This window comes from Sphingomonas sp. CCH21-G11, assembly GCF_001555965.1.
Taxonomy (GTDB): domain Bacteria; phylum Pseudomonadota; class Alphaproteobacteria; order Sphingomonadales; family Sphingomonadaceae; genus Sphingomonas.
Genome location: NZ_LSHX01000010.1, coordinates 1 through 57671, shown reverse-complemented (window position 1 = coordinate 57671; position 57671 = coordinate 1). Strand labels below are relative to the sequence as shown.

At 67.4% G+C, this 57671-nt stretch carries 50 protein-coding genes and 1 tRNA gene (1 of these 51 running past the window's edge); 36 read left to right on the top strand and 15 right to left on the bottom strand.

The window, feature by feature from the left end:
• Positions 1-819 carry the 3' portion of a GspE/PulE family protein gene (locus AX676_RS01780; protein ID WP_066482445.1) on the top strand. 708 nt of this gene lie to the left of the window's left edge, so only the last 819 of its 1527 coding nucleotides appear in the window; its start codon lies beyond the left edge, outside the window; its stop codon occupies positions 817-819.
• Positions 820-1224: 405 nt separating this feature from the next.
• On the opposite strand, the gene AX676_RS01775 is transcribed toward AX676_RS01780, so the two are convergent.
• Complete coding sequence (locus tag AX676_RS01775) at positions 1225-2163, bottom strand: eCIS core domain-containing protein (protein ID WP_066482442.1); 939 nt, start codon at positions 2161-2163, stop codon at positions 1225-1227.
• 5 nt (positions 2164-2168) lie between these two features.
• Between AX676_RS01775 and AX676_RS17610 the strand changes: the two genes are divergently transcribed.
• Entirely contained in the window at positions 2169-2324 is a 156-nt protein-coding gene (locus AX676_RS17610) for a hypothetical protein (protein WP_156437829.1), read from the top strand.
• Positions 2321-3547 (top strand): type II secretion system F family protein, encoded by a 1227-nt coding sequence (locus AX676_RS01770; RefSeq protein ID WP_066482440.1) that lies wholly within the window; start codon positions 2321-2323, stop codon positions 3545-3547. Before AX676_RS17610 ends, AX676_RS01770 begins: the two co-directional genes overlap by 4 nt.
• A gap of 47 nt (positions 3548-3594) precedes the next feature.
• On the opposite strand, the gene gspN is transcribed toward AX676_RS01770, so the two are convergent.
• A complete protein-coding gene (gene gspN / locus AX676_RS01765; protein WP_231726050.1) occupies positions 3595-4215 on the bottom strand; it encodes a type II secretion system protein N in 621 nt (206 codons plus the stop codon).
• A gap of 98 nt (positions 4216-4313) precedes the next feature.
• Here gspN and AX676_RS01760 point away from each other — a divergent pair, with 98 nt between their 5' ends.
• The 15 genes from AX676_RS01760 (at position 4314) to AX676_RS01690 (ending at position 16679) form a co-directional block, all read left to right on the top strand.
• Positions 4314-5378, top strand: coding sequence for an ABC transporter substrate-binding protein (locus AX676_RS01760; RefSeq protein ID WP_066482434.1), 1065 nt, complete (start codon positions 4314-4316; stop codon positions 5376-5378).
• Positions 5375-5944, top strand: coding sequence for a type II secretion system protein GspJ (locus AX676_RS01755; protein ID WP_066482431.1), 570 nt, complete (start codon positions 5375-5377; stop codon positions 5942-5944). The genes AX676_RS01760 and AX676_RS01755 overlap by 4 nt, the downstream gene beginning before the upstream one ends.
• The gene (locus tag AX676_RS01750; RefSeq protein ID WP_066482429.1) at positions 5941-6825 is read left to right on the top strand and encodes a general secretion pathway protein GspK; all 885 of its coding nucleotides are present in this window, start codon (positions 5941-5943) and stop codon (positions 6823-6825) included. The genes AX676_RS01755 and AX676_RS01750 overlap by 4 nt, the downstream gene beginning before the upstream one ends.
• Positions 6822-7589, top strand: coding sequence for a tryptophan 2,3-dioxygenase (locus AX676_RS01745; protein WP_066482427.1), 768 nt, complete (start codon positions 6822-6824; stop codon positions 7587-7589). The genes AX676_RS01750 and AX676_RS01745 overlap by 4 nt, the downstream gene beginning before the upstream one ends.
• A complete protein-coding gene (locus AX676_RS01740) occupies positions 7586-8728 on the top strand; it encodes a kynureninase/PvdN C-terminal domain-containing protein (protein ID WP_066482425.1) in 1143 nt (380 codons plus the stop codon). The genes AX676_RS01745 and AX676_RS01740 overlap by 4 nt, the downstream gene beginning before the upstream one ends.
• Positions 8729-8818: 90 nt before the next feature.
• Positions 8819-10315 (top strand): CoA-acylating methylmalonate-semialdehyde dehydrogenase, encoded by a 1497-nt coding sequence (locus tag AX676_RS01735; protein ID WP_066482420.1) that lies wholly within the window; start codon positions 8819-8821, stop codon positions 10313-10315.
• Between the two features lie 2 nt (positions 10316-10317).
• A complete protein-coding gene (locus tag AX676_RS01730) occupies positions 10318-11253 on the top strand; it encodes a polysaccharide deacetylase family protein (protein WP_231726484.1) in 936 nt (311 codons plus the stop codon).
• Positions 11250-11636 carry a hypothetical protein gene (locus AX676_RS01725; RefSeq protein WP_066482419.1) on the top strand — a complete coding sequence of 129 codons (387 nt, stop codon included), beginning with the start codon at positions 11250-11252 and terminating at the stop codon, positions 11634-11636. The genes AX676_RS01730 and AX676_RS01725 overlap by 4 nt, the downstream gene beginning before the upstream one ends.
• An 8-nt stretch (positions 11637-11644) precedes the next feature.
• A complete protein-coding gene (locus AX676_RS01720) occupies positions 11645-12787 on the top strand; it encodes an acyl-CoA dehydrogenase family protein (RefSeq protein WP_066482782.1) in 1143 nt (380 codons plus the stop codon).
• A gap of 17 nt (positions 12788-12804) precedes the next feature.
• Positions 12805-13185: a VOC family protein gene (locus AX676_RS01715; RefSeq protein ID WP_156437828.1), complete on the top strand. Its 381-nt coding sequence runs from the start codon at positions 12805-12807 to the stop codon at positions 13183-13185.
• The gene (locus tag AX676_RS01710) at positions 13182-14225 is read left to right on the top strand and encodes an enoyl-CoA hydratase/isomerase family protein (RefSeq protein ID WP_066482408.1); all 1044 of its coding nucleotides are present in this window, start codon (positions 13182-13184) and stop codon (positions 14223-14225) included. Before AX676_RS01715 ends, AX676_RS01710 begins: the two co-directional genes overlap by 4 nt.
• Positions 14226-14358: 133 nt before the next feature.
• The gene (locus AX676_RS01705) at positions 14359-15135 is read left to right on the top strand and encodes an enoyl-CoA hydratase (RefSeq protein ID WP_066482407.1); all 777 of its coding nucleotides are present in this window, start codon (positions 14359-14361) and stop codon (positions 15133-15135) included.
• Between the two features lie 4 nt (positions 15136-15139).
• The gene (locus AX676_RS01700; protein WP_066482401.1) at positions 15140-15400 is read left to right on the top strand and encodes a hypothetical protein; all 261 of its coding nucleotides are present in this window, start codon (positions 15140-15142) and stop codon (positions 15398-15400) included.
• A complete protein-coding gene (mmsB, locus tag AX676_RS01695) occupies positions 15400-16290 on the top strand; it encodes a 3-hydroxyisobutyrate dehydrogenase (RefSeq protein ID WP_066482399.1) in 891 nt (296 codons plus the stop codon). The genes AX676_RS01700 and mmsB overlap by 1 nt, the downstream gene beginning before the upstream one ends.
• The gene (locus AX676_RS01690) at positions 16287-16679 is read left to right on the top strand and encodes a hypothetical protein (protein WP_066482396.1); all 393 of its coding nucleotides are present in this window, start codon (positions 16287-16289) and stop codon (positions 16677-16679) included. Before mmsB ends, AX676_RS01690 begins: the two co-directional genes overlap by 4 nt.
• Before the next feature lie 108 nt (positions 16680-16787).
• On the opposite strand, the gene lepA is transcribed toward AX676_RS01690, so the two are convergent.
• Positions 16788-18584: a translation elongation factor 4 gene (lepA, locus tag AX676_RS01685; RefSeq protein WP_066482394.1), complete on the bottom strand. Its 1797-nt coding sequence runs from the start codon at positions 18582-18584 to the stop codon at positions 16788-16790.
• A gap of 218 nt (positions 18585-18802) precedes the next feature.
• Here lepA and AX676_RS01680 point away from each other — a divergent pair, with 218 nt between their 5' ends.
• Positions 18803-19621 (top strand): CsgG/HfaB family protein, encoded by an 819-nt coding sequence (locus AX676_RS01680; RefSeq protein ID WP_066482781.1) that lies wholly within the window; start codon positions 18803-18805, stop codon positions 19619-19621.
• Positions 19622-19714: 93 nt separating this feature from the next.
• Positions 19715-19791, top strand: a tRNA-Pro gene (locus tag AX676_RS01675).
• Between the two features lie 111 nt (positions 19792-19902).
• On the opposite strand, the gene AX676_RS01670 is transcribed toward AX676_RS01675, so the two are convergent.
• Positions 19903-20625, bottom strand: coding sequence for a hypothetical protein (locus tag AX676_RS01670; RefSeq protein WP_066482392.1), 723 nt, complete (start codon positions 20623-20625; stop codon positions 19903-19905).
• A gap of 62 nt (positions 20626-20687) precedes the next feature.
• On the bottom strand, positions 20688-22829 hold the full coding sequence (locus AX676_RS01665) for a carbohydrate-binding protein (protein WP_082730999.1): 2142 nt from the start codon (positions 22827-22829) through the stop codon (positions 20688-20690).
• Between the two features lie 343 nt (positions 22830-23172).
• Here AX676_RS01665 and AX676_RS01660 point away from each other — a divergent pair, with 343 nt between their 5' ends.
• Entirely contained in the window at positions 23173-24255 is a 1083-nt protein-coding gene (locus tag AX676_RS01660) for an FAD-dependent oxidoreductase (RefSeq protein WP_066482388.1), read from the top strand.
• Here the strand turns inward: AX676_RS01660 and AX676_RS01655 are convergent.
• A complete protein-coding gene (locus tag AX676_RS01655; protein WP_066482385.1) occupies positions 24244-25056 on the bottom strand; it encodes a DUF1499 domain-containing protein in 813 nt (270 codons plus the stop codon). The genes AX676_RS01660 and AX676_RS01655 overlap by 12 nt on opposite strands.
• A gap of 292 nt (positions 25057-25348) precedes the next feature.
• On the opposite strand from AX676_RS01655, the gene AX676_RS01650 reads away from it, so the two are divergent.
• The gene (locus AX676_RS01650; protein ID WP_066482778.1) at positions 25349-26950 is read left to right on the top strand and encodes an alkaline phosphatase D family protein; all 1602 of its coding nucleotides are present in this window, start codon (positions 25349-25351) and stop codon (positions 26948-26950) included.
• A gap of 97 nt (positions 26951-27047) precedes the next feature.
• Here AX676_RS01650 and AX676_RS01645 read toward each other — a convergent pair whose 3' ends face one another.
• Together AX676_RS01645 and AX676_RS01640 are read right to left on the bottom strand one after the other, a co-directional pair.
• Complete coding sequence (locus tag AX676_RS01645; RefSeq protein WP_197417187.1) at positions 27048-27533, bottom strand: DUF6702 family protein; 486 nt, start codon at positions 27531-27533, stop codon at positions 27048-27050.
• Positions 27530-29911, bottom strand: coding sequence for a M1 family metallopeptidase (locus tag AX676_RS01640; RefSeq protein ID WP_066482377.1), 2382 nt, complete (start codon positions 29909-29911; stop codon positions 27530-27532). The genes AX676_RS01645 and AX676_RS01640 overlap by 4 nt, the downstream gene beginning before the upstream one ends.
• Before the next feature lie 130 nt (positions 29912-30041).
• On the opposite strand from AX676_RS01640, the gene AX676_RS17605 reads away from it, so the two are divergent.
• The 8 genes from AX676_RS17605 to AX676_RS01605 all read left to right on the top strand — a co-directional run bounded on the left by AX676_RS17605 (position 30042) and on the right by AX676_RS01605 (position 38189).
• Positions 30042-30233, top strand: a complete 192-nt coding sequence (locus tag AX676_RS17605) for a hypothetical protein (RefSeq protein WP_156437827.1) — start codon at positions 30042-30044, stop codon at positions 30231-30233.
• 118 nt (positions 30234-30351) lie between these two features.
• Positions 30352-31065: a response regulator gene (locus AX676_RS01635; protein ID WP_156437826.1), complete on the top strand. Its 714-nt coding sequence runs from the start codon at positions 30352-30354 to the stop codon at positions 31063-31065.
• Positions 31062-32387 carry a sensor histidine kinase gene (locus AX676_RS01630; protein ID WP_066544062.1) on the top strand — a complete coding sequence of 442 codons (1326 nt, stop codon included), beginning with the start codon at positions 31062-31064 and terminating at the stop codon, positions 32385-32387. Before AX676_RS01635 ends, AX676_RS01630 begins: the two co-directional genes overlap by 4 nt.
• Before the next feature lie 166 nt (positions 32388-32553).
• On the top strand, positions 32554-34077 hold the full coding sequence (locus AX676_RS01625; RefSeq protein ID WP_082731004.1) for a SulP family inorganic anion transporter: 1524 nt from the start codon (positions 32554-32556) through the stop codon (positions 34075-34077).
• A 122-nt stretch (positions 34078-34199) separates the two neighbouring features.
• Entirely contained in the window at positions 34200-36131 is a 1932-nt protein-coding gene (locus AX676_RS01620) for a S9 family peptidase (RefSeq protein ID WP_197417186.1), read from the top strand.
• A gap of 102 nt (positions 36132-36233) precedes the next feature.
• Complete coding sequence (locus AX676_RS01615; RefSeq protein WP_066482367.1) at positions 36234-36800, top strand: sigma-70 family RNA polymerase sigma factor; 567 nt, start codon at positions 36234-36236, stop codon at positions 36798-36800.
• A complete protein-coding gene (locus tag AX676_RS01610; RefSeq protein WP_066482366.1) occupies positions 36793-37545 on the top strand; it encodes an anti-sigma factor in 753 nt (250 codons plus the stop codon). The genes AX676_RS01615 and AX676_RS01610 overlap by 8 nt, the downstream gene beginning before the upstream one ends.
• 80 nt (positions 37546-37625) lie before the next feature.
• Positions 37626-38189 (top strand): fasciclin domain-containing protein, encoded by a 564-nt coding sequence (locus AX676_RS01605; protein ID WP_066482364.1) that lies wholly within the window; start codon positions 37626-37628, stop codon positions 38187-38189.
• Between the two features lie 182 nt (positions 38190-38371).
• Here the strand turns inward: AX676_RS01605 and AX676_RS01600 are convergent, their stop codons facing one another.
• Positions 38372-39112 carry a sulfite exporter TauE/SafE family protein gene (locus tag AX676_RS01600; protein ID WP_066482361.1) on the bottom strand — a complete coding sequence of 247 codons (741 nt, stop codon included), beginning with the start codon at positions 39110-39112 and terminating at the stop codon, positions 38372-38374.
• Positions 39113-39216: 104 nt separating this feature from the next.
• On the opposite strand from AX676_RS01600, the gene AX676_RS01595 reads away from it, so the two are divergent.
• Both AX676_RS01595 and AX676_RS01590 read left to right on the top strand, forming a co-directional pair.
• Positions 39217-40470 (top strand): MgtC/SapB family protein, encoded by a 1254-nt coding sequence (locus AX676_RS01595; RefSeq protein WP_066482358.1) that lies wholly within the window; start codon positions 39217-39219, stop codon positions 40468-40470.
• 75 nt (positions 40471-40545) lie between these two features.
• Positions 40546-41085: a hypothetical protein gene (locus AX676_RS01590; protein ID WP_066482356.1), complete on the top strand. Its 540-nt coding sequence runs from the start codon at positions 40546-40548 to the stop codon at positions 41083-41085.
• 265 nt (positions 41086-41350) lie between these two features.
• Here the strand turns inward: AX676_RS01590 and rpoC are convergent, their stop codons facing one another.
• On the bottom strand, positions 41351-45628 hold the full coding sequence (gene rpoC / locus AX676_RS01585; protein ID WP_066482353.1) for a DNA-directed RNA polymerase subunit beta': 4278 nt from the start codon (positions 45626-45628) through the stop codon (positions 41351-41353).
• A gap of 147 nt (positions 45629-45775) precedes the next feature.
• Complete coding sequence (gene rpoB, locus AX676_RS01580) at positions 45776-49945, bottom strand: DNA-directed RNA polymerase subunit beta (RefSeq protein WP_066482351.1); 4170 nt, start codon at positions 49943-49945, stop codon at positions 45776-45778.
• Between the two features lie 365 nt (positions 49946-50310).
• On the opposite strand from rpoB, the gene AX676_RS01575 reads away from it, so the two are divergent.
• From AX676_RS01575 to AX676_RS01565, 3 genes are all read left to right on the top strand, one after another.
• Positions 50311-51729 (top strand): M16 family metallopeptidase, encoded by a 1419-nt coding sequence (locus AX676_RS01575; protein ID WP_066482350.1) that lies wholly within the window; start codon positions 50311-50313, stop codon positions 51727-51729.
• Complete coding sequence (locus tag AX676_RS01570) at positions 51729-53141, top strand: M16 family metallopeptidase (RefSeq protein WP_066482347.1); 1413 nt, start codon at positions 51729-51731, stop codon at positions 53139-53141. The genes AX676_RS01575 and AX676_RS01570 overlap by 1 nt, the downstream gene beginning before the upstream one ends.
• Positions 53142-53377: 236 nt before the next feature.
• Positions 53378-54622, top strand: coding sequence for a threonine synthase (locus tag AX676_RS01565; RefSeq protein WP_066482343.1), 1245 nt, complete (start codon positions 53378-53380; stop codon positions 54620-54622).
• 122 nt (positions 54623-54744) lie between these two features.
• On the opposite strand, the gene AX676_RS01560 is transcribed toward AX676_RS01565, so the two are convergent.
• Genes AX676_RS01560 through AX676_RS01550 form a run of 3 tightly spaced genes read right to left on the bottom strand, consistent with a single transcriptional unit; the run spans position 54745 to position 56788 of the window.
• Positions 54745-55950, bottom strand: a complete 1206-nt coding sequence (locus tag AX676_RS01560; protein WP_197417185.1) for an RNA polymerase sigma factor — start codon at positions 55948-55950, stop codon at positions 54745-54747.
• Between the two features lie 5 nt (positions 55951-55955).
• Positions 55956-56321 carry a YciI family protein gene (locus AX676_RS01555; protein ID WP_066482340.1) on the bottom strand — a complete coding sequence of 122 codons (366 nt, stop codon included), beginning with the start codon at positions 56319-56321 and terminating at the stop codon, positions 55956-55958.
• A gap of 59 nt (positions 56322-56380) precedes the next feature.
• The gene (locus tag AX676_RS01550; protein ID WP_066482336.1) at positions 56381-56788 is read right to left on the bottom strand and encodes a YciI family protein; all 408 of its coding nucleotides are present in this window, start codon (positions 56786-56788) and stop codon (positions 56381-56383) included.
• A 166-nt stretch (positions 56789-56954) separates the two neighbouring features.
• Between AX676_RS01550 and AX676_RS01545 the strand changes: the two genes are divergently transcribed.
• Positions 56955-57392, top strand: coding sequence for a hypothetical protein (locus AX676_RS01545; RefSeq protein ID WP_066482335.1), 438 nt, complete (start codon positions 56955-56957; stop codon positions 57390-57392).
• Between the two features lie 15 nt (positions 57393-57407).
• Here AX676_RS01545 and AX676_RS17995 read toward each other — a convergent pair.
• Positions 57408-57671 (bottom strand): hypothetical protein (locus tag AX676_RS17995; RefSeq protein ID WP_197417790.1); only part of this gene is annotated, 264 nt, incomplete at its 5' end.

Below are 57671 nucleotides of genomic sequence, written 5' to 3'. Positions count from 1 at the left end.
CTCGACCTCGCCAACCTGGGGATGAGCGAGCGCGACCGCGCGGTGTTCACCCGGCTGCTCGAGCGGCCCAACGGCATGTTGCTGGTCACCGGCCCGACCGGATCGGGCAAGACGACGACGCTCTATACGGCGCTCACCCGGCTCAACGACCGCAAGCGCAACGTGATGACGGTCGAGGACCCGATCGAATACGAGCTGCCCGGCATCGCGCAGACCCAGGTCAATCCGCGCACCGACATGACCTTCGCCCGCGGCCTGCGCGCGATCCTGCGCCAGGATCCGGACGTCATCATGGTCGGCGAAATCCGCGACCAGGAAACCGCGCAGGTCGCGGTGCGGTCGGCGATGACCGGGCACTTCGTGCTGTCGACGCTGCACACCAATTCGGCGGTCGGATCGGTCACGCGGCTGATCGACATGGGGGTCGAACGATATCTGCTCGCGCCGATGGTGGTCGGGCTGGTCGCCCAGCGGCTCGTGCGCAAGCTGTGCACGGATTGCCGGCGGCAGGATGCGGCGGGCGAGGGCGATGTCGCGCTGCTCGGCGGGGGTTTGCGCGTCGGCGAGCCGGTGTGGCGCGCGGTGGGATGCGATGCATGCCATGGCGACGGCTATCGCGGTCGCGCCGGTGTCTATGAGGTTGTCGCAGTAGAGGACGCATTCCAGGCGATGATCCATGACGGTGCAAGCGAGGCGGAGCTGGAGCGCGCGGCGCGCGCCGGCGGCAATCCCGGCCTGATCGACGATGGCGTCGCCAAGGTGCGCGCCGGGCTGACCACGGTCGAGGAAGTTGCCCGCGTCGTGCGCGAGGACGCCTGACGCCCCTGTCCGCCGGATCGCCGAGGATCAGCGCGGGTCGGGCGATAGTCGAACTCGACCGCGCCGGACAGGCCCGTCCCGGCGACCCTCACCCGATATCGCGCGCCCGGGCGCAGCGGAGCTGCCCCGTCGCTGCCGAAGTCGGCGGGGGGGATGCCATAGACAAAGACGTTCACGCAGGCGGTGCTGCGCGAATCCTGGCTGATGTCCCACACCGGCAATGCGTCGGCGGGGGCGGCGGGATAGACGCTGACGCTGTCGATGCAGGGCGGGTCGTCGCCGGATGCCCGCCGGATGTTGAGCCGAACCTCGCCGCCGCGCTGATCGACGTCGATCTCCACGCCCTGCTGGCAGCCCGCAAGCGCGATCAGCGCGGCCGCGGCGAGGACGGCGCCTCGCCGACGCTCAAAGGCCATAGATGCCCGTGCCCTCCAGACGCCGCTCAAGATCGCGGATTTTCGCCTGATCCTCCGGCCGGGTGGATTCGCGCACGCGGGCATAATCGCCGACCATCTCGGCCTGACCCTCGATCGTCTCCTGCGCAAAAGTCGTCTGGCGCTCGTCATACCGGTAGACGGCGTTGCGGTCGCCCCCGTGCGCGGCGAGGTCGCTGGCATATTTCGCCCCGAACGAACCATAGCCCATCTCTTCATACTGTACGACATGGGCGAATTCGTGAAGCAGCAGTTCACGCTCCGCGCCGGGCTGACCAAGGTCGGACGAATAGGACCTCGGTGCCAGGTAAATCGTGTCGCCGATCGTGATCGCCGGATTGCCGCCGATTCGGAACGCCGCATGCGCGGCCGGGGAGTAGCCCGCACCATTGACGATGCGCACATTATCGAGGTCGACCCGGTTGCCATAGGCGGTGCGAACGGCGCTACGCTCGTCCGACGTGAGCGGGCGGGCCCGGTCGCCCCGCATCGAATCGGCAAGCGCGTCGGCGGCACCGTGCGGAAGTGCGGCGAGTCGTTCGCTGACCGCATCCGCCAATCGCTCCAGCTGGTCGGTTCCCATGCGCGCGAGCTCCGCGGCGCTGGGCAGGCGCGGCAGGCCGGGCAGTCTCGGCAGCGTCGGGATGCTGGGGATTTCGGGAACCGACGGCAGGGGGATGTCGGCGATCATCGTTTCGCGCATCAGCTCCCCGGTTTGCACCGGGGTGAGGGCAGGTGCCGCCTGATTGAAGCGGGCGAGCGCGGCGGCCGGGTCCTGCGCTGCCAGCGCCGTGATCTCGCGACCGATTGCATCGGTATCGACGCGGCCCAGTCGATCGAGCGGCAGCGGATCCGCCGGCAGCGAAGGGCGGTCGGCAATCGCGGGGGAAACGCTGTTGATCGCGGTCATCGTCAATGTCCTCCGTCGACACGGTCAAGGTCGCCGCGACACTGGTCCGCCGCCGCGCGATCGCAAATAGTCGCTTCGACTATCCGTCGGCGGGGCTGTCGCCCGTCATGCGGCTGTGCTTAAAGCGCGCGTCGACATCGGGTGAGGATTGCGGCCCATGACTGCCTATGCCTGGCGTGCCGCCGACCGGAGCGGTGCGGAAAAAAAGGGCATCATCGAAGCTTCGTCGCCCGCCGCGGCGCGCGCGCTGCTGCGTGAACAGGCGCTGCTGCCGCTGCGGGTCGAACCCGCCAATGATCGCGGGCCTGCAGCCGGCGCGATCCGGCTGCCGGGCCTGGGACGGCGCGGGCCGAACGCGCGCCAGCTGGCGACGATCACGCGCCAGATCGCGACATTGGTCGGTTCCGACATCCCGATCGAGGAATCGCTCCGGCTGGTCGCCACCCAGTCCGAAGTGCCGGCGATCAATTCACTGCTGCTCAATGTGCGCGGCGCGATCCTCGACGGCCGAAGCTTCGCTGCCGCGCTCGGCCAGTATCCGCGCGCTTTTCCCGATTTCTACCGCGCCTCAGTCGCGGCGGGCGAGCAGTCGGGCAAGCTCACCCACGTCCTCAACCACCTGGCCGAGTTCGTGGAAACCCGCCACGCCAATGGCCAGAAGCTGCAGCTCGCCTTGCTTTACCCCGCGCTGCTCGCGGCGGTCAGCTTCGGCATGATGGTGCTGCTGATGGTCTATGTCGTGCCCGACATCGTCCGCGTCTTTGTCTCGCGCGGGGCCGACCTGCCCTTCCTCACCCGCGCACTGATCGCGATGAGCGCCTTCATCCAGAATTACGGACTGATCGTCGTGATCGCGGCGCTGGCTGGTTTCGTGCTGTTCGGGCGCTGGAACCGGCGGCCGGAGAACCGGCTGCGCGTCCATCGCTGGTTCAACGCGCATCGGCCGTTCGCGCGCTTCAGTCGCCAGTTCAACGCTGCGCGTTTCGCGGGCTCGCTCGCCACGCTGGTGGAAAGCGCGGTGCCGCTGGTGGAGGCGCTGCAGGCGGCTGCTGCCGTCACGCCCAATTTGTGGGTGCGCGAGAAGGCGCTGGGTGTCGCCGCGCGCGTGCGCGAGGGGGTCAGCCTGCGCGGGGCGATGACCGAGGCGGGCGTGTTCCCGACGATGCTGGTGGCGATCGTCGCCTCGGGCGAATCGAGCGGCCGTCTCGCCCCGGCGCTCGGCCGTGCGTCGAACGAACTGCAGCGCGAGCTGGACGCGCTGGTCTCGACCCTCGTCGCGCTGGTCGAGCCGCTGGTGCTGCTGGTGATGGGCGGGCTGGTGCTGCTGATGGTCCTCGCCATCCTGCTGCCGATCATCAACCTCAACAATCTGGTGCAGATTTAGGGGCGGGCACACCTGCCCGAACCAGTGACCCTGTCGGGCCGATCGGCCTACAGCGATCCCCGGATGCTTGCGCCCGCCGGAATGCCCGTAAAGGGCAGCGCGGCGGCACCGTCGGGCGTCATCCTGACCGACAGCGTGCCGTCCTCGCCCAACGACGCGTCGACGAGCGTCTTCAGACGCTGCGTCTGTGGGGTCAGGCGGATACGGCTTTCGTTGCCGATCGGCTCGGCGGTCAGGCGCAGCGCCTCGACCGGGCTCGTCGTGCCCCCGCGCGCGGGGGTGCAGGCGCCGGGATCGGTAACGATCGTCCCTTCCGCGCGTTGACCGCCGCCGCTGCCGAGCACCAGTTTCTTCATCTCGACCTGCATGGTCAGGTCGCAGGTGAAGCCCAGGTCGGGCCACGCGGCCTCGATCAGCCGGGCGTCCGCCGAGCCGCTGACCGCATCGAGCACCCAACGGCCGGGCCGGACGAGGATGCGCCCGCCGAGATCGGTGTTCACGCCCGTCGCGCGCCAGTCCGCGGCGAGCCCGAGACTGGTCAGCGAACGCAGTGGTGCGAAGTCCCAGCGCAGCGTGCTTCCGCCCGCGACGCCCACCTCCCCGTGCCATACCGTGCCCGACACGCCCGTGCGCCAGGGTTTGTTGCGGATGATGATGCTGGCGGGCATGGTCACGACCATCGCGAGCAGATACGAGGCTATGCCGATCCCGGCGAACAGGATAAGACGCCGGCGACCCTCGAAATTTGCCGACTCCGGAGCCGGTGATGAACCGTCGTGAAACGCTGAAGCTGCTGCAAACCGGCCTGGTGCTGTCGTCGGCTGCACTGTCGTCCACTCCCTTGCTCGCGCACGCCGCGACTGCACCCGCCGCCAAGCCGAAGCCCGACAAGCGGCCGGTCGCGCTGCTGCTGCCGCTCACCGGTCCGCGCGCGGCGCTGGGCCTTAGCATGGCGCAGGCGGCCTCGCTCGTCGAAAATGCGCCCGGCGCGCTTGTCCAGTTCGACACCGGCGGCACCGCGGCCGGCTCGGCGCAGGCGGCACAGGCGGCGCTGCGCCGCAAATGCGCGATGATCCTGGGTCCGCTGCTGTCGGAGGAGGCGGGCGCGGTCGCCACGGCGGCGGGCGGGCGCGTGCCCGTGCTCGCCTTTACCAACGATCGGGCGGTGCAGGCGCCGGGCGCGCATGTGTTCGGGATCACTGCCAGCCAGGCAACGACCGCGATGCTGCGTTACGCGCGCTCGCGCGGCGTGCGCGACGTGCTGCTTCTGGGCGATGGCGGGGCGTGGTCTGCGGCATCAGCGGCCGCCGCCATCTCGGTGCAGGCCGAACTCGGCATGACGGTCCGAGCGGCCGATGTGATTGCCGGCCAGCCCGCGCCTAACCTCGGCGACGCGCCCGATGCGGTCCTGGTGCCCGGCGGCGGCGAAGCCGCGCTGGCGGCGGCGCGCAACCTGCGCAGCACCGGCGTCCAGTTACTGGTGACCGTGCAGGCGCTGGATTATCAGCCGGCGGCGATCGCTGCGCTCGAAGGGGCGTGGATGGCCAGCCCCGATCCCGATCGTTTCGACAGCTTCGCCAGCCGGTTCGAGGCGCGTCACGGCGGCAACCCGGGCGCGATCGCGGCGCTCGCCTATGACGCGGCGACGATCGTCAGCGGGTTGCGCGCCCAGGACCTGCTCAGCCGGGACGGGCTGCTCAATCCGCGCGGCTTCGAATGCGTGACGGGGCCGGTCCGCTTTCGCACCGATGGCAGCTGCGCGCGCCAGTTCGCGATCCTGGCCGCCACCAACGGCGTGTATGAAAAGGTCGCTGTCGCGCAGGGCACATGAGCGAGCGTCCGACCACGCATGAGCTTCCCGAACATGCCAGCGCCGGCTTTACGCTGATCGAGCTGGTCATCTCGCTCGGCCTGTTCGCGCTGATCGCGGTGGCGGGCATCGCCATGGTCGACGGCATCCTGGGCGTCCAGCGCCGCACCGAAGCGCGGCTCGATCGCATGGCGCAGGTCAATCGCGCGATGTTCGCCGTGGCGAGCGACCTGGATCAGGTGACCAACGGCCCGATTGCCGGCGATGCCGCGGCGGTTTCGTTCATGCGCGTCGCACCCGGTCAGGGTGGGCCGCCATTGCCTATTCGCTATCAAAGCGCGGCCGGCGGGCTGTTCCGCGTGGTCGCCGGCCGGCCGCAATTGGTGCTTCCCGGGATCGCCGCGGCGCGGTGGCGTTATCTCGATCAGGATTGGCGCACCGCATGGCCACCCGATCCCGACAGTGCCGAACGCTGGCCGCGCGCGATCGAGATGGAGGTGACGCTTGCCCCGGGCAGCGGGCCACAGGGCCTGCTGCGCCGGATCGTCGCGCTGCCGGCGCGACCACGCGTCGGGGGCGAACAATGACGCATGGGAGCCGCCCGCCCGGCGAGCAGGGCATGATCCTGATCAACGTCCTGCTGTTCGTCGCCATCGCGGCGGGGCTGGTGCTGTTGATGATCAACCGCGAGGAGCTTGCACTGGATCAGGGGCTGCGCGGGCGCGAAGCGGCGCGCGCGGCGGCGATCGCGCGCGGCGGCGAATTGTCGGCGCTCGCCGCGCTGCGCCGTGACGTGGCGGACGCCGCCGACGTCGATTATCGCGGCGAACCCTGGGGTGCCGTCGCGCAGCAGCGCGTCGAGATCGACGGCGGCAGTTTCGAGCTTGCGATCGCCGACGCGCAGGACCGGTTCAACATCAACAATGTGCTGAGCGGCGATGCGGGTGCGGTGACGATGTTCGAGAATATCGGCACCTATGCTGGCCTGTCGCGCGACGAGATCATCCAGGCGATCGGGTTCGTTCGCCAATATGGCCCGGTCAGCGATCTGCGCCCGCTGCGGCTGGCGGGGGTGGCCCCGGATGTCGCGGCACGGCTGGAGCGGCTGGTGACCGCCCTGCCGGGCGACACGGCGATCAACCTGAATGCCGCCACGCCGGAGATGCTGCGCTATCTGTTTCCCGACAATGCGGCGGCCGAACGGCTGCTGGCGATCCGTGCACGCAACGGCCAGCTGGTGCTGAGCGATTTCGCCGATGCCCAGCTCTCGCCGCCCGCCGGCACGCGCTTTTCCTCCGACACATTCTGGGTATGGACGCGGGCGACGATCGGCGACACCCGCCAGCAGCTGGCGACGCTGATTCAGCGACGGCGGGGTGCCGATGGCGATGAGGTCGTTCCCGTCGCGCGCTGGCGCAACGCGGCGGTTCCTGCCGCTGCGCCGCGATCGGAGCGCGACGCCGGATGACCGAACCCCCGATGACCTATGATCGCTATCTTGCGCTCGACCAGATCCTGACCGCGCAGCATGCGATTTCCGATCGTCATGACGAGCTGCTGTTCATCATCATCCATCAGACCAAGGAACTGTGGCTGAAGCAGGCGATCGCGGAGCTGACCCTGACGCTCGACCTGATCGGCGGGGATCGGCTGGTCGAAGCCTATAAAAGCCTGGCGCGGGTCTCGCGCATCCAGTCGGTGATGACGCTGTCCTGGGATGTGCTGGCGACCATGACCCCGTCCGACTACACGCGCTTTCGCCATGTGCTGGGCACCAGCTCGGGCTTCCAATCCGACCAGTTCCGCGCCGTCGAAGTGATGCTGGGGATCCGCGAGGGCGCGCGCCACGGGCCGCTGACCGCCGCCGCCGCTGCCCGGCCGAGCGTGTGGGACGAGGCGAACGCCGCGCTCGCCCGCGCCGGGTTTGCGCTTCCCGACACCGCGCTGGCGCGCGACTGGACGCAGCCCTATGTCCCCGATCCCCAGGTCGAGGCGGCGTGGGCGCAGGTGTATCGCGAGACCGAACGCTGGTGGGGGCTTTATCAGCTCGCGGAAAAGCTGGTCGACCTGGATGATGCGCTGGCGGCGTGGCGGCACAAGCATGTCCTGACGGTCAGCCGCATCATCGGTGGCAAGCGCGGCACCGGCGGGACCGCCGGCGTCCCCTATCTCGAATCGACGCTGCGCAAGCGTGCCTTTCCCGAACTCTGGTCGCTGCGGACACTGTTGTGACCGCCAGTTACAAGCATCTGTTCCAGCGCGCGATCGCCGCCGATCCCGAACGGCTGCACTTCGCCGCGCACAGCCACCATCTGTGGCCCGACGCGAGCTATGTCGGCCAGCTCGCCGCCTGGACCGATGCTGCGCGGCTCGCCGATCGCAAATGGGACCGCGTGCTGGACGAACTGTGGCCGGCGGCACAGGCGCACGTCGCGGCCGAGCTCAACCTGCCCGACCCCGCGACCGTCGTGTTCGCGGGCAACACGCACGATTTCCTCGTCCGCCTGATCCTGAGCGTGCCGCACCGTCCGGTGCGCATCCTGACCAGCGATGGCGAGTTCCACAGCTTTCGCCGCCAGGCATTGCGCTGGGAGGAATCGGGGGAGGCGATCGTGGCGCGCGTGCCCGCGGGCGAAGGGACGGACGGGATCGTCGCGCGTACCGGCGCTTTCGCGCCTGACATCATTCTGGTCAGCCAGGTGATGTTCGGCACTGGCCGGCTGGCCGGCGATCTTGCGCCGGTGGCGGCGCTGGCGCGGCCCGAAGGGCCATGGGTGGTCGTCGACGGCTATCACGGCTTCATGGCGGTCGAAACCGACCTCGCCCCCCTTGCCGACAGGGTCTTTTACCTCGCCGGTGGCTATAAATACGCGATGGCAGGGGAGGGTGTGGCGATCATGCACGCGCCGCCGGGCCATGTGCCGCGCCCGGGGATCACCGGCTGGTATGCCGAGTTCGAGGATCTGGCCGCACCGCCGGGCCGGATCGGCTTTGCCCCCGACGCGCGGCGGTTCATGGGGGCGACCTTCGATCCGTCGGGTCTATACCGCTTCGTCGCGGTGCGCGACATGCTGGCGGATGAGGGGCTGGATACGCGCGCGATCACCGCGCATGCGATCATGCTGCGCGATCAGCTCCGTGCCGGGTTGCCCGCGACCGCGCTCGGCGAGGCCGAATGGCTCAACCCGCCCGGGACCGGGACGGAACGCTTCATGGCGCTGCGCCATCCCGACGCGCCACGCTGGCAGGCGGCGCTGCTGGCGGACGGCGTCATCACCGACGTGCGTGGCGACGTGCTGCGGATCGGCTTTGGCCTGTACCAGACCGCACGCGATGTGGAGCAATTTGCCGCGATTTTGCGGAAGTTGTGAGCGCGCAAGGCTTGTAATGCCGCCCCCGCTGGGCAAAAGCCCGAGCAAAGAGCCATAACGGCCGAACGCGAAAGCCCGCTGGAGAGTTTGATGCATGTGATCGACCATTTCGTCGTCAGCCAGCCCGGCGGCGCGGCGACTCGCCGTGGCGAGGTATTCGACCCAAATTCGGGCGCGGTGCAGGCGCATGTCGTGCTGGGCGATCAGGCGGTGCTCGACGCCGCGGTCGCCGCGGCACAGGCGGCGCAGCCCGGCTGGGCGGCGACCAACCCGCAGCGCCGGGCGCGCGTCATGTTCCGCTTCAAGGAACTGGTCGAGGCGAACATGGACGCGCTCGCCCACATGCTGTCCTCCGAACATGGCAAGGTGATCGCGGATGCGAGGGGCGACATCCAGCGTGGGCTGGAGGTCATCGAATTCGCCTGCGGCATCCCCCACGTTCTGAAGGGCGAATATACCCAGGGTGCCGGGCCGGGCATCGACGTCTATTCGATGCGCCAGCCGCTGGGCATCGGTGCCGGCATCACCCCGTTCAATTTTCCGGCGATGATCCCGATGTGGATGTTCGGTGTCGCGATCGCGTGCGGCAACGCCTTCATCCTCAAGCCGTCGGAACGCGACCCCAGCGTGCCGGTGCGCCTCGCCGAACTCATGCGCGAGGCCGGGCTGCCCGAGGGCGTGCTTCAGGTCGTGCATGGCGACAAGGAGATGGTCGACGCGATCCTCGACCACCCCGCGATCGGGGCGGTCAGCTTCGTGGGATCGTCGGACATCGCGCATTATGTTTATCGGCGCGGCGTCGCTGCGGGCAAACGCGTGCAGGCGATGGGTGGCGCGAAGAACCACGGCATCGTCATGCCCGATGCCGACCTTGACCAGGTCGTCGCCGATCTCGCCGGTGCGGCATTCGGCAGCGCGGGCGAACGCTGCATGGCGCTGCCGGTGGTGGTGCCGGTGGGCGCGCAGACGGCCGACCGGCTCCGCGAAAAGCTGATTCCGGCAATTCATGCGCTGCGGGTGGGCGTGTCGACCGATGCGGAGGCGCATTACGGCCCGGTGGTAAATGCTGCGCACAAAAAACGCGTCGAGGACTGGATCCAGACCGGCGTCGACGAGGGCGCGGAGCTGGTGATCGACGGCCGCGGCTTCACGCTCCAGGGTCACGAACAGGGCTTCTTCATCGGCCCCAGCCTGTTCGACCGGGTGACCCCGGACATGGCGAGCTATCGCGAGGAAATCTTCGGTCCCGTACTCCAGATTGTCCGGGCAGCGGACTTTGAGGACGCGGTGCGGCTGCCCAGCGCCCACCAATATGGCAACGGCGTCGCGATCTTCACCCGCAACGGCCATGCTGCACGCGAATTCGCCGCTCGGGTGAATGTCGGCATGGTCGGCATCAACGTGCCGATCCCGGTGCCGGTCGCCTATCATACGTTCGGCGGGTGGAAGCGCAGCGCGTTCGGCGACACCAACCAGCACGGGATGGAGGGTGTCCGCTTCTGGACCAAGGTGAAGACGGTGACGCAACGCTGGCCCGACGGCGCGCCCGACGGCAGCAACGCGTTCGTGATCCCGACGATGGGATGATCGTGCGCCAGGTCATCCTGCTGCTGATCGCGCTTTTCGCGTTCGGTGCGCCTGCGCAGGCGCAGGACAAACGTATCGCGCTGACCTTTGACGATGTGCCGCGCCAGCCCGGCGCCTTCCTGACCCCCGACCAGCGAACCAGGCGTCTGATCGCCGCGCTCAAGGCGGCGGGCGTGCGGCAGGCGGCGTTTTTCGTCATCCCGGGCAATGTCGGCAAGCCCGATCGCGGCGACGGCGAGCGCCACATCGCCGCCTATGTTGCCGCAGGCCATGTCATCGCCGACCACAGCTTCGCGCATCCGGCGCTGCGCGCGACGCGCGCGGACGCTTATCTCGCCGGCATCGACCGTTCGCAGGCGTGGCTGAAGGGGCGACCCGGCTATCGTCCCTGGTTCCGCTTTCCCTATCTGGACGAAGGCGGCAAGGACAAGGCGAAGCGGGACGCGGTGCGCGCGGGCCTGGCGGCGCGCGGCCTGCTCAATGCCTATGTCACCACCGATGGTTCGGACTGGAATTTCGAGATGCTGGCGGTGCAGGCAAAGGAAGCCGGCAAGCGGATCGACCGCGCCGCGCTGCGCGACCTCTATGTCGAGACCCTGGTCGGCGCGGCGGAATATTATGACGGTCTCGCTCGCCAGACCCTCGGCCGCTCCCCCGCGCACGTCATGCTGATGCACGAAACCGACCTTGCGGCGCTATGGCTGCCCGATCTTGTCAGGGCCTTGCGCGCAAAGGGCTGGACGATCATCACCGCCGACGCCGCCTTTGCCGATCCGATCGCCCGCCTCGCGCCCGACACGCCGTCCGCCAACGGGACGCGTACCGAGATGCTGGCGTGGGAAAAGGGGCTGCCCGCACCCCGCTGGTACGACCGCGACGATCCTGAAATCGGTGCCAGGCTGTTCCGCCAGCGTGTGCTGCAGGAGGCCGCGCTATGAACACTGCCGAGCATTTCGACATTCGGTTCGATCCGCGGGACCCGATCCTGTTCCTCCGTCTGAGTGGATTCTGGACGCTGCCCATCGCGCTGGCGTTCGAAGCCGCGCTGCAGGATGCGAGCCGCGACCTGCGTCTGGCCGAAAAATGTGCCGGGACGCTGAGCGATTCGCGCGGGTTCCCCGTCCAGTCGGAGGAAGTCGGTGCGGTGCTGGCGCGGATTCGGCTGGCTGGCCCCGGGCGCGAGCCATGGCCGACCGCGATCGTCGTCGGCTCCGCGCTCAACAAGCTCCAGGCCGAACGGGTAATGAAGCGCGACAATGTCCGCGTCTTTCTGGACATGGACGAGGCGCGGGCTTGGCTCCGCGCGCGAACAGCGAAATAGGGATGGGCATGACTCAGTTTGATCTGACCGACGACCAGCGCGAGATCCAGGAGCTCGCGCGTCGCTTCACCGCGGATACCATCACGCCGTTCGCCGCTGAGTGGGACGAGAAGCACATTTTCCCCCGCGACACGATCCGCGCGGCGGCGGAGCTCGGCTTTGCCGCAATCTATGTGTCAGAGGAATCAGGCGGCATCGGGCTGGGCCGGCTGGAGGCGGCGCTGATCATGGAGGCGATGGCCTATGGTTGCCCGTCGACCAGCGCGTTCATCTCGATCCACAACATGGCGGCGTGGATGATCGACCGCTTCGGCAGCGCGACCCTCAAGGCGCGATACCTGCCCAAGCTGGTCGGCATGGAATGGATCGCCAGCTATTGCCTGACCGAGCCGTCATCGGGCTCCGACGCCGCCGCGCTCAAGACCAAGGCGGTGCGCGACGGCGACCATTTCGTGGTTACCGGCACCAAGCAGTTCATCTCGGGCGGCGGCGAGAACGAGCTCTACCTCGTCATGTGCCGCACCGGCGAGGACGGGCCGAAGGGCATCAGTTGCCTGGCGATCGAAAAGGACATGCCGGGTGTCAGCTTCGGCGCGAATGAGCGCAAGCTCGGCTGGCATTCGCAGCCCACCGCCCAGGTGATCCTGGAGGAGGTCCGCGTGCCCGTCGAAAATCTCGTGGGCGGTGAGGGCGAGGGGTTTCGCATCGCGATGATGGGGCTCGACGGCGGGCGGCTCAACATCGGCGCCTGCTCGCTGGGCGGCGCGCAGCGCTGCCTCGATGAAGCGATCGGCTATGTGAAGGACAGGAAGCAGTTCGGCCAGGCGATCGCGGACTTTCAGAACACCCAGTTCATGCTGGCCGACATGGCGACCGAGCTGGAGGCGGCGCGCGCGCTGCTCTATGTCGCGGCCGCGAAGGTGACCGCCAACGCGCCCGACAAGACGCGCTTTGCCGCGATGGCGAAGCGGCTGGCGACCGACACGGGATCGAAGGTGGTCAACGACGCGCTCCAGCTGCATGGCGGCTATGGCTACCTCATGGACTATCCGATCGAACGCTTCTGGCGCGACCTGCGCGTCCATTCGATCCTGGAGGGCACCAACCAGGTGATGCGCATGATCGTCGGCCGCGACCTGTTGCGCCAGTGATCGGCCCCGCATTGTTCATGGTGACCGTGATCGTGCCGGAAATGCGTGACGCGATCGCGCACTATACCGGGCAGTGGGGTTTCTCGCTCGCCGAGGACGGGATGCACGTCTCCGGGCATCGCTGGGTCGAAATCAGCACGCCCGGCGGGATGCGCGTCAGGCTTGCCGAAGCCAGGGATGATGCCGAGCGGGCGGTGATCGGGCGTCAGGCCGCAGGCCGCGTCGCCTTTTTCCTCGAAAGCGGGGACCTTGATACGGATGTCGAGCGGCTGCGGTCCAACGGGGTCGCCATCCTCGAACCCGAGCGGCACGAGGCATATGGTCGCGTCGTCGTGCTCGCCGACAAATTCGGCAATCGGTGGGACCTGATCCAGCCGAACAAACAAGGTGCGCCATGACTGAAGACGTGCTCACCCAGCTCGACGGCAAGGTCGGGCGTATCCGGCTGAACCGGCCCAAAGCCATCCATGCATTGACGACCGAGATGTGCGCCGCGGTCAACGAGGCGCTGGTGGCGTGGCAGGACGACGCGTCGGTCGAGGCCGTGATGATCGATCATGCCGAGGGCCGCGGTTTCTGCGCCGGTGGCGACATTCGGATGATCGCCGCATCGGGCGCGGGCGACGGCGTGGCGGCGCGCGCGTTCTTCCACGAAGAATATCGCATGAACCACCGGCTATTCACCTATGCCAAGCCGGTTGTGGCGTTCATGGACGGCATCACCATGGGCGGCGGTGTCGGCATTTCGCAGCCCGCGCGGTTCAAGGTCGCGACCGACAACACCCGCCTTGCCATGCCGGAGACCGGCATCGGCCTGTTCCCCGATGTCGGCGGCGGCTGGTACCTGTCGCGCCTGCCCAAGCGGATCGGCCAGTATCTGGCGCTGACGGGCGCGCGCGTGGACGGCTCCGAATGCCTCGCGCTGGGCCTGGCCACCCATTATCTGTCGGGCGACATCCTGGAGGAGGTGAAGCGTCAGATCGTCCGCGATCCGCAGTCCATTGCGGCGATCCTCGACGAGTTTTCGGTACCGCCCGCCCATGCGCGCATCTTTACGCATGCGAGCGCGATCGACCGGCTCTTTGCGAGCGACCGACTGGAGGAGGTGCTCGCCGCGCTTGAGAGCGACCCGAGCGACTTCGCGGGAGAGACGCTGGCGACGCTGCGGACCAAATCGCCACAGACGATGAAGGTCTCGCTCAAGCTGCTGCTCGACGGCGCGACCATGCCGACGTTCGAAGACGAGATGCGCCAGGAATATGCGGTCGCGACCCGCGTGTGCCAGCGCCACGACTTTATCGAAGGGGTGCGCGCGGTGATCGTCGAGAAAGACAATGCGCCCCGCTGGCAGCCGGCAACTGCCGACGCGGTGAGCGACCACCTGATCGACCAGATCTTCGCGCCGCTGCCAGCCGATCAGGAATGGACGCCGGGTTGAGCGCGAAGAGCACCCTGCCTTCCGTTCGTTTCGAGCGAAGTCGAGAAACGTCCTTCGGTTCGGCCCGGCTCGCGTTTCTCGACTTCGCTCGAACCGAACGGCTATTGTGAAGCTGCATTGTGCGGAGATTTGAATGCCTTACGAAACCCTTTTGACCGAAACGCCCGCCCCCGGCGTGCTGCTGGTCACGCTCAACCGGCCCCAGGCGCTGAACGCGCTCAACAGCCAGGTGCTGGCCGAGCTGCTCGACGTCATGCGGGCCTTCGATGCCGACCCGGCGCTCGGCTGCGCGGTGCTGACCGGTTCGGCCAAGGCGTTCGCCGCGGGCGCGGACATCAAGGAGATGCAGACCCGGGGCTTCGCCGACATGTACGGCCATGACTTTTTCGCGGGCTGGGACCAGTTCACCCGCACGCGCAAGCCGATCATCGCCGCGGTCGCGGGCTATGCGCTGGGCGGCGGGTGCGAAGTGGCGATGATGTGCGACTTCATCCTGGCCGCCGACACCGCGAAGTTCGGCCAGCCGGAGATCAAGCTGGGCGTCTCGCCCGGCATGGGCGGGTCGCAGCGCCTTACCCGCGCGGTCGGCAAGGCGAAGGCGATGGAAATGTGCCTGACCGGGCGGATGATGGACGCCGCCGAAGCCGAGCGCGCCGGGCTGGTGAGCCGGGTGGTCGCCGCCGACGAGCTGGTCGCTGAGGCGGTGAAGACCGCCGCCACCATTGCCGCGATGCCGCCGCTCGCAGTCAAGGCGAACAAGGAAATGGTCAATGCTGCGTTCGAGACCGGGCTGGCCCAGGGTGTCGCGTTCGAGCGCCGGCTGTTCTTCGGGCTGTTCGGCACCGAGGACCAGAAGGAAGGCATGACCGCGTTCGTCGAGAAGCGGCCGGGGAATTGGACGGGGCGTTGAGCAGTTGGGTGCCGTTGCCGGACTGCTGATCGCGATTGCGGTGATCGCGGCGTGCCTTGCGCGATGGACCAGGGTCCATCCGCTGCTGATCGCGGCGCTGGGCGGTGTGCCCGGTGGGCTAGTTGGCCTGTTGCTGCCCGGGGAGGTGCCACACAGCATGGATTGGGCATTTGCCGGCATCGTCTATACGGTAACTGCCGTTCCTGCGGCGCTGGGCGCGTTTGCTGGATGGCTGCGACGGAAAACCCGTGAGAGGAATGACTGATGGCACGTATCGCGTTCATCGGGCTGGGCAACATGGGCGGCGGCATGGCCGCGAACCTGGCCAAGGCGGGGCATGACGTCCGCGCCTTCGACCTCTCCGCCGACGCACTCGCGCGCGCGAAGGACGCGGGTTGCCTGCCCGCCGACAGCGCCGATGCGGCGTGTGCGGACGCCGAGGTGGTCGTCACCATGCTGCCCGCCGGCCGCCATGTCGAACAGGTCTATCGCGATCATGTCTTCGGTGCAGCGGATACCGGCGCGCTGTTGATCGATTGTTCGACGATCGACGTCGATACCGCGCGCCGGGTCGCCGAGGCGGCGGCGGGCAAGGGGTTGACCGCGGTCGACGCGCCCGTGTCCGGCGGCATCGCGGCGGCGCAGGCCGGCACGCTCACCTTCATGGTCGGCGGCCTCGACGAAGCCTTTGCGCGTGCCGAGCCGATCCTGGCCGACATGGGCAAGGCGGTGATCCACGCCGGCGGCAATGGTGCGGGGCAGGCGGCAAAGATCTGCAACAACATGCTGCTCGGCGCGACGATGGTCGCGACCTGCGAGGCTTTCGGGCTGGCGGAAAAGCTCGGCCTCGATCTCCAGCGCTTCTACGACATCAGCTCGGTCTCGTCGGGGCAGAGCTGGTCGATGACGAGCTATTGCCCGGTCCCCGGCGTCGGGCCGGAAACGCCGGCTGATCGCGACTATCAGGGCGGGTTCGCCGCCGCGCTGATGCTGAAGGATTTGCGGCTTGCGATGGAGGCGGCCGCGTCATCGGGTGCCGATACGCCGATGGGCGCGCGCGCGGCGGAACTGTACCAACAGTTGGTCGATTCCGGGCAGGGCGGCCGCGATTTCTCCGCGATGGCGCGGATGCTGGCGGGGAAGATTGTGAAATGAGCGGACTGCTGCTGGCGATCGCGCTGGTCGCCGCGCCGCTTCAGGAAACACAGGCTGAAGAGGCTGACGACATTGTCGTGATCGGCAAGCGCCTGGGCCTTTGGCGGGGAAGCTTTCGGATCGTGAAGGACAAGGTGCGGTGCAAGACGCGCCAATCGACAGGTGATCGCGCGATCGACGCGATCGGCTGCGACGCGCTTGTCCAGTGCGCGGGCATGCTGGCACCACGCCTCGCCGCGACGGATACGCCCGCGCTGGAGCCATCGGTGCAGGCGACGATGAAGGCCGATGTCCAGCGCGAACTCGGCGAGTGCGTGTTCGAAAAGCGGCGCGACGGAATTGCCGACCTCGCGCGCCGCCGCGCCGAGGCACGTCGGTCGGCGAGGTAGGCGACTGTCGGGCTCAACTCGTCATGTCGCCCCGGCGCAGGCCGGGGCCTCAGGCCATGGAGCCGATCGCCTGAGATGCCCGTTTTCGCCGGCTTGGCGACCGTCAGGTTACTTGTCGTCCCCCATGCGCAGCGCAGCGATGAAGGCTTCCTGCGGGATCTGCACGGAGCCATATTCGCGCATCCGCTTCTTGCCTTCCTTCTGCTTTTCCAGAAGCTTGCGTTTGCGCGTCGCGTCGCCGCCATAGCATTTCGCGGTCACGTCCTTGCGCAGCGCCGCGATCGTCTCGCGCGCGATCACCTTACCGCCGATCGCGGCCTGGATCGGGATCTTGAACAGGTGGCGGGGGATCAGGTCCTTCAGCCGCTCGCACATGTGGCGGCCGCGCGCTTCCGCTGCGTCGCGGTGGACGATCATGCTGAGCGCGTCGACGGGCTCGTTGTTGACCAGGATGTTCATCTTGACCAGGTCGCCAGGCCGATGGCCGATCTGCTCATAGTCGAACGACGCATAGCCGCGGCTGATCGACTTCAGCCGGTCATAAAAATCGAACACCACTTCGTTGAGCGGCAGCTCGTAGGTCATCTGCGCGCGCCCGCCGACATAGGTCAGGTTCTTCTGGATGCCGCGCCGGTCCTGGCACAGCTTGAGCACGCTGCCGAGATATTCGTCAGGGACATAGATGACCGCGTTGATCCACGGTTCGCTGATCTCCTCGATCTTGTTGGGATCGGGCATGTCGGCGGGATTGTGCAGTTCGATCTCGCCGCCGCCATGGGTCAGCTGGATCTTGTAGACGACGCTGGGCGCGGTGGTGATCAGGTCGAGGTCGTATTCGCGCGTCAGCCGCTCCTGGATGATCTCCAGATGCAACAGGCCCAGGAAGCCGCAGCGATAGCCGAAGCCCAGTGCGGCTGACGTCTCCATCTCGAAGGTGAAGCTGGCGTCATTGAGGCGCAGCTTGGAAATGCTCTCGCGCAATTTTTCGAAGTCGTTGGCATCGACCGGGAACAGGCCACAGAACACCACCGACTGCACTTCCTTGAACCCCGGCAGCGCCTCGGCAGCGGGCTTTTTCGCGTCGGTGATCGTGTCGCCGACCATCGTCTGCGCCACTTCCTTGATCTGCGCGGTGATGAAGCCGATTTCGCCGGGACCGAGGTCGGTCAGCTGCTCGATCTTGGGCCGGAAACAGCCGACCCGGTCGATCAGGTGGGTGGTGCCCGCCTGCATGAACTTGACCTGCTGGCCCTTCTTGAGCGTGCCCGCCATCACCCGGACCAGGATGACGACGCCCAGATAGGGGTCGTACCAGCTGTCGACGAGCATCGCCTTGAGCGGCGCGTCCGGATCGCCCGTCGGCGCCGGGATGCGGTCGACGATCGCGTCCAGGATTTCGTCGATGCCGATGCCCGACTTGGCGCTGGCCAGGATCGCGTTGGAGGCATCCAGGCCGATAATGTCCTCGATCTCCGCCTTGACCTTTTCGGGTTCGGCGGCGGGCAGGTCGATCTTGTTGATGACCGGCACGATTTCGTGGTCATGTTCGATCGACTGATAGACATTCGCCAGCGTCTGCGCCTCGACGCCCTGCGCGGCGTCGACGACCAGCAGCGCGCCCTCGCACGCCGCCAGGCTGCGGCTGACCTCATAAGCGAAGTCGACGTGGCCGGGCGTGTCCATCAGGTTGAGGACATGCCCCTTCCATTCCAGGCGCACGGTCTGCGCCTTGATCGTGATGCCGCGTTCCTTCTCGATGTCCATGTTGTCGAGCACCTGCGCACTCATCTCGCGCTCGGTGAGGCCACCGGTGCGTTGAATGAGGCGGTCGGCGAGCGTCGACTTGCCGTGGTCGATATGGGCGATGATCGAAAAGTTGCGGATGCGCGAAATGTCGGTGGCCATGATCGCGGCGCGATAGCACCGAACCGCGCAAAGCCAAATGCCTCCCTTCGGGCCACGGCGACGCGGTTTGTACTTACGTGCGACGGGCGGCTTTGATAATGGACGTGCGTCCGGCTGACGGCGCGTGGGGTTGTGGTGCCCGAACGGACATTCGGTTGGGACGCATGCCGGCAACGGACGGCGCGGCGTCCCGTGAAGTGAAGGGGGAGTTCTTCGAGATGCGCGCTTTGTTCACCACCGCGGCCGCCCTGTCGGTCGCCCTGTCGCCCGTGCTGGCGACCGCTGCGCAGGCACAGACCGCCACGTCGTCTTCGGGCAAGACCAACAAGGACGGCACCACCAAGGGCGCATCGTCCGGCCGCCGCGATCAGGAGCGTGCGACCGCTCAGATCCCGCGCTGCACCAAGAAGCTGGGTGCCGTCGCGATCGTCGAGCCCGACAATCAGTGGTGGCGCGAACTGAGCCTGGGCAGCCCGGAGGCGATTCTGCGCGTCTTCGTCCAGCAATCGGGCTGCTTCACGCTCGTCAATCGCGGCCGCTCGTTCCAGAACCGGGCGATGGAACGCGCGCTCGCCGATCAGGGCGAGCTTCAGGCCGGGTCGAACCTCGGCAAGGGCCAGGTGCGCGCCGCGGACTATTTCCTGCAACCCGACATCGTGTCGTCGAATCGCAATTCGGGCGGCAATGCGCTGGGTGGCCTGGTCGGCGGATTGCTGGGCGGCGCGGCGGGCGGCCTGATCGGCGGCATCAATATCCGCAAGCGCGAAGCCAATGTCACGCTGTCGGTCGTCAATGCACGGACGACCGAGGAAGAGGCGCTGGTCGAGGGGTACGCCCGCAAGAGCGACCTGAGCTTCGGCGCGGGCGGCGGGCTGTTCACCGGGGCCGGCGTGTTCGGGGCCGGCGGCGGCGGCTATCAGAATACCGAAATCGGCCAGGTGATCGTCCTCGCCTATCTCGACGCCTATACCAAGCTCGTGACCGAGCTCGGCGGCCTGCCGGAAAACGCGTCCGAAGCGGCCCCGCGGGCGCGCTGAACAATTGGTGGCGCATCCCCCCTTGCGGGGCGTGCGCCACCCGCTTATAGCGCGCGCTCTCAACGACCGGTCCCGCCAGGGGCCGGCCCCGGTCGGGGAATAGCTCAGCCTGGTAGAGCACTGCCTTCGGGAGGCAGGGGCCGGAGGTTCGAATCCTCTTTCCCCGACCAATTTTCCAAATCATCGCGGTTGATGCCGCACGCGGATATGGGTCCCGGCCGTTCAGTCATTGGGCGCGCCTTCCACAGGATCGGCGGCAGCGCGCCGGCTCGCGTGTCCGTTTAGGCGGGCCCGATGCGATAATCTTCGACGGGAATGTCGCGGGGAAGGGCGATCGCGGCGGCGAGCGGCCGGATGGGGCCCTCCAGGTGGATCCCCGCAGAATCATCGAGCACGGCAAGACCCCTGCCGACGATGCCGGCAGGCCAGGTTGCGATCAGCCGCGCCACCGCGTCGCCGCACAGGCTCATGTTCATGCCGGCCGACAGGCGCGCGCCCGCCGCATATTGCGCGAGCGCGAGCTCCGGAAGCCGGGCGACGATCAAGCGGCGACCCGACCCGTCGTCAGGGCGGGGGGGACCCACGGCTTCGAAGAGCGGCGCTCGCACCTGCCACTGTTCGGCCCGGTCATTGTCCAGGCGCGCCGGTTTGAGCGCGGGATTGGCGCTTGTCCGGTCCGCCCCCGCAGCATCGGGGGCAAGCCGACCGAGCAGGAGCAGGCGCGCGCTCCCGGCGGAGGCAATCGACGGCGCCACATAGAGATAGATGTCGCCGTCCGCGACGATCGTGCTGCCTGGCCCGGCGTCGGCGGACAGGCTGAAACGATCCGCCGTCTCGAAGTCGAGCCGCACCCCGCCCGCACCCGGAAGGAGGAACCGGGCGCTGAACGCAGCCGGTTGTTCGGACGCTATGCCGGCGTCGCCCGCGCTGCCGTCCTGCTCTGTTTGTCCGCATGCAGCGATCAGGCTGACCGGCAGCGCCCCGATCAGGGCCGCTGCCGTCAACACCGCCCGGCGGGATAAGTCGGGACGCGCGGCCCTGGGCCAGCCGCTCGTTCCGCGCCCCGTCAATTCGGCGACCTGATGCCGTTGCGGCCACCCGCCGAATGATCGACGTTGGGCACCCGGCTCGCCTGGCCGTCCACCTTGTAGTGGAAACCGACCGTCGGGACGGTCTGGCGGAAGATGATCCCGCGCGACGGATCGGGGGTCAGCGACATGTTCTGGCCCCAGGCATTGGTATAGATCGTGCTGCTCGCCGAATTGGCGAACGCCATTGTCGAGAAGTGCGTGTTGACATGCACCGATCCCCGGAAGCTCGAGCGCGGATCGTCAAAGCCGATGCGCGACGCCGACGACGCAACGGTCTCCTGGCATTGCTGCGACGACGCGACGGGATGAGTCGGATCATAGCACAGGTCGACGATGCGCCCCAGACGGTTGACGAGGCTGGGATCATAGAAGCGCGACGGGTTGCCGATCGTGTAATAGAATGATCCCCCGGTCAGACCCGTCAGCCAGAATTCGATGAGCCGGTTGCTGGCCAGGCGCTTCTGGTCGTCCGTGCTGCCACGCAGGAAGCATGCCGCGCTGGGAATGGCGCGATGGACGCCGCCGACCGGCTGGTTGGCGGGGCTCGGCGCGATCCCGGGGGACACGCCCAGGCCGCAACCTTCCGCTTCGGGTTCCTTGAACGAGCCGGGAATGCCGAACAGCGTGAAGTAGCGAAGTGCGAATGGCTCCAGCCCCTCGCATTGCCCGGCGGTTTGCACCTCATGGGCGCTGTTGGCAAAGGCGTCGGGCGAATGCGTGCCGACATGGAGCGACGTCAGCAGGCTGCACCGCTTGGTCTGTGCCGGATTGGAAGCGTTGTACAGCTGGAATGCGTTGGCGACGATCACCTTGTAGCCGACATGATCTTCGATGCGCTGCAACGCGGGTGCGTTGGGTTCGTGGTTTTCGCTGACATAGCCAAAGGCGAGGTTTCCGGCGAGATTGAAGACGGCCGAGCCCTTCGGGTCACTGCCGTGCTCATGCCCGAACGTGCAGTAGGCGCCCGTTTCCTTGTTGTAGTCGACCGCCGGGTGCCAGGTGGGATAGGCCTTGCCGTCGTCGCCGCGCACCCAATAGGTGTCGTGCAACCATTTCGGGCAATCACCCGCCTGGCTCGGCGACCATTTGCCGTAGGTGCGCGCCGCCGGAATATCGGACGTGGGCAGCAGCGCCTCGGTCCGCGTGGGCGTGCCCGCCTGCGGTGTTACCGGCGTCGCCGGATTGGCGTCCGCAGTTCGCTGGACCTTCGACAGCGAATCGATCTGCTGGACCGTGCCGCGCGCCCAGAAGCCGAACCAGTTGAACCGGAGCGCGGGATCGCTGCCGGTAAAGCGAAACGCCAGCGTCTTGTCCGCACCGCGCGCGATCGACGGGTCCACCGCGCAGCGAATGGTCCGGTAGGAACCGACGCCGCCGGTCGAGGGGATGGTGCAGACCGGGCCGGCCAGCGGTCCGGTGGCCGAGTTCATCCGGACCTCGACCGCGCTGCTCCCGGCGGGCAGCGAGACGCGCAGCATGACGCCATCGATCCCGTCGCCCAGGTCGAGCCCGGCATAGGTGGCGTTCGCGCCGTTGGCGGCATTGCCCAGTTCCTGCGTCTGCTGCTGCTCGAGGACATAGGTCGGGTCCTCGGTCCTCTCCCAATAATCGCCCCAGACGGTCGTCAGTCCCTCGCGGGACGCAAAGCGGAGCGCGTTGATGCGTTGGGGAACCAGCCAGGGCGCAGTCGCCGTTGCGGGCACGGTCGCGCTGGCGACCGGGGTGGGTTCGGGGGCGGGCTGCACCGTCACGGTGACCCGATCGGTGCTGGTCGCGGTGCGGGTGCCTTTGGTCCGCAGCTCGAACGTCCACACACCGGCCCCGGGGAACGTCACCTTGGTGGTCAACTGTCTGGACGTGTGAATCTGGACCCCGCTTGGCCCTTTGACGACTGCCCAGATGGGCGTCCCGCTCGGCAGTCGCCCGGTCAGGGTCGTCTCGGTCTGCGGCAGGACGATCGTCTGGTCGGGACCCGCATCCGCGCGCGTGACGACGGTGCCGGACAGGGTGCTCGACGGCGTCACCACCATGACTCCCGCAGTCGCCAATGCTGCGCCGCTCAGCACGATGGCCCATGCCGTTGCACCGAATTTCTGGCTACGAACTGCACCGATCATGTACGCCCCCAATCTCTTGCGCCAGGGCGAGCCTTGGCTCACCTGCTCCCGACGGGAAGCGGTGGCGCGGATATGCAACGCTAGGGAATTGTTGGCCGAGCCGTACGCAAAAGCGACGTTAATTCCTTATTATCCATGATCTTAGCGACATTTTGCGCAATAAACAGAAAGCGGCAGTCATCATCGCAAAACCGATATTGACGATCACAAGACGAAGCGCCCCGAACGATCGTCGGGCCGTTGAACGCCAATTCCTTGCCGTCGAGGCGGGTGATTCGGCGTGGGCGACGTGCGGGTTGGATCGCACCCCGCCGGACCACGCGATGCCGCGGCCGCTTCGCGCATGAGCGGTCGACTCGTCCTTGTCGGCGGGGGGCACGCGCATCTGGGCGTGCTCGCCGACTGGATTCGGCGCGGTCCGCCCCCGGCCGAGACGATCCTGGTCACGCCGGCTCGCGTTGCGCTTTATTCGGGAATGGTGCCCGGCTGGATTGCCGGACGTTACACGGCCAGCGATGCCGGGATCGACCTGCAGCCGCTCTGCGCGCGCGCCGGCGTCCAGCTGCTCCTGGCCCGTGCGATCCAGCTCGACCCGGTCGCCCGGCGGCTCGGTCTCGGCGATGGTTCGGAAATCGGCTGGGATTTTTTGTCCATCGCAACGGGCAGCACGCCTCGACTTCCGCCGGGCGCTGGCGATGGATCGACGGTGCTGGCCGTTCGGCCGATCGAGCGATTGATGGCCGAAATCGCGGAAATCCCATCGGCTGATGCGATGGCGGTGCTGGGCGGCGGAGCGGCCGGCGTCGAGCTCGCCTTTGCCCTCGATGCGGCCGGACATCGGCCGGTCACGCTGGTCACCCGCGACAACGGGCTGCTGCCCGCTTTTGCCGCAGGCGTTCGGCGTCGCGCGGAGGATGCCCTGCGTGAACGCGGCATCGCGATCGTCGCGGCCGACGGCGAGATGCGCGACGATGGCCCGCTATGCGCGGCCGGGCGCATGATCGAGGCTCGCAGGGTCATCGCCGCGATCGGCAGTGGTGCGCCCGACTGGCTCACCAATTCAGGCCTGGCGCGCGATCCCGCGGGCTTCATCCGCGTCGATGCCGCCCAGCGATCGCTTTCCCATCCCCGCATCTATGCGGCCGGCGACGTGGCGCGTCGGATCGACCGGGCGCTGCCGCCATCGGGCGTCCATGCCGTGTTCGCCGGGCCGGTGCTCGCCGCCAACCTGCGCGCCGCGATCGATGGCCGGCCGCCGCCGCGGCGTTATCGCCCACGCCGCTGGACGCTGTACCTGCTGTCGACCGGCGACGGGCGGGCGATCCTGTCCTGGGGGCCGTTTGCTGCGCAGGGCAGGTGGGTGTGGTGGCTCAAAGACCGGATCGACCGGCGCTTTATCGCGCGTTTCCGCCGGCTAGCGCGCTGAGTCGAGTTTGGCGCGGATGTCCGCCGACACCCCCTCGATCCGCCTGGCATTGGCGCCCAGATCGCTCAGCCCAACCCGCGAAATCGAGCGCAGGTCGATCCGCGACCCGGCGCCGTCGGGACGGACGCGCACGATCAGGTCGTCGTCGAACCCGAACCAGAACGATGTCGCTACCGCCTCGATCCGGCCATTCGCCCGGTCGGCCGTGTCAACGCGCAGCCCCGCGGTGCGCACCGCCGCCAGCGCCGCGTCGAACGCGGCATCGGGCGTCGCGGCGACCCGGATCGGGCGGACGTCGGGATAGGCGGTCGTGCTCAATTCGCCGATCGAACGCCTGGCGATGTCGGCAAAGCGCGGTCCCTGATACGCCTTGAGCGTCGCAAGCGGCGCGTCCAGCGGCGCGACCGGGTTGGCGCCCGCGGCGTCGCGCGCCTTCGCCAGCGCGGGCGATGGGGCCGGCGGGTCGGCGACATCGGTGGCGATGTCGTGGATCGGCGGGATGGCCGCGCTCTGGCTGCGCACATAGCCGAGATAGCCGAGCGCGACCGCCGGGATCAGCAGCGCGACCAGCGCCGACCGCCAGCCCCGGCGCGGCCGGCGGACCAGCGCGGCGATCAGCGCCAAGAGCGCGAGGACGAACGCCAGGCCGATGACCCGCGGTCCCCAGGTGACGATCAGGGTCAACAGCCCCGTCTGCCAGCCCCACCAGCCGAATTTGGTGCCGAGCGCCGCGACCGCGAAATAGACCGGCAACGCGAGGGAAAGGACGAGCGCGATCCGCGCGAACGCCGCGCGGGTCAACGCCGCGCTCCACGCATTGGTGTCGAATGACGCTGCATCGCAATTTCCCCTGCCCGTAACGAGTATGTCGGCGCTTATGGGCGATACGCGCCGGTGGCAACAGGGGGGGGGAGCGCGTGTCGCCGGGCCGGCGGCTTTGGCAAAGCGGTGCGGCCTTCCACGATGTTGCGCACGATCGTCGCGGCCGGGCGGCCGGACGACGGCCTGTCACGGCGATGACATGTTGCCGATTATAGACCCGGCTATGGAATGCGGGCAGCAATGGCTCGCCGGAAAATGGGGATATCGCGTCATGGGTGACTGGGATCGGCTGCGTTCGGCGCGGCTTGACGTTTCGCGGCGCAGTGCGCTCAAGGGCTTTGGCGCAGCCGCGGTGACCGCGCTGGCCGTCCAGCCTTGGCGCCAGGCGATCGCCGATCCGATCTTTCGCACCGATCCGTTCCAGCTCGGCATCGCGGCCGGCGATCCGGTGCCCGACGGCTTCGTGATCTGGACCCGCCTCGCGCCCGAACCGCTGGCGTTCGACCACGGGATGCCGGCGCTCGCGGTGCCGGTCGACTGGGAAGTCGGCGAGGATCAGGGCTTTCGCACCATCGCGGCAAAGGGCACCGCGCTCGCGCGGCCCGAACTTGGCCACGCCGTCCACGTCGAGGTCGCCGGGCTGAAGCCCGGTCGCCCCTATTGGTATCGTTTCGTTGCCGGGCGCGAGCGCAGCGGCGTCGGCCGGGCGATGACGACGCCGCTACCCGGTGCGGCGCTCGATCGCATCCGCTTCGCGGTGGCGGGCTGCCAGCATTACGAGCAGGGCTATTTTACCGCCTATCGCAAGCTCGCCGCCGAAGCGCCCGACTTCGTGTTCTGCTATGGCGACTATATCTATGAAGGCCGGGGCGGCCGCGTGCGCAACACGCGCGAGGGACCGGTCGAGACGATCCGCCAGCACGACGGCGACGAAATCTACTCGATCGTCGACTATCGCCGCCGCTACGCCCAGTACAAAATGGATCCCGACCTTCAGGCAGCGCATGCCGCTGCGCCGTGGTTCACGGTGTGGGACGATCATGAAATCGACAACAACTGGGTCGACCTGCTCGATCAGGACGATACGCCGCCCGGCATTTTCGCGCTGCGCCGCCAGATGGCGATGCAGGCTTATTACGAGCATATGCCGCTGCGCGCCTCGGCGCTGCCGGTCGGGCCGCAGATGCAGATCTATCGCCGCGCGCGCTTCGGCAATCTGCTCGACCTCAATCTGCTCGACACCCGGCAGTATCGCACCAACCAGCCGTGCGGCGACCGCTGGCAGCCCGATTGCCCGGGTATCAACCAGGCCGATGCGCAGATGCTGGGCGCGGCACAGGAAAAATGGCTGATGGACGGTCTCGGCAAGTCCGACGCGCAGTGGCAGGCTTTGGCGCAGCAGGTGATGGTCATGGACCTCGACCGCAATGGGGAACCCGGTGCGACGTATAATCTGGACAGCTGGGGCGGATATCGCATCCCGCGGGCGCGGCTGCTCAAGGGGATTCAGGATCGCCGGCTCGACAACGTCGTCGTGCTGACCGGCGACGAGCACCAGAATTATGCCGGAGAGCTCCACCTCGACGGGCGCAATCCGGGGGCAAAGGCGATCGCGACCGAATTCGTCGCGACCTCGATCACCTCGGGCGGCGACGGCGTCGATGTCCGCCCCGACATGGTGTGGGTCCAGGCGAACAATCCGCAGCTCAAGTTCAACAATGCCCAGCGCGGTTACATGCTGTGCGACGTCACCCGCGAGCGCTGGGAAACCAAGGTGCGGGTGATGGATCGCATCTCCGACCGAAACGGCGAAATCTCGACGCGCGCGACCTTGGTGGTTCCGGCGGGTGAAGCAAAGGTGGTGGCGGGCTGAGCCGCGTAGCGCACATCCGCGTGACCCGTTCGTTTCTCGACTTCGCTCGAAACGAACGGATCGTGATTTGGGGTCAGATCAAGACGTCTCGTCTGCGCTACTCGAAGCTCACCGTCCGCGCGGTTCCGCCGCTCAGCTGCACCGTGCGCACCGTGCCGCGGGCGCGGACATTCACCTGATGCTGCTGGCGGGGATAGACGTCGGTCAGGATGCCCGAGCGCAACGTCACCGCGTCGATGCGGCCGCGCGCGCGCCCGGCGAAGTCGACGCGGACTTCGGCGGTGCTCAGGTCGGTCGCGCGGTGGGCGAGCGCCACCGGCTTGCCGTCGACGATCAGCGTGAAGCGACGTGCCAGATAGGCCTCCAGCGCCGCGATCGCGTCCGGGTCGTCCAGGCTGGTCTGGGCGTTCGGCGCGATGCGGGCCAGCGCGGGCTCGATGTCATGCGCTTCGAAACGGTGCGAGACCGTCACCGTGCCATCCTTCTCGATCATTACCACGCTGATCGCATCATGCCCGCGATGCGCCGATGCGGGCGTGGCGGCCAGCATCGCCATCGCCAGCGCAACGAATACCCCCCTCACTTCGACGGCGGCGCCGGATAGGTGCGCAGCGATCCCGGCTTCACCTGCAGGTCGCTGTCCTTCATCCGGTCCTCGACCTCCTCGGCGTCCTCGATCTCGATCGCCACCCGGTCGATCCGGCCGCGCCAGACATTGTTGGTGCGATCGGCATCGGCGGTTTCCCAAAGCGGATCCAGCTCCGCGCCGGTGATCGTCCGGGGGGTGACATATTGCCACGTCACCTGCTTGGGATCGTAGCGCCACAGCTCCGCGGGAATGCGCACCGTCTCGCTCGCGCCATCGGCGAAATCGAGCTTCAGGATCACCGGCATCACCAGACCGCCCTTGTTGGCGAAGGTGAAGCGATAGAATTTGTCCTTCACCGCCAGCGCGGCGCGCTCCTCCGCGGTCAAGTCATCGACCTTTTCCGCCAGGTCGCGGCGGTCCTGCGGCGTCACCGCGAAACGATCGCGGTCGGTGTAGAAGTCGCGCGTGGCGGGATCGCGCTCGACGACGGTCGCTTCGCCGGCGTTGCGGGTCGCGGTCAGCGATTTGGGCTCGGCGTCGCGCACCCGGCGCTTGGCCGCCGCTTCGCCTTCCAGGTCGGAGCCGACGATCCTGCCCTCGACGATCTTGTCGAGCGAGATGTCGACATGGTCGGTCGAATAGAACCAGCCGCGCCAGAACCAGTCGAGATCGACGCCCGAACTTTCCTCCATCGTGCGGAAGAAATCATATGGCGTCGGGTGCTTGAACCGCCAGCGATTGGCATATTCGCGAAACGCGCGGTCGAACAGCTCGCGACCCAGGATCGTCTCGCGCAGGATGGTCAGTGCGGTCGCGGGCTTGCCATAGCCGTTGGCACCGAACTGCAGGACCGAATCCGACTGGGTCATCAGCGGCACCTGATCCTCGGACAGCATGTATTCTGCGATGTCCTTGGGCTCGCCGCGGCGTGAGGGGAAATCCTTGTCCCACAATTTCTCGGCCTGGAACTGAAGGAAGGTGTTCAGCCCCTCGTCCATCCAGGTCCATTGCCGTTCGTCGGAATTGACGATCATCGGGAAATAATTGTGCCCGATCTCGTGGATCACCACGCCGACCAGCCCGTTCTTCGCGCGCTCGGTATAGGTCAGTGCGCCGGTTTTCCTGTCCTTCACCGGGCGCGGTCCGTTGAAGGTGATCATCGGATATTCCATCCCGCCCACCGGCCCGTTGACCGACTGCGCGACGGGATAGGGATAGGGAAAGGAAAAGCGCGAATAGACATCGATGGTGTGCGCGATCGCCTTGGTCGAATAGGCGTCCCACAACGGCCGCGCTTCCTTGGGGAAGAACGACATCGCCATGACCAGCGGCATCTCGGCCGATGCCTGCTTCACCCCCATCGCGTCCCAGGCGAACTTGCGCGACGACGCCCAGCCAAAGTCGCGCACGTTGCTGGCCGCGAACTCCCAGACGCGCGTGCCGCCGGCCTTGCCCCGCTCGGCTGCCTCCGCTTCCTCCGGCGTGACGATATAGACGGGCGCCTTGGCGGTCCTGGCGGTTTCCAGCCGCTCGCGCTGGCGGGCGCTCAGCACCTGCTCGGGGTTCTGCAGCAGCCCGGTTGCGGAGACGACATGATCGGCGGGGACAGTCAGCGCGACGCGATAGTCGCCGAATTCCAGCGTGAATTCGCCCGCGTCCAGAAACGCCTTGTTGTGCCAGCCTTCATAGTCCGAATAGACCGCGAGCCGCGGAAACCACTGCGCGCCCTGAAAGATGCAGTTGCCGTCCTCGCCGGGCTGGGTGAAGCATTCATAGCCCGACCGTCCGTCGACGACCTTCTGTTCGGCGAGCGGAAAGGACCAGTCGATCGAGAACGTCGTCTCGCCGCCATTGCCCGCGACGGGCTGGGGCAGCTCGATCCGCATCAGGCTGTCGGTGATGGTAAAGGGTAGGGGCTGGCCGTCGGGCCCGCGCACCGCGGCGATGGTGAAGCCACCTTCCCATTCCTGCATCCGCTTGGCCCGGCGGATCTCGCCGATCGTGATCTTGTCCGACGCGGGCACGGTCAGGGTGCGTTCGGCGATCGAGTCCCGCTTGTACTGGTTCTGGTCGAGCAGCAGCCACAGATAGGGCAGGGCATCGGGCGAATTGTTGCGATAGCGGACCGTCTCGGTCCCGGTTACCGTCCTGCGCGCCTCGTCCAGCGTGACCCGCACGTCATAGTCGACCTTTTGCTGCCAGTAGCGATGCCCCGGTGCGCCCGATGCGTTGCGGTAATCCGTCGGCGTCGGCCAGTCCTCACCCTCCAGCTGGCGAAACTTGTCTTCCCAGCCGCCCTTGGTCTGGCGAACGGGATCGGCAAGCGCGGGCGCAACGGTGATCAGGCTGGCGCCCAGCAGCAACGCGGTCATTCGCAGCAAGTCGGATGGTCCTTCGATGACGGGATGTCCCTTCATCGTCGAGCGTGGTTGCCGGGCTGTCAAGCATGCTGGGGAACACCTGGCGCCGCCCGCCGTTGCCTTGTCTAGAAGGAGACTCGAAATGGATACGAGCGATACCATTGGTAGCCTTATGTTTTTTACGCTGATTGCGGTCGCGCTGATCGCGGTGGTGATGCTGGGCGTGTTCCTCCAGCGCCGGTCGAACCGTCATCCGATGGCCGATCAGCCCGAACGCAACGCGGCCGAAATCGAGGCGCATGTGATGCCGGAGCGCGACCGCAATCACCGCTGATCGGCCGGACCACCGGGGAAGCGCGCTGGCAGCGGAGTTGACCTGTCGTGCCGCGTCGGATTAACCCGGCGCGTCGCGCGGTCTTGCGGCCATTATAGAAGTCGACTTTGCCGACCCGATGCAGTCGCCCGGAAAGATCCTGATCGTCGAGGATGACGCACCGCTGCGCATCCTAGTCGCGCGCGCGCTTCGCGATTACGGTTACGAGCCGGTCGGCGTGTCGACCGCTGCGGAAATGTACCCGCTGCTCGAGGCCGGCGACTTTCAGGCGTTGCTGCTCGACATCATGTTGCCCGGCACCAACGGTCTCGACATTTGTCGTGCGGTGCGCGCGACGACATCCATCCCGATCATCATCATCTCTGCGCGCGGCCAGGAAAGCGACCGCATCGTCGGGCTTGAAATCGGCGCCGACGACTATCTTTCCAAACCGTTCGGCCCCGGCGAACTGATCGCGCGGATCCGCGCGGTGTTGCGCCGCGCGGGGGGCGCGCTGATGGCCGCGACAGCGGCGCGCGAAGTCCGCTTCCAGGGCTGGTGCATCGACACCTCGCGTCGCGAACTCGTCGCGCCCGACGGTTCGCAGGTGATGCTGTCGGGGGCGGAATACGACCTGCTGATCACACTCACCGACACCGCCCAGCGCGTCGTCAGCCGTGATTTCCTGCTCGAACAGTCGCGCGATCGGCTCGCGGGCGTGTCGGATCGCTCGGTCGACGTGCTGGTCAGCCGGCTGCGGTCGAAGCTGGGCTCGCACGCGGGCGGTGCCGACCTGATCAAGACGGTGCGCGGCGTCGGCTACATGTTCCTGCCTTCGGTCGAACGGCGATGAGGCGCGTCCGCCTGTGGCCCTCGGGCCTGACCGGGCGGGTGGCCCTCGTATTGCTCGCCGCGATCCTGGTCGAGTTCCTGGGCAGCGTGCTCGTCTTCGGCGAGGCGGAACGACTGCTGATGCGCAATGAACAGTCGCAGCGGATCGCCGAACAGCTCGTCGTCGCCGAACGCGTGATCCAGACGGCCGCCCCGGCCACGCGCGTACAGACCGCAACCGCGCTTTCGACCCGCCACGTCCGCTTCGACTGGTCGCGTCAGCCGCCCGGCATCGATCGCAAATCGGCGAAGACCGCAGCGATCGTCAGCGAAATCCTGTTGTGGGAGCCGACGCTCGCCCGCCATGCGCTGCGCCTGGGCACGCGGGACAAGGGTGGCGAGAGCTATCTGATCGGCGGCGTCCGGCTCGATGACGGGACGTGGCTCCAGTTCAAGTCGAACGAACCATTGACGCCGTGGGCGACGGCGATCGAGACGCTGCTGTCGGTCGCGATCGTCGCGCTGGCGGTCGTGCTGGTCGCGGCGGTGCTGGTCCGCACGCTTGCCGCGCCGCTGCGCGCGCTGGCGGCCGCGGCGGGCGAAATCGGCTTCGAGCATCGCGTCCATGTCGAGGGCGCGGGGCCGCGCGAGCTGAGCCAGCTCGCCGAGGCGCTCAACGCCATGCAGGACCGGATCGGGCAGCTGATCGACACCCGCACCCAGGCGCTGACCGCGGTCAGCCACGACCTGCGCACGCCGCTGTCGCGGCTGAAGATGCGGATCGGGGCGCCGGCGGCCGCACTGGATGCCGACGCCATGCGCGAGGATGTCGACGAAATGGAGGCGATGCTCACCTCGATCCTCGATTTCATGCGCGGCGGCGAGCTGGAAGCGCCGCGCCGGATCGATGTCGCCAGCCTGCTCCAGACGATCGCCGACGACGCCGCCGACATGGGGCACGATGTTAGCTATGCCGGTCCCGCGGGTCTGAACGCCATGGCACGCCCCGTGCTGCTGCGCCGCGCGATCACCAACCTGGTTGACAATGCCGTGCATTATGGCGGATCGGCGACGATCGGGCTGGAGGCCGGTCGTGGCGCGGGTGGTCGTGCGGGGCTCAACATCATCGTGCGTGACCGCGGGCCGGGGATCGACGCGGGAGAAATTGGGCGCGTCACCGAACCCTTCATGCGCGGCGATCATGCGCGTGCGCGCGATACGAAGGGGCTGGGGCTCGGCCTTGCCGTGGCCGATCAGGCCGCCCGCGTACACGGCGGCACGCTGACGCTTGAAAACGCCGATCCCGGGCTGCGCGCGACGCTGTTCCTGCCCGATCACGCCTGAATCGCCGCGCCTGCTCCAGCAACACTTTGTTACGTGCGGGCTGCGCCGCAGCAAAGAAGCCGCGCCATCTTCACAGCGACCACGCTGCGTGTCGGTCGGCTCGGGAGACGTTCCCGCCAAACGCCGGCGCGCAGCCGACAGGTGAAAGGCGTCGCGAACGATGGACATGAGCAACACACCGACCGGGCCGAAAGCGGGCTTCGACAAGCCGACGATGCGCGATCTGGCGGCATCGTTCGTCGTTTTCCTCGTCGCGCTGCCGCTTTGTCTCGGGATCGCGATCGCCTCCGGGGCGCCGCCCGAAGCCGGGCTGGTGACGGGCATCGTCGGCGGTATCGTCGTCGGTCTGCTCGCCGGTCAGCCGCTGCAGGTCAGCGGGCCGGCGGCGGGGCTGGCGGTCATTGTCTTTGACCTCATCCAGAAGCACGGCATCGAGACGCTCGGGCCGGTGCTGATGCTGGCCGGCGTCATCCAGCTCGTGGCCGGTGCGGCGCGGATGGGTGGATGGTTTCGCGGCGTTTCCCCGGCAGTCGTTCACGGCATGCTTGCCGGAATCGGCGCGCTGATCGTCGTCCAGCAGTTTCACGTCCTGTTCGATGATACCCCTCGCAGTTCGGGGCTCGCCAACCTGAAGGCCATTCCCGAACAGTTCATCGGCCTGACCCAGGGCAGCACGATCGCCGCGGTAATCGTCGGCCTCGTCACGATCGCCGGCATGGTCGGCTGGGAAAAGTTCAAGCCAGCGGCGCTCAAGCTCGTCCCCGGCGCCCTCGTCGGCGTCATGCTGGGCACCCTCGTTTCGCTGCTTGGGATGACCGCGGTGAAGCGGATCTCGCTCCCCGAAAACATCCTGGGCGGGCTCAACATCGCGGGCGGTTCTGACTTCGCCCGGCTGGCCGATCCCACCGTGATCGGGCTGGCGATCGCGATCGGCTTCATCGCCAGCGCGGAAACGCTGCTGTCGGCGGCGGCGGTCGACCGGATGCAGGATCGTACCCAGACCGACTATAACAAGGAACTGCGCGCCCAGGGCGTCGGCAATTTCCTTTGCGGGATGCTCGGGGCGCTCCCGATGACCGGCGTGATCGTCCGAAGCTCGGCCAATGTCCAGGCGGGCGCGACAACGCGCGCATCGACGGTGCTGCACGGCATCTGGCTGCTGGCGTTCGTCGCTTTCCTGCCTGCGGTGCTGGCGGTGGTGCCGACCGCGACGTTGGCCGGCGTGCTTGTCGTGACCGGGTGGAAGCTCGTCAAGTTCAAGGATGCCCGTCACCTGTTCGAGCGATATGGCCTGCTGCCGGCGGCGACCTGGGCGGTGACTTTCATTCTGGTGGTGACGGTCGACCTTTTGACCGGCGTCATGGTCGGCCTGGCGATGTCGATGCTGGAACTGGTGCCGCAACTGCGCCGCATCGGGTTCAAGGTCCATGAAAGCGGCAGCGCGGACGACCATCGCGTCGCCCTGACCGGCGGTGCGACCGTTCTGCAGATCAACCGGCTGACCAAGCTGCTCGACCGGTTGCCCGCGCGCGGACGACTGAAGCTCGACCTTTCGGGCCTGCATTTCGTCGATCACACCAGCAACGAATTGCTGGCGGAAACGCTCAAGCGCAAGCAGCGGTCGGGGCTGCGCGTCGAGCTGATCGGCGAAAACAGCCAGCGCGAGCGACTGGCTGCCAGCCTCGCCTGAGCGCAGCCCCGGCCGCTCGATCGTCACCGCGATCAATGCGCGACCCGCGGGGTCGCGCCGCTTCGCAGTCGCTGACCGCGCGTGTAGGGTGCGCCCGAATCGAACGGGGGACGGGGGTGGCGATGCGTCGAATTGCCTTGGGGCTGTTGCTGGTTGCGGGCAGCGCATCGGCGCAAACGAATGATCCGATTTTCCTGCCCGAGGACGTCGTTCGCGCCGCACCCGTAACCTTGCGTGGCGCGGACAATGCGGCGGCGGACGTCGCCCGCTTCCTGCTGGTGCGCAGTGCGCGCAACCCGGTACTCAGCGCGGACGGCCGCACCATCGCCTATCTGAGCGACGTGACCGGCGTGCCCCAGATCTGGGCGGTGCCCGCGACGGGCGGCGTGCCCGACCAGCTGACGTATGGCTCGGGCGTCGATTGGATCGAAGCCGCGCCGGGCGGCGGCTGGCTCTATGGCGCGGATACCGACGGGGACGAGCGGGTCGGCATGTACTGGCTGTCGGCCGATGGCACGCGCGAGCGCGAAGTCATCGCCAAGACGCCCGCATTTCGCCAGTTCGGCACCTGGTCGCCTGACGGCCAACGCTTCGCCTATGCGTCGACCGAGCGTAACGGCCGCGACTTCGACATTCATGTGGCGGATACCGCAACCGGCCGGAGCCGGCTGGTGTTCGAGGGCAAGGGCGGCTTCTATCCCGTTGCGTGGCAGCCGGGTGGTGATCGCGTCGTGGTCAGCGAGACGCGCGGCGGCCAGGGCAACAATCTCTATCTGCTCGACATCGCGACGGGGCGTGCCGAACCCTTGTTCAAGCCGCGCGACACCGCCGAATATATCGGGGCGGAATTTTCGCCCGACGGCAAAAGCCTGTATCTCGCGAGCAACGAGGGCAGCGATCATCACCGCCTGATCCGCTACGACATCGCGACGCGGCAGACGACCGTGCTTGCCGATCCCGGCCGCGACATCGACGGCGTGACGCTTGGCGCCGACGGCCGTTATCTGGCCTGGACGACGATCGAGACCGGCTTTTCGCACCTGTATGTGCGCGACCTCAGCACGGGCCGCGACGTAACGGTGCCCGATCTGCCGCGCGGCGTCTTCACGATGCGATTTGCGGCCGGGGCGCCGGTGCTGGTCATCAACGCCAACGGGCCGACGACTGCGGGCGAGGTGCGCGTGTGGCGCGTGCCGGACGCGCACGCAACGGTGGCGGTGCCTGCCGACACGCCGGGGCTCGATCTGGCGACGATGGTCGTGCCCGAACCGGTGGCGTTTCCCGCTCGCGACGGCGCGCCGCTCACCGGTCTGCTCTACATGCCGCGCCTGGCGGCCGGTGCGCCGTTGCCGCCGGTCTACCTCAAGGTTCATGGCGGGCCGAGCGCCTATGCCGCGCCCACATTTTCGGCGGAGACGCAATATTATGTGTCGCGCGGCATCGCCGTCCTCGACTTCAACTATCGCGGCTCGACCGGGCAGGGCAAGGCGTTCGCCGAACTGAACGACCGCGAGAAGAAGGTCGACGAGGTCGGCGACCTCGCCGATGCCGTGGCCTGGCTCAAGTCCACCGGCCGGGTCGATGCGTCGCGGGTCGCGGTCGGCGGCGGGTCCTATGGCGGCTACCTGACCAATCAGGCGCTCGGTACTTATCCCGATCTGTTCATTGCCGGCGTCTCGGCGGTCGGCGTGTCCGACTGGGTGACCGCGCTGGAGGGCGCAAGCCCGGCGCTCAAGGCCGCCGACCGGCTCGAATTCGGCGACATCGCCGATCCCAGGGTGCGCGCCTTTTTCGCGAAGCTGTCGCCGATCAACAATGTCGACAAGATCAAGGCCCCGCTGCTCGTCATGCACGGGGCCAATGATCCGCGCGATCCGGTGAGCGAGAGCGACCGCCTGGTCGCCGGCATCCGCGCCAATGGTGGGCAGGTGACCTATCTGCGCTTTCCCGACGAAGGCCATGGCATCGCCCGGCTCAATAATCGCGTCCACGCCTATCGCCGCGTGGCCGAATTTCTGGAACAGCGATATGCGCAGGCGCGCGGCGGCCAATAGGCGGGTCGGCGCGCATTCGCGCATCTTTTCGGCGGACGAGCCCGTTTTTCCCGGCGCGCGCGGGGGGATTTACGGGTGCTTGGTAAGGTTTAGGATCGCATCATGACGAGGGAGGACGACGATGCGCGCCGCGCCAGGCTGACGGCCGCGCTGGAGCGTGTGGGCAGGGGGGATCGTGACGCATTGCGCGACGTCTATGACATGACCGCCGCGAAACTATTCGGCATTTGCCTGCGTATCTCGAAAGATCGGGAGATCGCCGAGGATATTTTGCAGGACGTGTTCATCAAGGTGTGGAACCGCGCGGGGCGGTTTGAGGCGGGGCGGGCAAGCCCGATCACGTGGCTGAGCGTCATCGCGCGCAACACCGCGATCGACTGGCGCCGCGCCCAGCCGCGTGCGCGCTTCGTCGATCAGGATCACGCGATGGACGTCGCCGATGACCGGCCCGATGCGGTGGCGGCGATCGGCGCGGCGCAACAGCGCGCGCGCGTCCTCGACTGCCTCGACGCGCTCGACCCGCGCCAGCGCGATGCGATCCGCCAGGCCTTTTTCGACGGGTTCACCTATGCCGAGCTGGCCGACCGGCTGCAGGTGCCGCTCGGCACGATGAAGAGCTGGGTGCGCCGCGGCCTGCTCCAGATGCGGGAGTGCGTGGGCGATGCCTGATCCCGCGATGACCGACGAGGAGCGCGACGTGCTCGCGGCCGAACTGGCGCTCGGCGTGCTCGACGGGGCCGAACGCGCGGCCGCCCAGCGCCTCCGGCTCAGCGATCCCGATTTCGCGGCAGCGGTCGAGCGTTGGGCGAGCCAGCTTGCACCGATGAACGACGCCGCCGCCGATGTCGCGCCCGACGACGGCGTGTGGGCGGGCATCGACCGGCGGCTGGGCGGTCCGGCGGAAGCGCCGGGGGATGCCGACGATGCGCGCGTCGTCATGCTGGAGCGCCGCGTGCGCGGATGGCGCTCGGGCGCGTTCGTCTCCGGTGCAGTCGCCGCGGCGCTGGCGCTGGTGATGATCCTGCGTCCGGCACCCGCACCCGTTGAGATCGTCCGCGCGCCCGACCAGCTCGTGCTTGCGCAGTTGACCGGCAGCCCGGACGGCGCGCTGCTCGCGGCGCGATATGATCCCGAACCCGGGGCGCTGCGCATTCGCGCCATCGCTCTGCCGGAGGGCGAGCGCGCCGGGCCGCAGCTCGCGCCCGAGCTCTGGGTCATCCCTGACGATGGCGTACCGCGGTCGCTTGGCCTCGTGGCCCAGACGGGCACGAGCATCGTCGCGGTCGCGCCGGAGAACCGCGCCTTCATCCGCGACGGCGCGACGCTGGCGATCACCATCGAGCCTGTGGCCGGTGCACCCCACGCCGCGCCCGGCAGCGCGCCGGTCGCCGCCGGAAAAATTTCCACGCTCTGATGCATCCGGCCCGCTTCGGGCTGCGTAGCTTCCTCCGCATCCCCCGATGAGGGTTGCGGGAATTCAGGAAGGAAGCTCGAATGACGAAGCGTGTTCTCAGCCGCGTGTCGATGTCGGCGCTGGGCGCCGTCGCCCTGCTCGCCGGATCGGCGGTGATCGCCAAGGATTACCCGATGGTCGGCGGTGCCGCGATGTATCCGACCAAGACGATCGTCGAAAATGCGGTCAATTCAAAGGATCACACGACGCTGGTCGCCGCGGTGAAGGCGGCGGGGCTGGTCGACACCCTGTCCGGCCCGGGTCCGTTCACCGTGTTCGCGCCGACCAATGCCGCCTTTGCCAAGCTGCCCGCCGGAACGGTCGAGACGCTGGTGAAGCCGGAGAACAAGGCGACGCTGACCTCGATCCTCACCTATCATGTCGTGCCGGGCAAGCTGATGGCGGCCGATGTCGCCAAGGCCGTCGCGGCCGGCGGCGGCAAGGCGATGCTGACCACGGTCAACGGCGCCAAGCTGACCGTCAGCAAGTCGGGTTCGGGCTATATGCTCACCGATACCAAGGGCGGCACCGCCAATATCACGATCGCCGATGTCGGCCAGTCGAACGGCGTCATTCACGTGATCGACGGGGTGGTCCTGCCCTGATCTGACGGGACGTTACGGTTTGGCGCGGCAATTTCCCGGGCCGCGCCGGGACGCCGATCGATCGTCGCCCCCTTTCGATCGACGGCGTCAATCCAGGCCGGGGGTGGTTGCCCTCCGATTTGCCATCCCCGGCGCCGCCGCCCGGTCGTTCCCACCGGGCGGCGGCACTTTTTCGCGGGATGTCAGGTCAGCACCAGCTTGGCACCCGCGATCAGCAGCACGAGCCCCAGCACCTGGAACAGCCGCGTCGACGGCAGGCGCACGACGCCCAGATGCGTGCCGATCAGCGCACCCGACGCCACGGCGGCGACGAACCACGGCAGCTCTGCCGGCAGGCGCCCGACGCTGGACAGGTTTCCGGCAAGCCCCGCGATCGAATTGCACAGGATGAAGACGGCGGCGATGCCGCTCGCGCGGCGTGGCGCCGCCCAGCCGCAAAAGAGCAGCACGGGGCTGAGGAAGATGCCCCCGCCGGTGCCGGTCAGCCCGGACAAAAGACCGATTCCCGCCCCGCCGAGGAGTCCCGCCAGAACCGGGGGCGCGGTAATCATGCGCTGGCGGTCGAGCGGGCGCGGCCACAACAGCCGGATGCCCGCCAGCCACAGCACCACGCCGACGATCGGGCGGTAAAGCTCGGCGGGCAGCTGCACCGCGCCGCCGAGGAATGCGAAGGGCACCGCACCGGCGATGAAGGGCAGGGCGGTGCGCAGGTCGAACTGGCCCGCCCGCACGAAGCGCCAGCTGGTAAAGCTCGCGACCAGGATGTTGAGGACGAGCGCGGTCGGCTTCATCGTCTCGGGCGCGAAGCCGACGAGCGCCATGATCGCCAGATAGGCGGATGCGCCGGCATGGCCGACCGAGGTGTAGAGCAACGCGCCAATCCCCATCAGGAGCGCGGTGAGCAGGATCAGGTCGGGGGCCATGCCGCGCCGTCCTATCGGGTGTGCGCGTAAAACGAAACCGCCATGGCGACGATCGCGTCGCTGCAGTATGTCCGGTGGGGGGGCGTCGAACGAATGGCGGGGCGATGACCTGGGACGATGAATATCTGGGCATCGGGGCCGCCGTCCTGGCGGGACTGCTGATCGGCATCGAACGTGGCTGGAAACTGCGCGATGCCGCAGCGGGCAGCCGGGTTGCCGGCGTGCGGACGTTCAGCCTGCTGGGATTGCTCGGCGGCATGGCCGGGCTGATCGGACGCGGAGACCAGATATTCGCCGCCGCGGCGCTGATCACCGCGGCCGCCGCAACCATCGTCATCGGTTACGTGCGCAGCGCGACCCTGGCCGCGCGGCTGGACGCCACATCGGCCATTGCCGGTATCGTCACGCTCGCGCTCGGACTGCTCGCCGGCGGTGGGCGGCCGGTATTGGGGATCGCCGGTGCCGCGCTGGCGATGCTGATCCTTGCGGCCCGGCGCGAGCTGCACGCCTTTATCGACCGGCTGGACGCGCAGGACGTGAAATCGGCGGCGCGCTTCGCCGTCATCGCGGTCGCGGTACGGCCCTTCCTCCCGGCGGGCAACTACGGTCCCTATGACGCCTGGAACCCGCAGTCGCTCTGGCTTGTCGTCGTGCTGGTCACCGGCTTCTCCTTTGCCGGCTTTGTCGCGAACCGGCTGTTCGGGGCGCGGCACGGGACGATCGCGACGGCGGTGATCGGCGGCGCCTACAGCTCGACCGCCGTCACCCAGTCGCTGGCACAGACGCTGCGATCCGAAACGGCGGGCGGGGCGGAATGCGCCGGCATCGCGCTGGCATCTGCCGTCATGTATCTGCGTGTCGGCGTTCTCGTCGCGATGCTTGCCCCCATGGTTTTTCCTGCGTTTCTGGTGTTGATCGCGCCGGCTTTCGTCGTTTCGGCGCTGGCGGGACTTTGGTTGTTGCGCACCTCGATTGCGGGCCATCGCACGCCGCCACCCGGCAATCCGATCGCGCTGTTGCCCGCGCTCGCCTTTGTCGTGTTCATCGCGATCGCGGCGGTGGTGGTACGCTGGGCGGAGGGGCGGTTCGGGGCTAGCGGGATTGCGATCCTGATCCTCATCATGGGGAGCCTGGATGTCGATGCGGCGATCGTCACCGTCGGCGGGCTCGATGCCGGTGCGATCGCGCCGACGCTGGCCGCCCTGGCGCTTGGCGGCACGGTGCTCGCCAACATGGCGGTAAAGCTGGGAATCACCATCGGCTATGCCCGATCACGCGGGCGCGATGCCGCAATCGCGCTGGCGGCCAGCATGGCCGCGCTGGCGCTGGCGCTCGCCTGGGGGTGGTTCGGCCGTTAAGCGGCATGTGCCGGGTTGACCAGTCGGCCGATTGGCGCTGGACTGACGTCCTCGATGCGATGGTGGGGAGCGCGCATGTTGATGGGTATCCTGAGCAGCCTGGCCGCCCTGTTCGCGCCGTCGGCGGCGTCGGGACAGGCTGCGCCCGCAACCTGCGCGGTCGAACCGGCGCTGCCGCGCGAATGGCAACGCTGGCCGATGCGGATCGGCGTATCCGCCGCCGCATCGTCCGCGACCATGTCTGTGATCCGCGTCGACCAGGCATTTGACGTGACGCTGGTGCCCGGCAGCCTTGCCCGCTTCGTCGTGCCGCCCGGGCGCAAGCCGGAAACCGGCGGCCATGCCGGGCTGGTCGAGCTGAACGTGATCCAGCCGGGGCTGCATCAGGTCGCGCTCGGGAGCGCCGCGTGGGTCGACATCGTCCAGAACGGACGAACGATCGCATCGGTCGATCACGGACATGGCCCGGAATGCTCGGGCATCCGCAAGATCGTGACCTTCAATCTCCAGCCCGGACGCTACGTCATCCAGCTGTCGGGGGCGGCGGATCCCGCGTTGGCGCTGATGGTCCGCCGCCGCGAAGCGCGCGAACTGCGCCAGTCCGGCGGGATGTAGCGCCGGATCGAGCGCGGGCAATCGAGGTGGGTTTCTCGATTTCGCTCGAAATCAACGGGGTTCGGAGGCGCGAGGCATTCACAGCCTGTTCGTTTCGCACTCAGCCCCGTCCGTTTCGCGCTCAGGGCTCGTTCGGTTCGAGCTCAGCGCCCGTTCGTTTCGAGCGACGTCGAGAAACGCATGACCCGCTGACCGAAAAACGCCGCCGCCGGGCATCCCCGACGGCGGCGTTTTCATGTGACAGCCGGTATCCGGGCAAGGGGGCTTATTCCTCGTTCAGATACTCGCCCGCATCCGCATCGGTGCCGTGGCCGCTGGCGGCGACCTTGCCGAGCGGATCGTCGCCGGTGCCCTGGGCATCGCGGGTGCTGCGCGCCAGTTCGGCTTCATGCTCTTCAGCCGCCGAATTGGGCGCGATCAGCGACACTTCCTGCATGCGGCGCGCGGCAACCCGCATCGCGGCATCGCGCGACGAGGCCGCGACGCGCAGGCGGTTCATGCCCGCACCCGTGCCCGCCGGGATCAGGCGGCCGACAATCACGTTTTCCTTCAGGCCGATCAGCGTGTCCTGCTTGCCCTGGACCGCCGCCTCGGTGAGGACGCGGGTGGTCTCCTGGAACGACGCCGCCGAGATGAAGCTGCGGGTCTGCAGCGACGCCTTGGTGATGCCGAGCAGCACGGGCTTGCCCTGGGCGCGCGCCTGGCCGGGGGCCAGCTTTTCGTTGATCGCGTCCATCTCCTCGCGATCGACCTGCTCGCCGACCAGCAGCGTGGTGTCGCCGCTTTCGATGATCTCGACCTTCTGCAGCATCTGGCGAACGATCACCTCGATGTGCTTGTCGTTGATCTTCACGCCCTGCAGTCGATAGACTTCCTGGATTTCGCTGACCAGATATTCGGCCAGCGGCTCGATGCCGAGCACTTCCAGAATGTCGTGCGGATCGGGGCTGCCGCCGATCAGGTTGTCGCCGCGCTTGACGTAATCGCCTTCCTGCACGTCGATGACCTTCGACTTCGGCACCAGATATTCCACGACCTCGCCGCCGTCCTCGGGCTGGATGCCGATCTTGCGCTTGGCCTTGTAATCCTTGCCGAACACGACACGGCCGCTGACCTTGGCGATGATCGCGTTCTCCTTGGGCTTGCGGGCCTCAAAGAGTTCGGCGACGCGCGGCAGACCGCCGGTGATGTCGCGGGTCTTGGCCGCTTCGCGGCTGACACGTGCCAGCACGTCGCCGCCCTTCACCTCGGCCCCGTCCTCGACCGACAGCGTCGCGCCCGGCGCGAGCATGTAGCGGCCGGCCTCGCCCGAACCCGAATCGAGCAGGGTCAGGCGCGGACGAAGATCCTCCTTCGCCTTGCCACGATATTCGGTGACGACGCGCTGGGTGATCCCGGTCGCTTCGTCGGCCTGTTCGGTCAGCGTCTTGCCGTCGATCAGGTCGACATACTTCACGATACCGGGATTTTCCGTGATCACCGGCATGGTGAACGGGTCCCATTCGGCCAGCCGGTCGCCGGTCTTCACCTGGTCGCCGTCCTCGAACATCACATAGGCGCCGTACGGGATGCGGTGCACCGCGCGCTCGCGGCCTTCCTCGTCGATGATCGCCAGCTCCGCCGAACGCGACAGCACGACGCGACGGCCGCGCTGGTCGACGATCATGCGCACGTCGCGGAACTCGATCGTGCCGTCGCTGGTCGCTTCCAGGTTCGACTGCTCGTTGAGCTGCGCCGCGCCGCCGATGTGGAACGTCCGCATCGTCAGCTGCGTGCCCGGCTCGCCGATCGACTGCGCCGCGATGACGCCGACCGCTTCGCCGATATTCACCGGCGTGCCGCGCGCCAGGTCACGGCCATAGCATTTGCCGCACACGCCGATCTTGGCTTCGCAGACCAGCGGCGAGCGGATCTTGACGCCCTGGGTCCCGACCGCCTCGATCTGGGTGATGTGCGCCTCGTCGAGCAGCGTGCCGACCGGGATCACGACTTCGCCCGTCTTCACGTCGACGATGTCCTCGGCCGTGGTGCGGCCCAGGATGCGTTCGCCCAGCGACGCGATGGTCGATCCGCCCTGAACGATCGCCTTCATTTCCAGCGCGCGTTCGGTGCCGCAATCTTCCTCCATGACGACGCAGTCCTGGCTGACATCGACCAGACGGCGGGTCAGGTAGCCCGAATTCGCCGTCTTGAGCGCGGTGTCGGCCAGGCCCTTGCGGGCGCCGTGGGTTGAGTTGAAGTACTCAAGGACGGTCAACCCCTCCTTGAAGTTCGAGATGATCGGCGTTTCGATGATCTCGCCCGACGGCTTCGCCATCAGGCCGCGCATGCCCGCCAGCTGCTTGATCTGTGCCTGCGAACCACGCGCGCCCGAATGCGCCATCATGTAGATCGAGTTGATCGGCTTCTCGCGGCCCGTTTCCGGGTCCTTCTTCACCGCCTTGATCTCGTCCATCATCGCGACGGCGACCTGGTCGCCGCAACGCGACCAGGCGTCGATCACCTTGTTGTACTTTTCCTGCTGGGTGATCAGGCCGTCCTGGTACTGCTGCTCATAATCCTTCACCAGCGCGCGGGTCTCGTCGACCATCGCTTCCTTGGCGTCGGGGATGATCATGTCGTCCTTGCCGAACGAGATGCCGGCCTTGAACGCGTGCTGGAAGCCCAGCGTCATGATGCCGTCGGCGAACAGCACCGTCTCCTTCTGGCCGGTGTGGCGATAGACGGTGTCGATGACGTCGCCGATTTCCTTCTTCGTCAGCAGGCGGTTGATCGTCTCGAACGGGACGCGATGCGACTGGGGCAGCTTCTCGCCCAGCAGCAGCCGGCCCGGCGTCGTTTCGACCCGCTTGAGGTAGCTGTTGCCGGCCTCGTCGACCTGGGGCACGCGCGTCGTCACCTTGGTGTGCAGCGTCACCGCACCGGTATCGAGCGCGTGGTGCACCTCCGCCATGTCGGACAGGAGCATGCCTTCGCCCGGCTCGCCTTCCTTCATCATCGACAGGTAATAGATGCCCAGCACCATGTCCTGCGACGGCACGATGATCGGCTTGCCGTTGGCGGGCGACAGGATGTTGTTGGTCGACATCATCAGCACGCGCGCTTCCAGCTGCGCCTCGAGGCTCAGCGGCACGTGCACGGCCATCTGGTCCCCGTCGAAGTCGGCGTTGAATGCCGAGCAGACCAGCGGGTGAAGCTGGATCGCCTTGCCTTCGATCAGCACCGGCTCGAACGCCTGGATGCCCAGGCGGTGGAGCGTCGGCGCGCGGTTCAGGAGAACCGGGTGCTCGCGGATCACCTCGTCCAGGATGTCCCAGACTTCCTTGCGCTCCTTCTCGACCCACTTCTTGGCCTGCTTGAGCGTCATCGACAGCCCCTTGGCGTCGAGGCGCGCGTAGATGAACGGCTTGAACAGCTCGAGTGCCATCTTCTTGGGCAGGCCGCACTGGTGCAGCTTCAGTTCCGGCCCGGTCACGATGACCGAACGACCCGAATAGTCGACGCGCTTGCCGAGCAGGTTCTGACGGAAGCGGCCCTGCTTGCCCTTCAGCATGTCGGACAGCGACTTCAGCGGACGCTTGTTGGCGCCCGTGATCGTGCGGCCGCGGCGGCCATTGTCGAACAGCGCATCGACGGCTTCCTGCAGCATGCGCTTTTCGTTGCGGACGATGATGTCCGGCGCGCGCAGTTCCATCAGGCGCTTCAGGCGATTGTTGCGGTTGATGACGCGGCGATACAGGTCATTGAGGTCCGACGTCGCGAACCGGCCGCCGTCGAGCGGCACCAGCGGACGCAGCTCGGGCGGAATGACCGGCACGACGTCCAGGATCATCCACTCGGGACGATTGCCCGATTCCAGGAAGCTTTCGACGACCTTCAGCCGCTTGATGATCTTCTTGGGCTTGAGTTCCGACTTGGTGACCGCCAGTTCCTCGAGCAGCGCGGAACGCTCGCCTTCGAGGTCGAGGTCCATCAGCATCTGCTTGACCGCTTCCGCGCCGATGCCGGCCGAGAACGCGTCCTCGCCATACTGGTCCTGCGCGTCGAGCAGCTCGTCCTCGGTCAGCAGCTGATACTTCTCAAGCGGGGTCAGGCCCGGCTCGATCACAATATAGCTCTCGAAATAGAGCACGCGCTCGAGCTGCTTGAGCTGCATGTCGAGCAGCAGGCCGATGCGGCTCGGCAGCGACTTCAGGAACCAGATGTGCGCGACCGGCGCGGCCAGTTCGATATGGCCCATGCGCTCGCGGCGGACCTTCGAGACGGTGACCTCGACGCCGCACTTTTCGCAGACAATGCCCTTGTACTTCATGCGCTTGTACTTGCCGCACAGGCACTCGTAATCCTTGATCGGACCGAAGATGCGCGCGCAGAACAGGCCGTCACGCTCGGGCTTGAACGTGCGGTAGTTGATCGTCTCGGGCTTCTTGATCTCGCCGAACGACCACGACCGGATGCGATCAGGCGACGCGATGCCGATCTGAATCTGGTCAAAGGTTTCCGGCTTGGCGATCGGATTGGCGAAATTGGTCAGTTCGTTCATTTCTGTTCCATCCTTCAGCCCCTCTCCCGCTTGCGGGAGAGGAAGGGGCCCGCCCGCAACGCGGGTGGGAAGGTGAGGGCGAGTCGGCGATTAGGCCCTCACCCCGACCCTCTCCCGCAAGCGGGAGAGGGGGATTGGTGGTGTCGGCTACTCCGCAGCGATCTGGACGCCGTCCTCGTCGAAGCCCAGTTCAGCGGTCTTCAACTCGACGTTCAGGCCCAGTGAGCGCATTTCCTTGACCAGCACGTTGAAGCTCTCCGGAATGCCGGCCTCGAAGGTGTCGTCGCCTTTGACGATCGCCTCATAGACCTTGGTGCGCCCGACCACGTCGTCGGACTTCACCGTCAGCATTTCCTGGAGCGTGTACGCCGCGCCATAGGCCTGCAGCGCCCACACTTCCATTTCGCCGAAGCGCTGGCCGCCGAACTGCGCCTTGCCGCCCAGCGGCTGCTGGGTGACCAGGCTGTACGGCCCGATCGAACGCGCGTGGATCTTGTCATCCACCAGGTGGTGCAGCTTGAGCATGTAGATGATGCCCACCGTCACCTTGCGGTCGAACGCATCGCCCGTGCGGCCGTCATACAGGACCGACTGGCCCGACGTATCGAGGCCGGCCAGGTCCAGCATCGCCGACACGTCGCTTTCGCGCGCGCCATCGAACACCGGCGTGCCCATCGGAATGCCGGTGCGGACATTGTGCACCAGCTCCTCGATCTGCTCGGGCGTGCGCTGCTCGATCTCGCCGGCATAATGCTCGCCATAGACGGTCTTCAGCCGCTCGCGCACCGCGTCGGGCATCTGGCCCGCCGCCGCGTCGGGATTGGCCTCGCGCCAGTCCTCCAGCATCGTCGCGACCTGCATCCCCAGGTTGCGCGCCGCCCAGCCGAGATGCGTCTCGAAGATCTGGCCGACATTCATGCGGCTGGGCACGCCCAGCGGGTTGAGCACCAGGTCGACCGGCGTTCCGTCCTCCAGGAAGGGCATGTCCTCCTGCGGCAGGATGCGGCTGATCACGCCCTTGTTGCCGTGACGGCCGGCCATCTTGTCGCCCGGCTGCAGCTTGCGCTTCACCGCAACGAACACCTTGACCATCTTGAGCACGCCCGGCGGCAGCTCGTCGCCACGCTCCAGCTTCTCGCGGCGATCGTGGAACTTGTCCGTAATCTTCTTCGCCGCTTCGTCATACTGGGCCTTCACCGCTTCCAGGTTCGACTGCATCGCGTCGTCCTGCACGGCGAACTTCCACCATTCGTGGCGCTCGACCGAATCGAGCAGCTCGTCGGTGATCTCGACGCCCTTCTTCAGGCCCTTGGGTGCAGCCGTCGCGACCTGACCGATCAGCATCTCGCGCAGCCGCGACCAGGTCGCACGGTTCAGGATCGAACGCTCGTCGTCCGAATCCTTTTTCAGCCGCTCGATTTCCTCGCGCTCGATCGCCATCGCGCGCTCGTCCTTGTCGATGCCGTGACGGTTGAACACGCGCACTTCGACGACCGTCCCGGCGACGCCCGGCGGCAAGCGCAGCGACGTGTCGCGCACGTCGGACGCCTTTTCGCCAAAGATCGCACGGAGCAGCTTCTCTTCCGGGGTCATCGGCGATTCACCCTTGGGGGTGATCTTGCCGACCAGGATGTCGCCCGGCTCCACTTCGGCGCCGATATAGACGATGCCCGCCTCGTCGAGGTTGCGCAGCGCTTCCTCGCCGACATTGGGGATGTCGCGGGTGATGTCTTCCGGCCCCAGCTTGGTGTCGCGGGCCATGACCTCGAACTCCTCGATGTGGATCGAGGTGAAGACGTCGTCCTTCACGATCCGTTCGGAGATCAGGATCGAATCTTCGTAGTTATAGCCATTCCACGGCATAAACGCGACGAGCGCGTTGCGTCCGAGCGCCAGCTCGCCGAACTCGGTCGACGGGCCGTCGGCGATCACGTCGCCGGGATTGACCACGTCGCCCACCTTCACCAGCGGGCGCTGGTTGATGCAGGTGTTCTGGTTCGACCGCTGGAACTTCATCAGGGTATAGATGTCGACGCCGCTTTCGGTGGCATCGACCTCACCCGTCGCGCGCACCACGATGCGGCTCGCATCGACCTGGTCGACGATGCCGGCGCGGCGCGCCGAAATCGCAGCACCCGAATCGCGCGCCACGGTTTCTTCCATGCCGGTGCCGACGAACGGCGCTTCCGCCTTCACCAGCGGCACCGCCTGGCGCTGCATGTTCGAACCCATCAGCGCGCGGTTGGCGTCATCGTTTTCCAGAAACGGAATGAGCGACGCCGCAACCGACACCAGCTGCTTGGGGCTGACGTCCATCAGCGTGATCTGGTCGCGCATCGCCATCAGGAACTCGCCCGCCTGACGTGCGGAGACCAGCTCCTCGGCGAACGAGCCATCCGGATTGAGCTCGGCCGACGCCTGGGCGACCGTGTGCTTCTGCTCTTCCATCGCCGACAGATAGACGACGTCGTTGGTCACCTTGCCGTCGATCACCTTGCGGTACGGCGTTTCGATGAAGCCGTACTTGTTGACCCGGCTGAACGTCGCGAGGCTGTTGATCAGGCCGATGTTCGGACCTTCCGGCGTCTCGATCGGACAGATGCGGCCATAATGCGTCGGATGGACGTCGCGGACCTCGAAGCCCGCCCGTTCGCGGGTCAGGCCGCCCGGCCCGAGCGCCGAGACGCGGCGCTTGTGCGTGACTTCCGACAGCGGATTGGTCTGGTCCATGAACTGCGACAGCTGCGACGATCCGAAGAACTCGCGCACCGCGGCGACCGCCGGCTTGGCATTGATCAGGTCGTTGGGCATGACGGTCGAGACATCGACCGACGACATGCGCTCCTTGACCGCGCGTTCCATGCGCAACAGGCCGACGCGATACTGGTTCTCCAGCAATTCACCGACCGAACGCACGCGGCGGTTGCCGAGATTGTCGATGTCGTCGACTTCGCCCTTGCCGTCCTTCAGGTTCACCAGCGTCTTGACGACTTCCAGGATATCCTCGGTGCGCAGCGTCGTCACCGTGTCCGGGCAGTCCAGGTCAAGGCGCATGTTGAGCTTGACGCGGCCCACCGCCGACAGATCGTAGCGGTCGGGATCGAAGAACAGGCCCGCGAACAGCGATTCCGCAGTCTCCAGCGTCGGCGGCTCGCCGGGGCGCATGACGCGGTAGATGTCGCTCAGCGCCTGTTCGCGCTCTTCCGCCTTGTCGGCGGCCAGCGTGTTGCGGATCCACGGACCCGTCGTCACATGGTCGATGTCGAGCAGCTCGATCCGGTCGAGCCCGGCCTTGTCGAGCTTTTCCAGGTTTTCCGCCGACACTTCGTCGCCGGCCTCGATATAGATTTCGCCGGTCGCTTCGTTGATCAGGTCATAGGCCGAATAACGGCCATAGATTTCGTCGGTCGGGATCAACAGCGTGGTCAGGCCGTCCTTCGCCGCCTTGTTCGCAGCGCGCGGGCTGATCTTCTGCCCCGCCGGGAACACGACTTCGCCCGAATTGGCGTCGACGATGTCGAACGTCGGCTTGGTGCCGCGCCAGTTTTCCGGCGCGAACGGGATCTGCCAGCCATTGGGTCCGCGCAGGAAGGTGACGCGGTTGTAGAAGTGGTTGAGGATCTCCTCGCCATTCAGCCCCAGCGCATAAAGCAGCGTCGTGACCGGCAGCTTGCGCTTGCGGTCGATGCGGACGTTGACGATGTCCTTGGCGTCGAACTCGAAATCGAGCCACGAGCCGCGATAGGGGATGACGCGCGCGGCGAACAGGTACTTGCCCGACGCATGGGTCTTGCCGCGATCATGATCGAACAGCACGCCCGGCGAACGGTGCATCTGGCTGACGATCACGCGCTCGGTGCCGTTGACGATGAACGTGCCGTTCTCCGTCATCAGCGGCATGTCGCCCATGTAAACGTCCTGCTCCTTGATATCGAGCACCGAGCGGGCTTCGGTATCCGGATCCACCTCGAACACGATCAGGCGCAGCGTGACGCGCATCGGGGCGGCATAGGTGATGCCGCGCTGGCGGCATTCTTCCTGGTCGAACTTCGGCGGCTCGAGTTCGTAATTCACGAAATCAAGCTCGGCGGTGCCGGCGAAATCGCGGATCGGGAACACGCTGCGCAGCGTCTTTTCCAGGCCCGAGACATAGCCGATCGACGGGTCGGAGCGCAGGAACTGCTCGTAGCTTTCGCGCTGGACCTCGATCAGGTTCGGCATTTCCACGACTTCGTGGATGTCGCCGAAGACCTTGCGGATGCGGCGCTTCATCGTGCCGCCCTCGATCGCCTTGCTCTCGATTGCCTTGGTTGCCATGAAAAGGGGTCGCCTCTGGTTCGATCAAAAACAGGTCGAGCCCGCCAGTTGCGGCAAGGCTCGCACGCAGACGACGCCAAAAGGCCGCGTGCCACCCCGGCTGGGGCAAGACAGCGGCTTTCGGCGTCGTGTGAACCCGTGACCCATTCGTCCGATGCGCTGCGCGACGGCGCATCATTTCCCGATCAGCAGGTGAACGCGGATATATGAACCGTGGCGCGGCTTGTCAAACCGGCGAGTGCGCCCTTCTGCCCGCGCACGATCCCCGGCGGGGGCCAAACGTCCCTGCCGCCCGCAACCCCCCTTGGCGATCGCACAAAGCCGCTGTAGCATCTCGCTAACACAGCCGAATGGGGAGATCAGCCATGCGATTCCGAACTCTGGCGGCGAGCCTTGTGCTCGGCGTCGCAACGCTTGCGCCCGCCGCGCCGGCGCTGGCGCAGCAGGCGGCACCCGCCCGCGTCGCGATCGATACGCAGTATTTCACGCTGCCCAACGGGCTCCGCGTGGTGATGTCGAAGGACAATATCGCGCCCACCGTCACGGTCGGCGTCTATTACGGCATCGGCTTCCGCATCGAACCGCGCGAGCGCACGGGCTTCGCGCATCTGTTCGAGCATCTGATGTTCCAGGGATCGGCCAACGCGCCCAAGGGCGTGTTCGACAGCACGATCACCAATTCCGGCGGGGTCAACAACGGGTCCACCCGGTTCGACTTCACCAACTATTTCGAAATCGTGCCCTCGAACGCGCTGGAGCGCATCCTGTGGCTGGAGGGCGACCGCATGGCGCGCCCGGTCATCAACGATGAAGTGCTGAAGAATCAGCAGGGCGTCGTCGGCAACGAGGTCAAGGTCAACGTCCTCAACCAGCCCTACAGCACCTGGCCGTGGATCGATCTGCCGATGCTGGCCAACACCAACTGGTACAACAGCCACAATTTCTACGGCGACCTGACCGAGATCGAAGCGGCGACGGTCGAGGACGCCAAGCAGTTCTTCGACGCCTTCTACCGCCCGTCCAACGCCGTGCTCGTCATCGCGGGCGACATCGATTACGCCGCGACCCGCGCGATGGTGCAGAAATATTTCGGCGCGATCCCCAAGAAGGACGCGGTCAAGCTGCCCGACATTTCCGAGCCGCGCCAGACCGAGGAGAAGGTGAAGAGCCGCGTCGACGCGCTGGCGCCAAAGCCCGGCTATGCCGCGGGCTATCACGTCCCTGCGCGCGGCACGCCCGAATGGTATGCCATGGGGCTGATCGACCAGATCCTCGTCCAGGGCGAGGACAGCCGGCTGTATCGCAAGCTTGTCCAGGAATCCGGCATCACCGGCGATATCTCCGGCGGCATCAACGCGCTGCTCGGCAACATGTACAATTACAACGGGCCGATGCTGTGGAGCTTCAGCCTCGTCCACGACGCGACGCACAAGCCCGAGGACGTGACCAAGGCGGTCGACGAAGTGATCGAGGCCCTGCGCACGACCAAGGTCGGCGCGGAGGAGCTGGCCCGCGCGCGGACCAAGGTGCGGTCGCAGCTCTACAGCCAGATCGACGGCGGCGGCCGCGTCGGCCTGATCGACCTGCTCGCGGTGCATGCGCTGTTCGACAACGATCCGTCCAGGGTCAACCAGATCGAGGCCGGCTTTGCCCAGGTGACCCCTGAGCTGATCCAGAAGACCGCGCAGGAATATCTGCGTCCGACCAACCGTTCGATCTACACGATCGTGCCTGGCGCCGCCGCAAAGGCGGCCGTCGCCACCCCCAATTCGGGAGCCAATTGATGACCCGCGCACGCACGCTGCTGGCCGGCCTGGCCGCCACCTGTCTGGTCGCGCCGGCGATCGCCCAGGACTATCCGCCGCCGCCCCCGATCGCCGCGCCCAAGCCGTTCAAGCTGCCCGCGACCGAGACCTTCCGGCTTTCCAACGGGATGCAGGTGACGCTGATCCCGTTCGGGGTCACGCCCAAGACGGTCGTGTCGCTGCGCATCTTTGCCGGCAACCTGAACGAGGGCGAGGATACCTGGATCGCCGACATCACCGGCGATCTCATCAAGGAAGGCGCTGGCGGCAAGTCGGCGGCCGAGCTTGCCGCCACCGCCGCCAGCTTTGGCGGCGACCTGGGCGTTGGGGTCTCGCAGCAATCGACCGCGATCAGCATGAGCGTCCTGTCCGAACATACCGCGCACGCGATCCAGCTGATCAGCGACGTCGCGCGCCGCCCGGACTTCCCCGCCGATGCCTTTGGCCGGGTCAAGGCGAACTGGCAGCGTCGCCTGGCGCTTACCTTGTCGCAGCCTCAGGCGCTGGCCGATGCGGCGCTGGCGCGCAGCTGGTACGGCGACCACCCCTATGGCCGCAATTTCCCGACCGCCGCGCGGTTGAACGGCTACACGCTCGACCAGGCCAAGGCATTCCACGCCGCCAATTACGGCGCGCGCCGGGCGCACCTCTATATCGCCGGGCGCTTCGATGCGGCGGCGGCAAAGGCCGCGATCCAGCAGGCGTTCGGCGATTGGGCGGCAGGGCCGGAGCGGCTGAGCCTGCCCCCCCGCGTCAATCCGGGGCCGCGCGTTCTGCTGATCGACCGCCCGAACGCACCGCAGTCGACGCTGCGGGTCGCATTCCCCGCGCCGGTGGCGGGATCGGCGGACGATATTCCGTTGCGCGTCACCAATGCGCTGCTCGGCGGCGCGTTCAGCTCGCGTATCACCCGCAACATCCGCGAGGAAAAGGGTTATACCTACTCCCCCGGATCGGGGATCGCGTTCCAGCCCGGCGACGCGCAATGGACCTTCGACGCCGACGTCACCACCGCCGTCACTGGCGCGTCGCTGACCGAGGTGTTCAAGGAAATCCGCACGCTGCAGACGACCGCACCGACGCCCGAGGAAGCAGCGGGCATCGCCACCTATATGGCCGGCATCTTCACCATCCAGAATTCGACCGCGCCCGCCGTGGTCGGCACGCTCGCCAACCGCGACACGCTCGGCCTGCCTGCGAACTGGCTGGAGAATTACGTGCCCGCGGTGCTGGCGGTGAAGGGCCCGGCAATGACGGCGGCGGCCAAGAAAGCCTTCCCGCTCGACAAGATGACGCTGGTCGTGGTCGGCGACCTCAAGACCGTCGAGCCCCAGGTCAAGGCGCTGCCGGAACTGAAGGGCTACAGCTTCGAAACCGTGACGGTGCCGTAAGGCGCTTGAGGCGGCCGGTGCGCGTGGACACCGGATCGAGTCCGGCATGACGCGGGGGAGGGGGAGCGGTCATTTGCTCCGCCTCCCCCCACCGCTTATTCCGCCAATCTGCGAACCTTGCCTCCCAACTCGTCACCCCGGACTTGATCCGGGGTCCATACGCACCGTGGCCTCCGTCGGCGCATAGACCGCACCCCCCCTTGACCTCGACCCGATGTGAGGGAACGAGGGCCCACATGACCGCATCCACCTTCGCCAACCTCACCGCCGATCGCCCCGGCTTCGTCACCCATCTCGAATGTTCGATGACGGGCGAGCGCTACGAAGCCGACACGATCCAGGGTCTGTCGCGCGTCGGCCGGCCGCTGCTGGTCCGCTACGATCTCGACGGCGTCCGCGGCGCGCTCGGCCGTGATGCGCTGGCGGGGCGGCCCGCTGACCTGTGGAAATGGCGCGAGCTGCTCCCCGTCCGCCGTGCCGAGCACATCGTCAGCCTGGGCGAACAGGCGACGCCGCTCATTCCGCTCGACCGCGTCGGTGACACGCTCGCCGCACGACCGCCGCTGGTGAAGGACGAGGGGCGGCTGCCGACCGGATCGTTCAAGGCGCGCGGGCTGGTGATGGCGATTTCGATGGCCAAGGCGCTGGGGGTGCGCACCATCGCCATGCCGACCAACGGCAATGCCGGCGCCGCCGCTGCCGCCTATGCGACACGCGCGGGCATCGAGACGATCATCTTCTGTCCCGACGATACGCCCGAAATCAATGTGCGGGAGATCGCCGCACAGGGCGCGCGCGTCTATCGCGTCAACGGCCTGATCGACGATTGCGGCAAGATCGTCGCGGAGGGTTGCAAGACCAATGGCTGGTACGACCTGTCGACGCTCAAGGAACCCTATCGGATCGAGGGCAAGAAGACGATGGGGCTCGAGCTGGCCGAACAGCTCGATTGGGAACTGCCCGACGCGATCTTCTATCCGACCGGCGGCGGCACCGGGCTGATCGGCATGTGGAAGGCGTTCGACGAGCTGGAGGCGATCGGGCTGATCGGGCCCAAGCGTCCGCGCATGTTCGCGGTCCAGGCGTCGGGCTGCGCGCCGATCGTGCGCGCCTATGAAGCCGGCGATCGCCATGCCGAACGCTGGGAGGACGCGCACACCATCGCCGCCGGCATCCGCGTGCCGCGCGCGGTCGGCGACTTCCTGATCCTCGATGCGGTGCGCGCCAGCGGCGGCGCGGCGGTCGCGGTCGGCGATCCCGCGATCCTGGCCGCCGTCGACGAAGCCGCGCGCGACGGCGTGCTGCTGTGCCCGGAGGGCGGCGCGACGCTGGCCGCGTACAAACAGGCGCTGGCCGACCGCGTGATCGGCCGCGACGACCGGGTGGTGCTGTTCAACTGCGCGACGGGGTTGAAATACCCGATGCCGGACAAGTCGCGCACGCTGGACCGGCACGCGCCGATCGACTTGGCGGCGCTTTGAGGTTCGGCTTAATGCCCGAAATCCGTTCGCTTCGAGCGAAGTCGAGAAGCGGCTTCCGGAGCGCCCGCGCCACGTTTCTCGACTTCGCTCGAAACGAACGGCATTCGTAAGGTTCGCCGTCGTTAGCCGCGCGCCAGGAACGCGCGCACCGCAGGATCCTCGGTCAGCCCGATCGCCCGTTGGCGCGCCTCGACGGCCTGCGCCACCCAGCCCAACCGGTCGAGCGCGTGCATCCGCGTCACCCAATAGGGCTGATAGGCCGCCACCCGGTCCGCCGGCAGTGCGTCGAGTGCCGCGAGCGCGGCATCTGGCGAGCCCGCCTCGGCCAGCACGGCGGCGCGGCTGACCATCACCCCCAGGCTGGGCACATGCCGGGCCAGCAAATCATAGAGCGTGACCAGTGCATCCCATTGTGTGACCCCGGTGACCGCGCGGGCGCTGTGGACCGACTGGATCGCGGCTTCGCATTGGTAGCGCCCGAACTGGTGCGCCATCGCCGCGTTGGTCAGCAGGGCTTCCGCCTCGATAATCATCTCGCGGTCCCACAGTCGCATGTCCTGCTCACCCAGCGGCACGAACGCTCCCTCTGGCCCGCGCCGCGCCGCCCTGCGCGCTTCGCAGTAAAGCATCAGCGCCAGCAGCCCCTTGGGTTCGGGTTCTCCGGGCAGCAGATCGACGATCAGCCGGGCGAGGAAAATCGCTTCCGTCGTCAGACCGCGCACGCCCTCGTCAGCACCGGGCAGCGCGTCCCAGCCGGTGCCATAGGCGGCGTATATCGCGTCCAGCACGTCGGCCAGGCGCGGCGCGAGTGCGTCGGGATCCGGCGTCTCGAAGCGCAGCCCGGCATCGCGGATCTTGGCCTTGGCACGCACCAGCCGCTGGCCCATGGCTGCGGGCGCAACCAGGAACGCCGCCGCAATTCGCGCGGCGTCGAGGCCGAGCACCGTCTGCAGCATCAACGGCGTGCGCACCCCCGCATCGATCGCTGGGTGGGCGCAGACGAACAGCAGCTTCAACCGCTCGTCGGGAAATTCGGCAGGGTCGCGCATTTCGGCTTCCTCCTGCAGCAGCGCAATCGCCTGTGCCGCATCGGCGCGGACCCGCGTGGCGCGTGCGCCGTGCCCGATCACGCGCCGGGCAGCGGTCAGCAGCCACGCCTCCGGACGGTCGGGGACGCCGCGCACGGGCCAGGTGGCCAGCGCGGCGGCAAAGGCATCGGCGAGCGCATCCTCCGCCGCCGCGACATCGCGGGACCGGCTGGCGACCAGCGCCACCAGCCGGCCATAGGAAGCGCGCGCCGCTGCCTCGGCTGCCCGGCGCGCGTCCATCCCGATCAGGCCGGGTTGCCCGGCGGCGGCAGCACCGGGCGAACCTCGACCGATCCGGCTTCGGCCGCCGGTGATTTGGCCGCCCAGTCGAGCGCCGCGTCGAGATCGGCGACCTCGATCACGAAATAGCCGGCCAGTGCTTCCTTGGTGTCGGCGAACGGACCGTCCTGAACGATCCGCTGGCCGTCGCGCACCCGCACCGTCGTGGCGGTGTGCGGCGGTTGCAGGCCATCGCCGTTGACGATGATGCCCGCCGCGGCCAGCGCGCCGATATAGGCGTTCCACGCCCCCCAATAAGCGGGCGCGTGTTCGGGATGATCGCGCTTGGCGAAATCTTCGGCGGTTTCGGTGAACATGATCATGTACTGCATGGGGTGTTCCTTCGTCTTTCGGTAGCGTTCCAGATTTGGTTGGGTTGCGCCAGCGGCGATCAGCGCGGCGGCTGCATGGCCGGGGCGGGATAGGTCGCGCGAAGCTCGGCGCGGCCGCCGCGGCTGACGCTGGGGGCGAGCGCGGCCAGCCGCTCGGCGGTGGCGCGGTCGGGGGCGTCGATGACGAAATAGCCGCCGAGCACCGGGTCGGGGCCTGCGGTCCGTTCCGGCAGCGCGAGCGGGGCTCCGCCGCGGATCGCGTTCGCCTGTGCCAATGCGGCGGCGAACTTGGCGTAGGCCGCCCAATAGGCCTGGCCCGCAGTACCCGTGTCGCTGCGCAGCGCGAGGTCGGCGGGGGTTTCGTAGACGAAGATCGTATATTCCTCGGCCATGGCCGGGGCGGGCAGCACCGCGGTTGCCATCGCCAGCATCGGCAAGGCGAAGGGCAGGGTCAGCTTCAGTCGCATCGGATCGGCTCCATCAGGTCGATCAGCGAGATCATCCCCGCTGACATGACGATGAGCCGCAAGGCGACGGCATTTCGACATCGGCGGTCAAAAAAATTTGGGGGGCGGCTCGAAAAGCGGATTCGACCCGCGACAAGCGCGCGTATCGAAGGCTAAGGGGGGACGCATGACCCGGTCCGCCACCGACGTGATGCACGACATCCTGTTTTCCGCCGTCACCGATGCGATCGTGGCGTTGAAGTCGGCGTCGAAGGGACTGCCCAACAATCTGCTGCGCGACCTCAACGCAATTCACGCCAACACGACCGTCGCGGATCTTCCCCCCGAACTGCGCAGCGCGATCGACGCGTCGGTCAAGGCGGCGTTCGCGCGGCTGTTGAAGGAGGGCTATTCGGTGGCGCCGCGCCAGCCGGGGGCAAGCGCGCCGCGCCCCGCCTCGCCGATCCCGCCGCGGGATCGTCCGCGCGGCGGCGGCAGGCCGCAGGGCAAACCAGGCGGTGCCGGCAAGCCGGGCGGTGCGGGCAAACCCGGCAGGCCGAGGGGCAACGGACCGGGTGCCGGTGGCCCTGCACGGCCGCGCCCGCCCAAACCGTCACGGGGCTGACGCATCGTCCATCGGTCAGGCAAGCTGCTCGCTTCGTCGCAGCGCCGGGAACGGAATTTGCCGATCGCGGCTTGTCGTTCCCGCTATGACCCAGTCAGCTTCAAAAGCTCGCCCGGCCATCGCGGCGTTGATCGCCGCGATGGCCGCCTCGACCGCTCCGGCGGTTGCCCAGGATGCGCCGGCCACACTGCCGCCGACGGTGACGACGGTGCCGGCCCCCGCTCCCGCGCCGCAGCCGGCGTTGTGTCCACCGGGGCAGGCGTCGCGGCATCCGGCGCG

Excerpts from the sequence above, each read along its gene's own strand:
- AX676_RS01775 (WP_066482442.1), bottom strand. The coding sequence starts at position 2,163 with ATGACCGCGATCAACAGCGTTTCCCCCGCGATTGCCGACCGCCCTTCG.
- AX676_RS17610 (WP_156437829.1), top strand. The coding sequence starts at position 2,169 with ATGTCCTCCGTCGACACGGTCAAGGTCGCCGCGACACTGGTCCGCCGC.
- AX676_RS01770 (WP_066482440.1), top strand. The coding sequence starts at position 2,321 with ATGACTGCCTATGCCTGGCGTGCCGCCGACCGGAGCGGTGCGGAAAAA.
- gspN (WP_231726050.1), bottom strand. The coding sequence starts at position 4,215 with ATGCCCGCCAGCATCATCATCCGCAACAAACCCTGGCGCACGGGCGTG.
- AX676_RS01760 (WP_066482434.1), top strand. The coding sequence starts at position 4,314 with ATGAACCGTCGTGAAACGCTGAAGCTGCTGCAAACCGGCCTGGTGCTG.
- AX676_RS01755 (WP_066482431.1), top strand. The coding sequence starts at position 5,375 with ATGAGCGAGCGTCCGACCACGCATGAGCTTCCCGAACATGCCAGCGCC.
- AX676_RS01750 (WP_066482429.1), top strand. The coding sequence starts at position 5,941 with ATGACGCATGGGAGCCGCCCGCCCGGCGAGCAGGGCATGATCCTGATC.
- AX676_RS01745 (WP_066482427.1), top strand. The coding sequence starts at position 6,822 with ATGACCGAACCCCCGATGACCTATGATCGCTATCTTGCGCTCGACCAG.
- AX676_RS01735 (WP_066482420.1), top strand. The coding sequence starts at position 8,819 with ATGCATGTGATCGACCATTTCGTCGTCAGCCAGCCCGGCGGCGCGGCG.
- AX676_RS01725 (WP_066482419.1), top strand. The coding sequence starts at position 11,250 with ATGAACACTGCCGAGCATTTCGACATTCGGTTCGATCCGCGGGACCCG.
- AX676_RS01720 (WP_066482782.1), top strand. The coding sequence starts at position 11,645 with ATGACTCAGTTTGATCTGACCGACGACCAGCGCGAGATCCAGGAGCTC.
- AX676_RS01715 (WP_156437828.1), top strand. The coding sequence starts at position 12,805 with ATGGTGACCGTGATCGTGCCGGAAATGCGTGACGCGATCGCGCACTAT.
- AX676_RS01710 (WP_066482408.1), top strand. The coding sequence starts at position 13,182 with ATGACTGAAGACGTGCTCACCCAGCTCGACGGCAAGGTCGGGCGTATC.
- AX676_RS01705 (WP_066482407.1), top strand. The coding sequence starts at position 14,359 with ATGCCTTACGAAACCCTTTTGACCGAAACGCCCGCCCCCGGCGTGCTG.
- mmsB (WP_066482399.1), top strand. The coding sequence starts at position 15,400 with ATGGCACGTATCGCGTTCATCGGGCTGGGCAACATGGGCGGCGGCATG.
- AX676_RS01690 (WP_066482396.1), top strand. The coding sequence starts at position 16,287 with ATGAGCGGACTGCTGCTGGCGATCGCGCTGGTCGCCGCGCCGCTTCAG.
- lepA (WP_066482394.1), bottom strand. The coding sequence starts at position 18,584 with ATGGCCACCGACATTTCGCGCATCCGCAACTTTTCGATCATCGCCCAT.
- AX676_RS01680 (WP_066482781.1), top strand. The coding sequence starts at position 18,803 with ATGCGCGCTTTGTTCACCACCGCGGCCGCCCTGTCGGTCGCCCTGTCG.
- AX676_RS01665 (WP_082730999.1), bottom strand. The coding sequence starts at position 22,829 with ATGATCGGTGCAGTTCGTAGCCAGAAATTCGGTGCAACGGCATGGGCC.
- AX676_RS01660 (WP_066482388.1), top strand. The coding sequence starts at position 23,173 with ATGAGCGGTCGACTCGTCCTTGTCGGCGGGGGGCACGCGCATCTGGGC.
- AX676_RS01650 (WP_066482778.1), top strand. The coding sequence starts at position 25,349 with ATGGGTGACTGGGATCGGCTGCGTTCGGCGCGGCTTGACGTTTCGCGG.
- AX676_RS01640 (WP_066482377.1), bottom strand. The coding sequence starts at position 29,911 with ATGACCGCGTTGCTGCTGGGCGCCAGCCTGATCACCGTTGCGCCCGCG.
- AX676_RS17605 (WP_156437827.1), top strand. The coding sequence starts at position 30,042 with ATGGATACGAGCGATACCATTGGTAGCCTTATGTTTTTTACGCTGATT.
- AX676_RS01635 (WP_156437826.1), top strand. The coding sequence starts at position 30,352 with ATGCAGTCGCCCGGAAAGATCCTGATCGTCGAGGATGACGCACCGCTG.
- AX676_RS01630 (WP_066544062.1), top strand. The coding sequence starts at position 31,062 with ATGAGGCGCGTCCGCCTGTGGCCCTCGGGCCTGACCGGGCGGGTGGCC.
- AX676_RS01625 (WP_082731004.1), top strand. The coding sequence starts at position 32,554 with ATGAGCAACACACCGACCGGGCCGAAAGCGGGCTTCGACAAGCCGACG.
- AX676_RS01620 (WP_197417186.1), top strand. The coding sequence starts at position 34,200 with ATGCGTCGAATTGCCTTGGGGCTGTTGCTGGTTGCGGGCAGCGCATCG.
- AX676_RS01615 (WP_066482367.1), top strand. The coding sequence starts at position 36,234 with ATGACGAGGGAGGACGACGATGCGCGCCGCGCCAGGCTGACGGCCGCG.
- AX676_RS01610 (WP_066482366.1), top strand. The coding sequence starts at position 36,793 with ATGCCTGATCCCGCGATGACCGACGAGGAGCGCGACGTGCTCGCGGCC.
- AX676_RS01605 (WP_066482364.1), top strand. The coding sequence starts at position 37,626 with ATGACGAAGCGTGTTCTCAGCCGCGTGTCGATGTCGGCGCTGGGCGCC.
- AX676_RS01600 (WP_066482361.1), bottom strand. The coding sequence starts at position 39,112 with ATGGCCCCCGACCTGATCCTGCTCACCGCGCTCCTGATGGGGATTGGC.
- AX676_RS01595 (WP_066482358.1), top strand. The coding sequence starts at position 39,217 with ATGACCTGGGACGATGAATATCTGGGCATCGGGGCCGCCGTCCTGGCG.
- AX676_RS01590 (WP_066482356.1), top strand. The coding sequence starts at position 40,546 with ATGTTGATGGGTATCCTGAGCAGCCTGGCCGCCCTGTTCGCGCCGTCG.
- rpoC (WP_066482353.1), bottom strand. The coding sequence starts at position 45,628 with ATGAACGAACTGACCAATTTCGCCAATCCGATCGCCAAGCCGGAAACC.
- rpoB (WP_066482351.1), bottom strand. The coding sequence starts at position 49,945 with ATGGCAACCAAGGCAATCGAGAGCAAGGCGATCGAGGGCGGCACGATG.
- AX676_RS01575 (WP_066482350.1), top strand. The coding sequence starts at position 50,311 with ATGCGATTCCGAACTCTGGCGGCGAGCCTTGTGCTCGGCGTCGCAACG.
- AX676_RS01570 (WP_066482347.1), top strand. The coding sequence starts at position 51,729 with ATGACCCGCGCACGCACGCTGCTGGCCGGCCTGGCCGCCACCTGTCTG.
- AX676_RS01565 (WP_066482343.1), top strand. The coding sequence starts at position 53,378 with ATGACCGCATCCACCTTCGCCAACCTCACCGCCGATCGCCCCGGCTTC.
- AX676_RS01560 (WP_197417185.1), bottom strand. The coding sequence starts at position 55,950 with ATGGACGCGCGCCGGGCAGCCGAGGCAGCGGCGCGCGCTTCCTATGGC.
- AX676_RS01555 (WP_066482340.1), bottom strand. The coding sequence starts at position 56,321 with ATGCAGTACATGATCATGTTCACCGAAACCGCCGAAGATTTCGCCAAG.
- AX676_RS01550 (WP_066482336.1), bottom strand. The coding sequence starts at position 56,788 with ATGCGACTGAAGCTGACCCTGCCCTTCGCCTTGCCGATGCTGGCGATG.
- AX676_RS01545 (WP_066482335.1), top strand. The coding sequence starts at position 56,955 with ATGACCCGGTCCGCCACCGACGTGATGCACGACATCCTGTTTTCCGCC.